The 57,671-nt window shown below is 35.2% G+C and carries 47 protein-coding genes (2 of these 47 only partly in view); 29 read left to right on the top strand and 18 right to left on the bottom strand.

The annotated features are described in order from the left end of the window. From PL77_RS04165 to PL77_RS04135, 7 genes are all read left to right on the top strand, one after another. Positions 1-1,146 carry the 3' portion of a PNGase F N-terminal domain-containing protein gene (locus tag PL77_RS04165; protein WP_044202083.1) on the top strand. It extends 99 nt beyond the left edge of the window, so 1,146 of the gene's 1,245 nt are visible here — the last part of the coding sequence; the start codon falls outside the window, past its left edge; it ends in the stop codon at positions 1,144-1,146. Positions 1,147-1,214: 68 nt separating this feature from the next. Continuing rightward, positions 1,215-3,800, top strand: a complete 2,586-nt coding sequence (locus tag PL77_RS04160; protein WP_052444153.1) for a glycoside hydrolase family 2 protein — start codon at positions 1,215-1,217, stop codon at positions 3,798-3,800. A 162-nt stretch (positions 3,801-3,962) separates the two neighbouring features. Next, positions 3,963-5,390, top strand: coding sequence for a glycoside hydrolase family 125 protein (locus tag PL77_RS04155; RefSeq protein ID WP_044202081.1), 1,428 nt, complete (start codon positions 3,963-3,965; stop codon positions 5,388-5,390). Between the two features lie 59 nt (positions 5,391-5,449). Further along, positions 5,450-6,547, top strand: coding sequence for a carbohydrate-binding family 9-like protein (locus tag PL77_RS04150; RefSeq protein WP_044202079.1), 1,098 nt, complete (start codon positions 5,450-5,452; stop codon positions 6,545-6,547). Between the two features lie 139 nt (positions 6,548-6,686). Then, entirely contained in the window at positions 6,687-7,763 is a 1,077-nt protein-coding gene (locus PL77_RS04145; RefSeq protein WP_052444152.1) for a putative glycoside hydrolase, read from the top strand. Positions 7,764-8,069: 306 nt separating this feature from the next. Continuing rightward, positions 8,070-8,828 carry an endonuclease/exonuclease/phosphatase family protein gene (locus tag PL77_RS04140; RefSeq protein ID WP_052444151.1) on the top strand — a complete coding sequence of 253 codons (759 nt, stop codon included), beginning with the start codon at positions 8,070-8,072 and terminating at the stop codon, positions 8,826-8,828. Positions 8,829-8,838: 10 nt separating this feature from the next. Continuing rightward, positions 8,839-10,872: a glycoside hydrolase family 97 protein gene (locus tag PL77_RS04135; RefSeq protein ID WP_063768991.1), complete on the top strand. Its 2,034-nt coding sequence runs from the start codon at positions 8,839-8,841 to the stop codon at positions 10,870-10,872. Between the two features lie 345 nt (positions 10,873-11,217). Here the strand turns inward: PL77_RS04135 and PL77_RS04130 are convergent, their stop codons facing one another. The 5 genes from PL77_RS04130 to PL77_RS04110 all read right to left on the bottom strand — a co-directional run bounded on the left by PL77_RS04130 (position 11,218) and on the right by PL77_RS04110 (position 14,546). Further along, a complete protein-coding gene (locus PL77_RS04130) occupies positions 11,218-11,490 on the bottom strand; it encodes a hypothetical protein (RefSeq protein WP_044202076.1) in 273 nt (90 codons plus the stop codon). 332 nt (positions 11,491-11,822) lie between these two features. Next, a complete protein-coding gene (locus PL77_RS04125; RefSeq protein WP_044202075.1) occupies positions 11,823-12,203 on the bottom strand; it encodes a DUF1987 domain-containing protein in 381 nt (126 codons plus the stop codon). A gap of 65 nt (positions 12,204-12,268) precedes the next feature. Continuing rightward, positions 12,269-12,928: a potassium channel family protein gene (locus PL77_RS04120; RefSeq protein ID WP_044202074.1), complete on the bottom strand. Its 660-nt coding sequence runs from the start codon at positions 12,926-12,928 to the stop codon at positions 12,269-12,271. Next, entirely contained in the window at positions 12,903-13,505 is a 603-nt protein-coding gene (locus PL77_RS04115) for an ACP phosphodiesterase (RefSeq protein WP_044202073.1), read from the bottom strand. The genes PL77_RS04120 and PL77_RS04115 overlap by 26 nt, the downstream gene beginning before the upstream one ends. Positions 13,506-13,538: 33 nt before the next feature. Beyond that, positions 13,539-14,546: a YafY family protein gene (locus tag PL77_RS04110; RefSeq protein WP_044202072.1), complete on the bottom strand. Its 1,008-nt coding sequence runs from the start codon at positions 14,544-14,546 to the stop codon at positions 13,539-13,541. Positions 14,547-14,711: 165 nt separating this feature from the next. Between PL77_RS04110 and PL77_RS04105 the strand changes: the two genes are divergently transcribed. Both PL77_RS04105 and PL77_RS04100 read left to right on the top strand, forming a co-directional pair. Beyond that, positions 14,712-15,743, top strand: a complete 1,032-nt coding sequence (locus PL77_RS04105) for a radical SAM/SPASM domain-containing protein (protein WP_044202071.1) — start codon at positions 14,712-14,714, stop codon at positions 15,741-15,743. Positions 15,744-15,794: 51 nt separating this feature from the next. After that, positions 15,795-16,547, top strand: coding sequence for a HAMP domain-containing histidine kinase (locus PL77_RS04100; RefSeq protein WP_044202069.1), 753 nt, complete (start codon positions 15,795-15,797; stop codon positions 16,545-16,547). 84 nt (positions 16,548-16,631) lie between these two features. On the opposite strand, the gene PL77_RS04095 is transcribed toward PL77_RS04100, so the two are convergent. The 3 genes from PL77_RS04095 to PL77_RS04085 form a co-directional block, all read right to left on the bottom strand. Further along, positions 16,632-17,627, bottom strand: coding sequence for a 3-oxoacyl-ACP synthase III family protein (locus tag PL77_RS04095; RefSeq protein ID WP_044202067.1), 996 nt, complete (start codon positions 17,625-17,627; stop codon positions 16,632-16,634). 92 nt (positions 17,628-17,719) lie between these two features. Next, the gene (gene pyrF / locus PL77_RS04090; RefSeq protein ID WP_044202065.1) at positions 17,720-18,535 is read right to left on the bottom strand and encodes an orotidine-5'-phosphate decarboxylase; all 816 of its coding nucleotides are present in this window, start codon (positions 18,533-18,535) and stop codon (positions 17,720-17,722) included. Positions 18,536-19,190: 655 nt separating this feature from the next. After that, complete coding sequence (locus PL77_RS04085; RefSeq protein WP_044202064.1) at positions 19,191-20,750, bottom strand: YdiU family protein; 1,560 nt, start codon at positions 20,748-20,750, stop codon at positions 19,191-19,193. Between the two features lie 310 nt (positions 20,751-21,060). On the opposite strand from PL77_RS04085, the gene PL77_RS04080 reads away from it, so the two are divergent. The 8 genes from PL77_RS04080 (at position 21,061) to PL77_RS04045 (ending at position 30,247) form a co-directional block, all read left to right on the top strand. Further along, the gene (locus tag PL77_RS04080) at positions 21,061-23,751 is read left to right on the top strand and encodes a trehalase family glycosidase (RefSeq protein WP_172665794.1); all 2,691 of its coding nucleotides are present in this window, start codon (positions 21,061-21,063) and stop codon (positions 23,749-23,751) included. Positions 23,752-23,957: 206 nt separating this feature from the next. Further along, a complete protein-coding gene (locus PL77_RS04075) occupies positions 23,958-25,451 on the top strand; it encodes an NAD(P)/FAD-dependent oxidoreductase (RefSeq protein WP_044202060.1) in 1,494 nt (497 codons plus the stop codon). A gap of 137 nt (positions 25,452-25,588) precedes the next feature. Next, entirely contained in the window at positions 25,589-26,425 is an 837-nt protein-coding gene (locus tag PL77_RS04070) for a phytoene/squalene synthase family protein (RefSeq protein WP_044202058.1), read from the top strand. Between the two features lie 3 nt (positions 26,426-26,428). Continuing rightward, positions 26,429-26,965: an isopentenyl-diphosphate Delta-isomerase gene (idi, locus tag PL77_RS04065; protein WP_044202055.1), complete on the top strand. Its 537-nt coding sequence runs from the start codon at positions 26,429-26,431 to the stop codon at positions 26,963-26,965. A gap of 10 nt (positions 26,966-26,975) precedes the next feature. Then, the gene (locus tag PL77_RS04060) at positions 26,976-28,430 is read left to right on the top strand and encodes an NAD(P)/FAD-dependent oxidoreductase (RefSeq protein WP_044202052.1); all 1,455 of its coding nucleotides are present in this window, start codon (positions 26,976-26,978) and stop codon (positions 28,428-28,430) included. Beyond that, on the top strand, positions 28,427-29,092 hold the full coding sequence (locus PL77_RS30200) for a carotenoid biosynthesis protein (RefSeq protein ID WP_052444149.1): 666 nt from the start codon (positions 28,427-28,429) through the stop codon (positions 29,090-29,092). The genes PL77_RS04060 and PL77_RS30200 overlap by 4 nt, the downstream gene beginning before the upstream one ends. A gap of 2 nt (positions 29,093-29,094) precedes the next feature. After that, on the top strand, positions 29,095-29,577 hold the full coding sequence (locus PL77_RS04050) for a sterol desaturase family protein (RefSeq protein ID WP_044202051.1): 483 nt from the start codon (positions 29,095-29,097) through the stop codon (positions 29,575-29,577). Continuing rightward, the gene (locus tag PL77_RS04045; protein WP_044202048.1) at positions 29,561-30,247 is read left to right on the top strand and encodes a lycopene cyclase domain-containing protein; all 687 of its coding nucleotides are present in this window, start codon (positions 29,561-29,563) and stop codon (positions 30,245-30,247) included. Before PL77_RS04050 ends, PL77_RS04045 begins: the two co-directional genes overlap by 17 nt. Before the next feature lie 63 nt (positions 30,248-30,310). Here the strand turns inward: PL77_RS04045 and PL77_RS04040 are convergent, their stop codons facing one another. Next, the gene (locus PL77_RS04040) at positions 30,311-31,618 is read right to left on the bottom strand and encodes a TRAP transporter large permease subunit (protein WP_044202044.1); all 1,308 of its coding nucleotides are present in this window, start codon (positions 31,616-31,618) and stop codon (positions 30,311-30,313) included. A gap of 4 nt (positions 31,619-31,622) precedes the next feature. Continuing rightward, positions 31,623-32,123 (bottom strand): TRAP transporter small permease subunit, encoded by a 501-nt coding sequence (locus PL77_RS04035; protein WP_044202041.1) that lies wholly within the window; start codon positions 32,121-32,123, stop codon positions 31,623-31,625. 246 nt (positions 32,124-32,369) lie between these two features. On the opposite strand from PL77_RS04035, the gene PL77_RS04030 reads away from it, so the two are divergent. The 3 genes from PL77_RS04030 to PL77_RS04020 all read left to right on the top strand — a co-directional run bounded on the left by PL77_RS04030 (position 32,370) and on the right by PL77_RS04020 (position 37,197). Further along, positions 32,370-33,098, top strand: a complete 729-nt coding sequence (locus PL77_RS04030; RefSeq protein ID WP_044202039.1) for an isoprenyl transferase — start codon at positions 32,370-32,372, stop codon at positions 33,096-33,098. A 39-nt stretch (positions 33,099-33,137) separates the two neighbouring features. Continuing rightward, complete coding sequence (bamA, locus tag PL77_RS04025; protein ID WP_082026390.1) at positions 33,138-35,675, top strand: outer membrane protein assembly factor BamA; 2,538 nt, start codon at positions 33,138-33,140, stop codon at positions 35,673-35,675. A 379-nt stretch (positions 35,676-36,054) separates the two neighbouring features. Beyond that, positions 36,055-37,197 carry an acyl-CoA dehydrogenase gene (locus PL77_RS04020; protein ID WP_044202036.1) on the top strand — a complete coding sequence of 381 codons (1,143 nt, stop codon included), beginning with the start codon at positions 36,055-36,057 and terminating at the stop codon, positions 37,195-37,197. A gap of 65 nt (positions 37,198-37,262) precedes the next feature. On the opposite strand, the gene PL77_RS04015 is transcribed toward PL77_RS04020, so the two are convergent. Beyond that, positions 37,263-39,083 carry a glycosyltransferase gene (locus tag PL77_RS04015; protein ID WP_044202033.1) on the bottom strand — a complete coding sequence of 607 codons (1,821 nt, stop codon included), beginning with the start codon at positions 39,081-39,083 and terminating at the stop codon, positions 37,263-37,265. A gap of 243 nt (positions 39,084-39,326) precedes the next feature. On the opposite strand from PL77_RS04015, the gene PL77_RS04010 reads away from it, so the two are divergent. The 4 genes from PL77_RS04010 to PL77_RS03995 all read left to right on the top strand — a co-directional run bounded on the left by PL77_RS04010 (position 39,327) and on the right by PL77_RS03995 (position 42,664). Further along, positions 39,327-39,719 carry a CesT family type III secretion system chaperone gene (locus tag PL77_RS04010; protein ID WP_044202030.1) on the top strand — a complete coding sequence of 131 codons (393 nt, stop codon included), beginning with the start codon at positions 39,327-39,329 and terminating at the stop codon, positions 39,717-39,719. A gap of 10 nt (positions 39,720-39,729) precedes the next feature. Then, positions 39,730-40,539: a PspA/IM30 family protein gene (locus PL77_RS04005; protein ID WP_044202028.1), complete on the top strand. Its 810-nt coding sequence runs from the start codon at positions 39,730-39,732 to the stop codon at positions 40,537-40,539. A gap of 300 nt (positions 40,540-40,839) precedes the next feature. Continuing rightward, positions 40,840-41,544 carry an SPOR domain-containing protein gene (locus PL77_RS04000; protein ID WP_044202025.1) on the top strand — a complete coding sequence of 235 codons (705 nt, stop codon included), beginning with the start codon at positions 40,840-40,842 and terminating at the stop codon, positions 41,542-41,544. Positions 41,545-41,737: 193 nt separating this feature from the next. Further along, entirely contained in the window at positions 41,738-42,664 is a 927-nt protein-coding gene (locus PL77_RS03995; RefSeq protein ID WP_044202022.1) for a hypothetical protein, read from the top strand. Positions 42,665-42,773: 109 nt separating this feature from the next. Here PL77_RS03995 and PL77_RS03990 read toward each other — a convergent pair whose 3' ends face one another. Both PL77_RS03990 and PL77_RS03985 read right to left on the bottom strand, forming a co-directional pair. Further along, positions 42,774-43,712, bottom strand: a complete 939-nt coding sequence (locus PL77_RS03990) for a DMT family transporter (RefSeq protein WP_044202019.1) — start codon at positions 43,710-43,712, stop codon at positions 42,774-42,776. 242 nt (positions 43,713-43,954) lie between these two features. Further along, positions 43,955-44,593 carry a DUF1684 domain-containing protein gene (locus PL77_RS03985; RefSeq protein WP_052444147.1) on the bottom strand — a complete coding sequence of 213 codons (639 nt, stop codon included), beginning with the start codon at positions 44,591-44,593 and terminating at the stop codon, positions 43,955-43,957. Between the two features lie 140 nt (positions 44,594-44,733). Between PL77_RS03985 and PL77_RS03980 the strand changes: the two genes are divergently transcribed. Next, positions 44,734-45,102, top strand: coding sequence for an HIRAN domain-containing protein (locus PL77_RS03980; protein WP_044202017.1), 369 nt, complete (start codon positions 44,734-44,736; stop codon positions 45,100-45,102). Positions 45,103-45,130: 28 nt separating this feature from the next. On the opposite strand, the gene PL77_RS03975 is transcribed toward PL77_RS03980, so the two are convergent. Next, positions 45,131-47,605, bottom strand: a complete 2,475-nt coding sequence (locus PL77_RS03975) for a type ISP restriction/modification enzyme (protein ID WP_044202014.1) — start codon at positions 47,603-47,605, stop codon at positions 45,131-45,133. A gap of 304 nt (positions 47,606-47,909) precedes the next feature. Between PL77_RS03975 and polA the strand changes: the two genes are divergently transcribed. Together polA and PL77_RS03965 are read left to right on the top strand one after the other, a co-directional pair. Then, complete coding sequence (gene polA / locus PL77_RS03970; protein ID WP_044202011.1) at positions 47,910-50,711, top strand: DNA polymerase I; 2,802 nt, start codon at positions 47,910-47,912, stop codon at positions 50,709-50,711. A 4-nt stretch (positions 50,712-50,715) separates the two neighbouring features. Continuing rightward, entirely contained in the window at positions 50,716-51,594 is an 879-nt protein-coding gene (locus tag PL77_RS03965) for a geranylgeranylglycerol-phosphate geranylgeranyltransferase (protein ID WP_044202009.1), read from the top strand. Between the two features lie 171 nt (positions 51,595-51,765). Here PL77_RS03965 and PL77_RS03960 read toward each other — a convergent pair whose 3' ends face one another. The 4 genes from PL77_RS03960 to PL77_RS03945 form a co-directional block, all read right to left on the bottom strand. Next, a complete protein-coding gene (locus tag PL77_RS03960; protein WP_044202006.1) occupies positions 51,766-52,569 on the bottom strand; it encodes a DUF1338 domain-containing protein in 804 nt (267 codons plus the stop codon). Positions 52,570-52,761: 192 nt separating this feature from the next. Then, positions 52,762-54,177, bottom strand: coding sequence for a hypothetical protein (locus tag PL77_RS03955; protein WP_044202003.1), 1,416 nt, complete (start codon positions 54,175-54,177; stop codon positions 52,762-52,764). Positions 54,178-54,287: 110 nt separating this feature from the next. Then, positions 54,288-54,680 carry a 30S ribosome-binding factor RbfA gene (gene rbfA / locus PL77_RS03950; RefSeq protein ID WP_044202000.1) on the bottom strand — a complete coding sequence of 131 codons (393 nt, stop codon included), beginning with the start codon at positions 54,678-54,680 and terminating at the stop codon, positions 54,288-54,290. A gap of 126 nt (positions 54,681-54,806) precedes the next feature. Next, a complete protein-coding gene (locus tag PL77_RS03945; RefSeq protein ID WP_044201997.1) occupies positions 54,807-56,066 on the bottom strand; it encodes a DUF3137 domain-containing protein in 1,260 nt (419 codons plus the stop codon). Positions 56,067-56,270: 204 nt separating this feature from the next. Here PL77_RS03945 and PL77_RS03940 point away from each other — a divergent pair, with 204 nt between their 5' ends. Both PL77_RS03940 and PL77_RS03935 read left to right on the top strand, forming a co-directional pair. Next, positions 56,271-57,278, top strand: a complete 1,008-nt coding sequence (locus PL77_RS03940) for a glycosyltransferase family 9 protein (protein WP_044201996.1) — start codon at positions 56,271-56,273, stop codon at positions 57,276-57,278. A gap of 41 nt (positions 57,279-57,319) precedes the next feature. Then, positions 57,320-57,671, top strand: the beginning of a protein-coding gene (locus PL77_RS03935; protein WP_044201994.1) for an aminotransferase class V-fold PLP-dependent enzyme. Its footprint extends 731 nt past the window's final position; 352 of the gene's 1,083 nt are visible here — the first part of the coding sequence; the start codon lies at positions 57,320-57,322; the stop codon falls past the right edge of the window.

The raw sequence follows: 57,671 nt of genomic DNA, 5'->3' as shown, positions 1-57,671 counted from the left end.
TTTGATCAAGAGCATCTTTACTTTGATCCTGAATTAACAAAAGATGGGATTAAGGTGAGTGATACAGCTCCGTTTTATATTGAAGCGGGACGTATTATGCTTCGCAAAATCAACATTCCAAAATTCGAACGTGAAACTAAAGTTTCTATCATTGTGGAGGAAACATCTGCAGGTGACCGTTGGGATAAGGCAGGGTCCGTGTTTGTGATGGATGCCAATGGAGTGAATATGTTGACGGTAGCTCAAGAGCAATACAAGTTGAAGCATAGCGATGATGCCGAACAAACGGATAATTATCCGGGTATGATTGCAGAAGGAGAATACAAACCTGCTGTGGAATTGATGCGTTTTATGACACCGTTTGGAGTGGGGCATTATTCAAAACAAGATACTTCAAAATACCCTAACAGAATGCCGGTTTATATTGATGGATGGGCAGAAAAGGCAATGTGGAAACAGGATATCACTCAGCTTTTACCTTTATTGGAAGGAGAGGTGTATATCGGTGTTCACATTGACACTTGGACCAAAGAAGGGTATAATGTAGATGTGAAATTACGATTTGATGAATCTGAAAATGCCTATGCACCTGCCAAGAAACGTTGGGTAGCTCCAGTGTTGAATTCTGTAAGATATATTCCGCCTCAAAGAGGTTGCGATAAATTCCAAAGAGCAGATGTTGGAACTTCAGTCGAAATTCCTGCAAATGCCAAAGATGTTCAGTTGGCGTATATCACTACGGGTCATGGTGGACATTCTGGAGGAGATGAGTTTGTCCCTACAGAAAACATCATTAAATTAGATGGAGAAGAATTCTTCAAGTTCACACCTTGGAGAACCGACTGTGCCTCTTTCCGTAGATTCAATCCTACATCAGGAGTTTGGTTGAAGAAGAGAAATGTAGATTACATTGATTGGGAAGCAAAAGGCTACAGAACGAAAGAAATCGAAGAGCCGGAAGCGTCATCGGATTTGTCAAGATCTAATTGGTGTCCGGGTTCAGATGTACCACCTATGATTATTCCGATGGATAAAATTTCGGGTCAACATGAGATTACGGTGAGTATGCCAACAGCACAAAAACTGAAGGAAGGAGAACAAAACTTCTGGTTTGTTTCTGCTTACTTGTTTGGTGAATTAAATTAATACCAAGAAATATAAGACTAGCTCAAGGCAATGATCGCCTTGGGCTATTTTAGCATAAATGAAATAAGATGAAGAACATTACTTACCTAACTTACGCATTTCTATCACTACTAATTTTGAGTTGTTCAACAGATTGGGAAAGCCAAGAGCAATTAAAAAAATCTTATCCTTTACATTCTGATTGGGAATTCAAACAAGCCAACAAGGAGCAATGGTACCCAGCGACTGTTCCGGGAGTAGTGCACACTGACTTATTTCAAAATAAACTAATTGAAGATCCATTTTACCGTCAAAATGAAAAAGACTTACAATGGATTGAAGAAGAAGATTGGGTTTACAAAACAACTTTTGACTTACCGACTTCTTTCAAAGAAAATCAACACTTTGCCTTAAATTTCGAAGGTCTAGATACCTATGCTGATGTAACATTGAATGGTAAAAAGGTGATCTCTTCTGACAATATGTTTGTGGGGTACAACAAAGAAGTAACTTCACTATTAAAGGAGAAAGGTAACGTACTGGAAGTCTATTTTCATTCACCTATCAAAATAACAAAACCACTCAGAGAGCAAGCAGGCTTTGAATATCCTGCCGACAATGATGCAAGAGAGGAAAAATACAGTATTTACTCTCGTAAAGCACCTTATTCATTTGGTTGGGACTGGGGCCCACGTTTTGTGACTTCAGGGATTTGGAGACCTGTAGAATTAGTGGTTTGGAACAGTGCCCAAATTAATGACGTTCACTTACAGCAAGTGAGCTTGACAGAAGAAAAAGCAAAGTTGAAAGCTAGAGTTGAAGTAAAATCAAGTGTAGTGGGAGACGCCAATATCCGCTTGACAAACAGTTCATCAACATTCTCATCGGAAGAGAAAAAAGTGATGTTGAATAAAGGTTTGAATGTGATCGAATTGCAAGCGGAAGTTGAGAACCCGGAACTATGGTGGCCAAACGGTTTGGGTGAGCAAACAAGATACGAAATCATCACACAATTGAATGTAGATGGTGACTTTGTGGATCAAGAATCACATAAAATTGGTTTTAGAACTGTGGAAGTGATCAACGAACCGGACAGCATTGGGGAGAGTTTCTTTGTGAAAGTCAACGGTCAGCCCGTATTTATGAAGGGTGCCAACTATATTCCTCAGGACAGCTTCTTACCATCAGTGACAAAAGATCGTTACGATTGGATGATCGAAAGTATGGTAAGAGCACACATGAACATGGTGCGTATGTGGGGTGGAGGAATTTACGAAAGTGATTACTTCTATGATCAATGTGATGAAAAAGGACTTTTAGTATGGCAAGATTTTATGTTTGCCTGTACAATGTATCCGGGTGATAAAGACTTTATCAGAAAAGTAAAAGAAGAAGCGGCTTACAACATTAAGCGTTTAAGAAATAGACCTTCATTGGCACTTTGGTGTGGTAATAACGAAGTGGGCGTAGCTTGGGACAACTGGGGCTGGCAAGATTCTTATGGCTGGTCTGAAGAGGTACAAACGAAACTGAAAGAAGATTACCATAGATTGTTTAAAGAAGTATTGCCAGAAATGGTGGAAACCTATGATGAAGGCCGTTTCTATTATCCTTCATCACCAATTTCAAACTGGGGTAATTTAGAAGACTTCACCATTGGAGATAACCACTTCTGGGGTGTTTGGCACGGAAAATATCCATTTGAAAGCTTCAAAGAATACGTGCCTCGTTTTATGAGTGAATATGGTTTCCAATCTTTCCCTTCATTCAAAGCCATCAAGAAATTCACTATCGAAGAAGATTGGGGCTTGGAAACGGATGTAATGAATACGCATCAGAAGAGTTATACAGGAAATGGTTTGATTAAAGTCTATATGGAAAGAGATTTTAATGTGCCGACTGACTTTGAAGATTTTGTTTACGTGGGCCAATTGCTTCAAGCGGATGGAATGCGTCAAGGTTTTGAGATCCACCGTAGAAGAATGCCTTACTGTATGGGTACCTTGTACTGGCAATTGGATGATTGCTGGCCTGCCGCTTCTTGGTCTTCTATTGATTATTATGGTGAATGGAAAGCATTACACTATGCGGCGGAAAGAGCCTTCCAACAACAATTGATTTCTACTGATATTGAAGATGAATTATTGGCGGTATGGTTGGTTAATGATGAGTGGAAAGATTTTGGAGCAACCTTGAATGTAAAGTGGAATACATTTGAAGGAAAAGAAATAGCAAAAAAGTCTTTACCGATCAAAGTAGATGGAAACACATCTAAGGTAGTTTTAGAAATTACTTTAGAAGAGCTTTTAGGTAGGAAATCTACATTACAAGAAAGAAGATCAATGTACTTAACCTTAGAAGCCGTTGATGCTAAAGGAAAAGTGATAACGAAAAACTATGCTTTCTTCGTAAAACCAAAAGATCAGATTTTGCCAAAAGTAAACATCACGACAACAGTCATTGAAAGTGGAAATGAATTAAAAATTAAGCTGCAGTCAAATGCTTTTGCAGAAAGTGTAGCATTGAGTTTAGCAGGTGAAGCAACCGCTCATTTCTCTGATAATTATTTCCACTTAGAAGCCAATCAAGAGAAAGTAATTACACTAGAAAGAACAACAATTACAGCAGAAGAATTGAAACAAGCATTAGAAGTTAAATGCTTGAATAACCTATAAGATTTACCCCTTGAACCAAATAAATATTAGCCCCATGGCAGTAGTCGTGGGCTAATAAGGTTCTTGTATTGGTGTTTTACACCACTAAAAAAAGCAGTTGAAATCGCTTTAAAATAACTATCAACAAAACTAATTTAACCAGAACAAACCAAGTAGATTGAAATGAAACGTAGAGATTTTATCAAAACAACAGGATTATTTACGACAGGCTTATCCATGGCAGGGGGTACCACTATGGCCTCTGCAATGTTTGAAGATAAATACCCATCTCATAGACCTGCAGTTGCTGAAAGAAAATTCACTTCAGAAGCAGTGGAGAAAATTATCAAAAAGGTAGCCAAGAAAATTGGTGACGATGAACTCCGATGGATGTTTACCAACTGCTACCCTAATACTATAGATACCACTGTTGAATTTACCATGAAGGGAGATCGACCGGATACTTTTGTGATCACTGGAGATATTCCTGCCATGTGGCTGAGAGATTCAACAGCACAAGTTTGGCCTTACTTACCTTTAGCCAATGAGGACGATAAGCTGAAAACTATGATCAAAGGTTTGGTGAACCGACAAGCAGAATGTGTCTTGTTGGACCCCTATGCCAATGCTTTTGAGAAAGATCCTACAGTAAAATCAAAATGGGCTGAAACGGACATTACGGATATGAAGCCTGGAACTCATGAAAGAAAATGGGAGATTGATTCCTTATGTTATGCGGTAAGATTAGCGAATGGTTATTGGAAGAAAACAGGTGATGCTTCTATTTTTGATGCCACTTGGCAGAAGTCTGCAAAATTGATTGTAAAGACTTTCAAAGAGCAACAGCGTAAAGATGGAGTGGGGCCTTATACTTTCTCTAGGGTAACTCAAAAATACGAAGACACGATGGCCAACTGGGGTGCAGGAGCCTCTATGAAACCATGTGGATTGATTGTCTCTTCATTCCGTCCTTCAGATGATTCTACTTTATTACCATTCCTTATTCCATCCAACTTATTTGCGGTAGCGTCATTAAAGCAGTTGGCTGATATTTATACCAATGTAGTTAAAGACAAAGCATTTGCAGATGAATGTTTGGCATTAGCGGAAGAAGTAGATAGTGCCATTAAAAAATATGGTACAAAAGACCACTTAGACTTTGGCAAAATTTTAGCCTTTGAAGTTGATGGTTTTGGTAATCAATATTTTATGGATGATGCCAATGTACCAAGTTTATTGTCTATGCCTTACTTAGATTGCATGGATGCTGATGATCCTTTATATCAAAGAACTAGAAACTTTGTATGGTCAGAGAATAACCCTTATTTCTTCAAAGGAAAATACGAAGGGATTGGCGGTCCTCACGTTGGTTTGGATTATGTATGGCCAATGTCTATTATTCAAAAAGGACTCACTTCAGAAGATCCAAAAGAATTAAAATGGTGCTTAGAACAATTGAAAGCAACGCACGCTGATACTGGTTTTATGCATGAATCTTTCCATAAAGACAATCCTGAGAAATTTACACGCTCATGGTTTGCATGGACCAATACTTTATTTGGTGAATTAGTATATAAAATTTATCAAACTCATCCTGAATTACTGAAATAAAACAAACAAGTCTCAAGGTTGATTTCAATTGACTTTGAGGCTATGATACCTCATTAAAAATGATTTTAAGACTAATCTCTATCCTCAGTATTATCACTCTTTTTGTTGCCACTTCAACTGTGGCTCAAAAGTACCCAACACCTGAAAGTTATTTGTGTTATCAATCTACAACCCCTATCAAAATTGATGGTGTTTTGGATGAAGAAGACTGGGCAAATGCTGAATGGACGCAGGACTTTGTGGATATTGAAGGAGACAAACAACCCAATCCGCCATTTCAAACAAGAGTGAAAATGTTGTGGGATAAAGATTACTTGTATATCGCCGCCGAGTTGGAAGAACCTCATCTTTGGAGTACGATTACCGAAAGAGACGCAGTGATTTATTTTGATAACGATTTCGAAGTTTTTCTTAATCCTGTTCCTACATCTTCTCAATATTATGAATTCGAAATGAACCTGCTCAATACCGTCTGGGATTTGATGATGACGAAACCATACAGAGACGGAGGAAAGTTTATGAATTCATGGCAGATTGAGGGTTTAAAATCAGCAGTAAAAATGTATGGCACTTTGAATGATCCATCAGACAAAGATGAAAAGTGGACATTGGAAATTGCTTTTCCATGGAATGTAATTGCTCAGGAACACCCTTTAGCCATTTTCCCGAAAGAAGATACACGATGGAGAATCAATTTCTCAAGAGTAAACTGGGACTTGGAAGCAAAGGAAGGAGAGTACACCAAAAAAATCAACCCTGATACAGGAAGACCTTATCCAGAGCATAATTGGGTGTGGTCGCCACAAGGAGAAATTGCTATGCACATGCCAGAACAGTGGGGGTATCTACATTTTACAGAAAGTAAAGTAGGAGAGAAAATCAGTAAAGAAATCAAAGAAACGGAAGGGGAAAGATTACACCGTCATTTATATGATATTTATTATAAACAAAAGAAATACTTTATAACAAATAGGGTCTATGCTAAAACCTACGAAGAATTGGGAGGAGTGGACAAAATGTATTTTGAAGGAGAAGAAGTGACCCCAAAAATGGAACTTACACTTACCGGCTTTCAATTGGTATTGGAAGTACCTCAGGAAAAGAAAATTTACGTGATCAGAGAAGACAGTTCTACTGATATAATTGAAATGAATTAGAGTATTTTGAGTTAAGAGTTAGACTTTTAATGGTCTTAAGAGAAATTGATTGTGGTTAGTTAAATTCGGATTATCTTCACTCTTAATTTATCACTTTTCACTCAAGAATAAATATTCGTAAAAAACTACTACACATAAAATGGAGAAAAGAGAATTTCTTAAAATCGCAGGACTAGCAACAGCAGGGGCCGTATTAGGGCTTCCCGTACTAGCAAAAGGTAAAAAACTTCCCACTCGATGGATGTGGCTTCATGCACACGATGATTGGACAGACGCACAATGGGAAGAGAAATTGGATGTACTCAAAGATTGTAAAATTGAAGGCGTTCTTTTAGGAGGTAATGAAGCTACTTACAAAAGAATGTACCCCTTGCTGAAAGCAAGAGACATTGAAATGCACGCTTGGATGTGGACACTCAACAGAAATGGAGATAAAGTCGCCAAGCAAAATCCAGATTGGTATGCTGTAAGCGGGGACGGACGCTCATGTTATGAATACCACCCTTATGTTGATTATTACCAATGGGTGTGTCCCTCAAAAGAAGAAGTGCAAGAACATATCATCAAGCAAGCCGTTTCTTTAGCAAAAATTGAGGGAGTGAAAGGAGTTCATTTGGATTACGTGCGTTATTCAGATGTTATTCTGGCGTCCTCATTACAGCCACTTTATGGTATTGTACAGGACAAAGAATATCCTGAATGGGATTTCTGTTATTGTGAAACGTGCCGTCAAAAGTTCAAGGAGGAGTCCGGAATTGATATCAGAGAACTAAAAGACCCCACTGCATCGGAAGAATGGCGTCAGTATAGATATGATTCTGTTACACGATTGGTAAATAAAATTTATGATGCTGTCCACAAAGAAGGAAGTATGCTTTCAGCCGCGGTATTTCCTTATCCTGACTTAGCTAGAAAAATCTGCCGTCAATCATGGGATGATTACAAGTTGGACATGGTGTTCCCTATGATCTATAATAATTTCTATGAGGAACCGATCGATTGGATCAAATTTGCGACAGAACAAGGTGTTTCTGATGTAAAAGGGAAATTCAAAGAACCATTGATTACAGGGCTTTACACACCTGCTTTACCAAAACAAGAGGATATGGAAGAAGCCATTAAACTAGCCAAAAAAGGCGGAGCAAAAGGCTTTGCCATCTTCGACCTTGCAGGAATGCAAGAACCTCATTGGAAGGCCCTGAAAAATGCGAAATAACTCCTTCTGATTTAGTATATATAGCTTTATCCCGATTTCCGACTTTGTGTTGGAGATTGGGGTTTTTGTTGTGTATATAACAAGGTAAACGCTCTTAAAATGTGGTATAGTGAAATATCATCTTTTAGACTGATAAAATAGCTTAATTTTGTTATCAATGCTAAATGAATCACTGTATTACGCTTTTTCTATACAAAATTGAAGAAAACTTCAGATGAACAGGAAATGAAAAAAATACTATTCTTATCACTCTTGCAAACGTGTTTTGTGATAGGGCTGTTTGCTCAAAATAAATCCATTAACGTCATGAGTTTCAACATTAGAATGAATACTCCTAATGACGGTGATAATGCATGGCCGCACCGTAAACAATGGGTGGGTGATGTCATAAAATTCAATAACGTAGCTATTTTGGGATGCCAAGAGGTTTTGGTAGATCAATTACATGATTTAGAAAATGAATTGCCCCATATGTCTTATGTCGGTGTGGGCAGAGATGATGGAAAAGAAGGAGGAGAGTTTTCTCCAATTTTTTATGATACAAAAGAATTTAAACTCATTGAATCAGGAACATTTTGGTTGTCTACAACACCAGATGAACCAAGCAAAGGTTGGGATGCCGCTCTTCCTAGAATTTGTACCTGGGCCAAATTAAAACATAAACATTCCAAGAGAACTATGATTGTGATGAATACGCATTATGATCATATGGGAGACGAAGCTAGAGTAGAGTCTTCAAAGTTAATCGCTCAAAAGGCACAAGAATTTTCGAATAAAGGGAAAATATCAGTCGTGTTAATGGGTGATTTGAACAGTACTCCTAATTCAACGGCAGTCATGGAACTACAAAATGTGTTTCAAGATACGAAAACATTAAGCCTTACAACTCCACTAGGTCCTACAGGTACTTTCCAAGCATTTGATTATAATGCAGCTTTAAAAGATCAGATTGACTTTATAATGACTTATGGTTATTTTAAAGTATTAAGATATGCTCATATTGCTGAGGCAAGAGATCATAAATTCCCTTCAGACCATTTACCAGTTTTTGTAGAAATCCAATAATTATCAATCAATGAATAAATTAAAAATAGTACTTTATATCTTCTTCGTAAGTTTGTTCATGAGTTCGTGTACACCAACTTACCTTACTTCTACCTCTCCAGATGAAACTTTGATTTTAGAATTTGATTTAGATGATGAGGGAAAGCCGTGGTACCAAGTGACATGGAATGGAACTCCCGTCGTCAAACAATCTTATCTAGGTTTTGATCTCAAAGACCAAGCACCTTTAAAAGGAAACTTTAAAGTGGTAGGGGAGTTACGAAATACTTTAAATCAAACATGGGAACAGCCTTGGGGAGAGAATAAAAAAGTATTAGATCATCACAATGAGTTGACTGTATTTTTAGAGGAGAAGGATGGCGCGAAAAGAAAAATGAATATTATTTTCAGACTTTTCAATGATGGTATTGGCTTCCGTTATGAAATCCCCGAGCAGCCGAACTTAAAGGATTTTGTGATTATGAACGAAAACACTCAGTTTGTGCTGAACGATAATCATGATGCATGGTGGATTTGGGCTGATTATAATACCTATGAAAAGTTATACAACCAAACAGATGTAGATTCTGCTACTTGGGTAGCGACACCTGTAACTTTCAAGACAAAAGACAATCTTTATATTTCTTTGCATGAGGCTGCATTAACGGATTATGCCGGCATGACATTGAAATTAGACGATAAAAAGAAATATACTTATAATGCTGCATTAGTACCTTGGTCAAATGGTGATAAAGTAAGAGCAACAGCTCCTATGAAAACACCTTGGAGAACGATACAAGTAGGGCATAAAGCCGCAGATTTAGTCAACTCTAACATTATAGTAAACCTTAACGAACCTTCTAAAATCAAAGATCCTTCTTGGATTCAGCCAATGCAATATTTAGGGATCTGGTGGGAATTCCACATCGGTACCAAAGAGTGGAAAGAAGGACCAAGACAAGGTGCCACTACAGCATCTGCAAAAAAATACATTGATTTTGCTTCTGAAAATAATATTGGGGGTGTAGTAGTAGAAGGCTGGAACTCTGGTTGGGATAAATGGGGACAAAAAGACGCCTTTGATCATATCACTCCCGCAAAAGGTTATGACTTAGAAGAAGTTGCCAACTATGCTCAAGATAAAGGAGTTTACTTGATCATGCACAATGAAACAGGTGGTGATATTCTTGCTTATGAAAAATACATGGATGAAGCGTTCAAACTATATGAAAAACTAGGGATTCATGCTTTGAAAACAGGATATGCAGGAGATATTTACCCAAGAGGAGAACATCATCATGGTCAGTTTATGGTGAACCATTATAGAAAAGTCGTTGAAAAGGCAGCTCAACATAAAATAATGTTAGATGCCCATGAGCCGATCAAACCAACGGGTATTCGAAGAACATGGCCAAACATGATGACTAGAGAAGGTGTAAGAGGTATGGAATGGAACGGTTGGAGTGATGGTAACCCTCCAAATCATACTGTGACAATTCCATTTACAAGGATGTTGGGTGGTCCAGTAGATTATACTCCAGGCATTTTTGATGTGAAGTATGAAAATAACCCTAATCGTGTGGCTTGGAATACTACTGCTGAGATCATGAATGAAGCCAGAGTACATACTACTTTAGTGAAGCAATTGGCATTGTCTATTATTTTGTATAGTCCTTTACAAATGGCTGCGGATTTAGTAGAGAATTATGAAAAAGAAATGAAAGCCTTTCAATTTTTATCGTCTTCTACTGCAGATTGGGATGAAAGTAAAATGTTAGCGGGTGAAATTGGTGAGTTTGCGATTACAGCAAGAAGAGCTGATAAAGAATGGTTTTTAGGAGCCGCAACAGATGCAACAGGTAGAGCTGTAAGCGTGAGTCTTGATTTCCTAGAACCTAATAAACTTTATAAAGCAACGATCTATGCAGATGCACCTGGCTCAACACATCTCAACGAGCCAACAAAATACGTGATCACTGAAAAGAATGTCACTTCAACTGAGGCAATGTTGATTCAGATGAACGCAGGTGGTGGTACAGCTATTCATTTCAAAATATTAGACTAAAGTAATTCAGAAATATAAACTGTTGAAAATGGTTGGGATTCGACTAGTAGAATCTCAACCATTTTTTATATACAGAGTTAATAATATGAGGCATATGAGTTATTGAACAGGAGACCTGTTACAGTAATTATCAAGATTTTTTACTCAATCACTAGGATCAATAATGAAGGAAATGATGAATGTGTTTTTACTACTTTAGTTATTTTGTGATCTAAAGATGAAAAGTCACCCCATCCAAAAACCGTAATATTGATTTGGAAATCAAACCCAATACAGACCTGAAATCACAAAAAAAGGTTGCTACTTTTTAAAGTAGCAACCTTTTCTATTTGGTGGCTTAAAATATTAATCTTCTTGAGATAATAAATTTAAGTCTAAATTTCTTGCTTTAATTTGTTGAAAAACTTCTTTGTTTTCTTCCGCTGTAACAAATTTGCTGCTTGTTACATCATAAACATAAAAATCAATAGCACCAAGGGTCATTACAATAAGAGCGATAGAAGCGTAACCTTTCAAAGGAGAGAAATATTGTAAAAAGGCCTTATACAATTTAAATAAGATAGCAATGTTTGAAATTACCAAATAAATTAACAAGATAGTATTAAATAAAAAAACCATAATATATTTAGTATAGTAACGTAAGTTGTTTCATATTAACTTTCATTTAAGACTACTTACGCAAGCTTAAAAATTATGTTATTATGTAGTTGAAATTCTTTGTAAGAAATACGTTTAATTTATAGAAATTATTGTTCCAAAATACAGAAACAATCCATAAACTTCTGTTTTAAATACAATTATACTAAATAAACGTAAGGATTAATAAATTTAGTATATAAAAAAAGATCTTTCTTTAAGAAAGATCTTACGTAAGCTTTTTTTTATAAAATGCATCTAAGGTTTTTTTATCCCTAAAAACATGTAATAGTGCTTTGGTATTAACTTATTACTTAGTAGGCAATAAGGTTGATATTTTTCCAACCAGAGTCACTAATAAAGTCTTCTCCAGTTTCTAGCATGTCTTCATCATCCTTTTTGTAATACCAGTTCACAACAGCTTCACCTTTTCCTTTTTCCTGATATTCTTGAAGCATTTCAATGATTTTGAAAAAACTTTTTGATGATGCTGTGTTGAAGTAGGTCATCTTGTAATTCAATGTGATATTCAGACCACTTTCTTCCAAGTACTTTGATACCCAAACGAATAAAGGTTCAAAAAACTCAGCAGTATATTCGTGGTATGATTGACCAGAAACCTCTAATAGGCCTTTTGAAGGATCGAAGTTTACCTCCGGGACAAATTCCTTTTTCTTAATAAATAATTTTTCCACGCGCTGTTTAGTTATTTTTTAACAATATATACTTTTATAACCGGTTTACATAAAAAACGGACTTTTTATTTTTGGTGTTCCTGCTGGTATTTTCCAACAAGCAACGCCATTAAAATAGCCATATAAAACTGACCTACCATTGCAAAGATTACGGTAAAGGCTTTAGTTTCATCAGTGGTGGGAGAAATATCTCCGTAGCCAACAGTTGTTAAAGTAACAAAACTAAAATAAATTATATCAGAAATGTCCACAATTCTATTGAATGCAGTTCCATTATATAATAAATCACATATTTTAAATAAGATAAATGCAATTACACCTATCTGAATATACCCCGCAATTGCTCCCAAAATTGTATTGACGTCAACTTTCTTTGAGTGCCATACTTCTTGTAATAAGACAAAAAGAAACATGGTAAAATAGACCAGCATAGCGCTCCAAGTTACAAAGTCGATATTGTCAATATGTAAACCCAAGGAGGCACTTTTACTGACACTAACGAAAACAAAGAATACTACAGTTATTCGTCTATATAATTTTCGTTCTCTTGTAAAGTTGATGATAGCAACCATCAGAACGATCAAAGTGATGTCCGAAATTTCGTCTGAATAGATAAAAGCTTGGAATATAATGGGTGCCCAGAGTACTGACACCAATGAAATCAATAAGATAACATATTTCTTATCGTTGAGTCCATCATTAAGTTTTTGGCTGATCAAAGGCATTTTGTCTGAATTCTTCTACTTTTTGTTCTAATTGAGGAAAAAAAGCCTCATGGCAATCTAAGAAAAAATTGTAATCATTTTGAAGCCATTCTACAGATTTTGAAATAGGAGCTAAGTTTTTTATTCTTCTTTCCATTCCGTGAAAAACCTGTTCTAACCCTTCGAAATGTTGGTAGGCATTGAGCCAATCATACATTTTCAGGTAAGGATGCATATTTGTAGCTTTTTCAGGTACCCAGCTTTCATCCCACAGTTTATGATGATAAAAGGAGTCTGCAAAAGCTCTCAAACTTTGTTGATGACAATTATTCCAATTCTTAGCAAGAAAATGATCATGATAGATATCGGTGACCACCATCGAAAACCTTCCCGCATGAGGTTTTAGTTTATTGGACATTTCTTTTGTGATAGGATGTTGGTCCGTGAAATCGTCAATAAACCGGTGGAGTTTTATACCTTGTTGGATTTTTTGTGGATACAAGGAAAGATTCCTTCCTTTTACAAAATCTCCAATAAAATTACCAAACATCTCTTCCGAGTCTGTATAGGATAAATAAAGGTGTGCGAGATAATTCAAATTCTTTTATTTAATAATCAGATACGAATCAATTTAATACCTCTGAGCTAATTTTTTAATTTCATTGGCAATCCCTTTTCGTAGAGCAAAAGGAGAAAGCACTTCTACTTGATTGCCCCAACTCAAAATAAGTGACCTTAACTCCATATTATCCACCAAACGTAGTTTTACCTCCAATCCATTATGATTTTCAGCAATGACTTCCTGCGTTTCATGTATAGGTGTATTTTTAATAAAGTTGGCCGCATACTCTCCATTAAATAGGAGACGGATTTCTTGCGGATTTCCTTTTAATGTAACTCCTAGACAGTTTTTAAAATACACATCTCTGTTGAAGTCTACCTGATGAGGTTCGAAAAAGACCAATTGAGATTGTTGTTCTATACCTTGTACCCTGTCAATTGCTAAGGTTCTAATTCCTTGTCTATTTTCAGCGTAACCCGTGATATACCAAAGTCCCTTAAACTCTTTCAAAAGATACGGATGAAAAGTGTAATTGTCTTCATACAGTGCACCAAATTTTTTGTAAGCGATGTTAATCACTTTATGATCTTTTGTAGCAGAGATTAACTCAGAGAAAATGGAAGTGCCTTTAGTATAGAGTGATTTTTCAATCTGAATATAATTTTCAAATTGCTCTTTCTTCTCATTTTTGAATTTTTTCGTGATTTCTAAACCATCCAATACTTTATCAACTGCAGTAGAAAAGCTGCCTAATACAGGGAGGTCTTTGAACTCTTCCAAAAAAGTTTCCACAAAATTTAATGCTTCCAAGTGTTCTCCGGTAAGACTCACACCCAAGAGTTTATAAGACGAGTCTGTGTAATAATATCCTCCTTCTCTTTTATTGTAAGCTAAAGGAGCGTCAAATTCATATCTGAGAGCTTGAATGTCTTTTTCAATAGTTGAAGGTGAATTGACCCCAAACTCTTCACTACATTTGTCAAGCAGCCTTTGTTTTGATGGAAAGGGATATTGCTTACTACGAATGAGTTTATCTATTAATAGGTATCTTAAAAAGGAAAGCTTACTACTTTTCATTGACTAAATTTGTGCTTTAAACAAGAATGCTGAACGACAAGTTAATTAAAATAACTTTTTTTTTACCGCTTAAACAAGCATTTTTGAGTAATTAAAATTGTGTATGTTTGGTATTGCTGCCAATCATTTCTTGTAAAGAAAACTAATTTGACATACAAAGTTAGAATGTTTAATCAAAAGATTGTTGAGACAAAGGTATTAATCCAAAAAATTTCTATTCTAAAATTGTGGAATGCTTTTTTGGTGTTGATCACATTCTATTTATCAAAGTGGTTAAAAAAGCCGCTTCATCGAGGTAATCCTATTAGCCTTTCTATCGAACCGACGACTTCCTGTAATTTAAGGTGTCCAGAGTGTCCGAGTGGATTACGTTCTTTTACAAGACCTACTGGGATGCTTTCAGTCAGTATGTTCGAAAAATTGATGGAAGAACTTAAAGATACATTAATCTATTTAACCTTTTACTTCCAAGGTGAACCTTTCCTTCATCCCAAATTTCTACAGATGGTGAGGGTGGCACATCAATCAGGTATCTATACTTCTACCTCTACCAATGCCCATTATTTTTCGGATAAAGTCGCTAAAGAAACGGTTGTAGCAGGTTTAGATCAACTAATTATTTCTTTGGACGGAACTTCTCAGGAAGTATATGAACAGTATAGGATAGGAGGTGACTTGAATAAAGTGTTAGAAGGAACAAAAAAAGTGATTGAGTGGAAAAAGAAGTTAAAAAGTAGCACACCAAGAATAGTTTTTCAGTTTTTGGTAGTGAAACCTAACGAGCATCAAATTGAAGAAGCTAAACAATTGGCAGATGAATTGGGTGTGGATAAAATAGTGTTTAAAACTGCTCAAATATATAACTATGAAAATGGTTCTCCATTGATTCCCAGTATCCCAAAATATTCGAGGTATAAAGACAACGGAGATGGTACTTTTTCTTTCAAGGGATCTTTAGAAAGAAGTTGTTGGAGAATGTGGCATTCGGCAGTGCTGACATGGGACGGAAAAGTAGCACCTTGTTGTTTTGATAAAGATGCAGAACATGTATTAGGGTCTTTAAAAAATGATTATATTAGATTTTTGGATATTTGGAATGCTCCTTCATATACTAATTTTAGACAGCAGTTGTTGAATGGAAGGGAGAATATAGATATTTGTAAAAATTGTACTGAAGGGATTAAGATCTTTGGATGATCTCTTCAAAAACTGATAATATTGGGGTTAAGCTAAAAAATAAACATTGAAATGAACGATCCTACGATAGAAAGAGTCTTATGGTTGGTAGTGATAGCATTATTGGTTATTGGTATAATAATTCTGGAATTAGTGCGAAGAAAGCAGCATAAAGTAAGTAAGCGTTCGTACCAGGCCCAGAAAGAAAAAATTGCTTATTTAGAAGAAAAATTAAAAGAGAAAGAAGCTCAGAAAATTAACCCTCCAAAGGTCAACAAACCAAAGGTTGCCGAGGTACAGGAAGAGGTTTCTGCATTTCAATCTTCTCGCTTGCAAGCCATGTCTAGTAATAAGATGCTTGAGGTGGAGGATAACGATGACTTAGAAGATTTAACCATCGCTTCAACCCATAATATTGGTAAAAAGAAGGAAATGCACCCCAAAGAGTTACTGGAAAGTACGATAGAGAGTGTAAAGAATTCATTACCAGATAATGTAAGTATTGTAACTCAAATAGGTGGTGCTCCAAAGGTGAAGGTAAATCAAAATTTATTTTCGAAATCTTTGGGAGCTTTAATACGTTGTTCGGCCAAAACCATTAAAGGAAATGGTAAGGTCACGTTGTCATTGTATGCTTCTATGGGTGAGGCACAAATTAGTATTTCTGACAATGGTCAAGGGTGGGGATATAAAGGTCAAAATCCTGATGAGTTGAAAGCTTTGGAAATGGCACAGAAAATTTTAGAGTCTCAGAATGCTACCTTTGAGATGAATACGCAAGAAGATAAAGGGACAGAGATGGTAATTACGATTAGGAATGAGTAATTATTCGATATAAAATTGAAGACACAAAAAAAGAGATGGTAAAATTAATTGCCATCTCTTTTTTATATTTTGAAAAGGGAACTTTTACCACTTGATAATTGCTGAGGCCCAAGTAAATCCTGAACCAAAAGCAGCCAAACAGATTAAATCTCCTTTTTTGATTTTTCCTTGTTTGAAAGCCGTTGCTAAACTGATTGGAATAGAAGCGGCCGTTGTATTACCGTATTTCTGAATTGTATTGATGACTTTCTCATCAGGTAATCCCATTTTGGCTTGAACAAAATTGGAGATTCTTAAATTCGCTTGATGCGGAACAAGTAAATCAATATCAGACGGCTTCAAATCATTTGCTGCTAAAGCTTCTGCAATGACTTCTTGAAAACGAACAACAGCATTTTTAAACACCAATTGACCATCCATATAAGGGAAAGCAGAACCACCTGGCTTCCAGTAATCAGGATTATTTCTTTCTGGCTTTGTGAAACCAGGGTCAATCACGGCAAGTTTTTCAGCAAACTCACCCTCTGAGTGCATATGAGTAGACAAAATACCACAATCTTCTTCTGTAGCTGAAAGAATTGCAGCACCGGCACCATCACCAAATAATACGGTTACAGCACGACCTTCATCTGAAAAATCCAATCCACGAGAGTGAATTTCAGAGCCAACCACAAGCACATTCTTGTACATGCCTGATTTGATGTATTGATCTGCAATTGAAATTCCGTAGACAAAACCAGAACACTGTTGACGAATGTCCAAGGCAGGGATTGTTCTAAAACCCAATTCTCTTTGTAAAAGAACACCTGAACCTGGGAAGATATAATCAGCACTTAAAGTACAGTAAATGATCATATCAATGTCCTTTGGCTCCATTTCAGCCATGGCGAGCGCCTCTTTTGTGGCTTCAGCAGCTAAATGATAGTTGGTTTCGTCAGGAGCGGCGTATCTACGTTCTTCGATACCCGATCTTTCTCGGATCCACTCGTCTGATGTTGTGATTTTTTGTGCAAGGTCGTCGTTGGTTACCACTTGCTCAGGAACATAAAACCCTAAGCCTGTAATTTTAGTATTACTCATACTGTTGTTGTTTATATGTTGTTCTATATCAATGAGCTGTACCTTCATTCAGCATCACACATAGCTGAATGAAGGTCAACTTTAGTCTGTGCTTATAAATATTGGTCTAGTAACTGAGACATTTCATCTCTCAGTTTCTTCGCCTCTTGTCTTGCTACTTCTGCAAAGTCTTCACCATTAGAAGCATAAATAATTCCTCTTGATGAGTTGACTAATAGACCACATTCTTTGGTCATACCATACTTTGCAACACCTTGAAGGTCGCCACCTTGAGCACCTACACCTGGTACTAAAAGGAAATTGTCAGGCGCTACTTTTCTAACATCCAAAAGGCTTTCTGCTCTTGTAGCTCCCACTACAAACATCAACTGATCACTTGATGCCCATTCTCTGTTTTTAAGAATAACATCTTGGAATAAGTAGTTGCCTGTTTCTTGGTTGACAATTCTTTGAAAGTCCAAACCACCTTTATTGGAAGTGTGTGCCAAAACAATCACCCATTTACCGTCCATTAAAAATGGTGTTACAGAATCCTCACCCATATATGGTGCCACTGTAATGGAATCGAATGACATATTTTCGAAAAATGCTTTGGCGTACATGTTGGAAGTATTTCCGATATCACCTCTTTTCGCATCTGCAATTGAGAAGTGAGATTTTGGCATGTACTCTAATGTTTTTTGGAGTGATTCCCAACCTTTTGGCCCTAAAGATTCATAGAAGGCAATGTTGGGCTTGTATGATACACAGTAATCAGCTGTAGCATCAATAATTTCTTTGTTAAAAGCAAAAATGGGATCTTCTTCTTTCTGTAAGTGAGCCGGAATTTTATTAGGGTCTGTATCCAATCCTACACATAAAAAACTCTCTTTTTTCTTGATCTCATCAAAAAGTTCTTGCTTTGTCATGACGCTATATACGGTTACTAGAATAAGAAGCAAAAGGCTTCTTCATTATAAAATAGATCTCTCTGAGTATCAAAACGCACTCAAATTATGCAAAGTTATAAATTACAATGAAAAAGCCCCTTTTATTCCAGTTAAAATTTCTTCGAGAATGAAGTACATTGTAAACTACACTTTCGCTAACTTTTAATGGATCTTTCTACAAAATTTTAGAAAATCTACTTTCAATCGTCCTTCTTCTTCATTTTTGTCTTAACACAAAAACGAAGCAAAAAAGTCAAGGCTTAGAAGTCAAAAGCTAAATTCCATTCCTTTCACCTAAATGATTTTAAACTCGCTAAAGCTCAAACAGCAAAATCATTTTTGACGGCTCAATGCATGAAATTCTTAACGCTTTTCCCTTCAAGGCCGAAGTTAGAACTGCTAAACTAAAAGGGTAGCAACTTTACTAGTGAGAATGTTTAACGAAAGCAGCATTTATATCCTTTAGATCGTCAGAAAATTCCTGATTTCTAAAACTAAAATATCATTCACCCCCCATTATAAAGTGTTCTACGTTATAAACCTTCAAGGCTTCAGTCTTGATTAGGTTGTGGTATCACCTGCTCATAGTTTTAACTATGGAATACGGAACACTCCGTTTCTTTTGTCTTAGTACTTATGAACTACAAGAAAGCATAGAACAACCTACTTTATGTCTTGCCCAGTCTGGCCTTTTAGCAAACCACTTCTCTTTTTCAGGTTGTTCATCATAAGGTTGTTTTAGTAATTGATAGAATTCTTCAATCAAATCATAATTTCCTTTGTCAGCCTCATCAATCGCCAATTGTGCCATATAGTTTCTCAGTACATATTTTGGATTGACCTTATCCATCTTTTCTTTTCTGTCTTGATCAGCATCAGTTTCTAAGCCAAGTCTATCAAAATACTTTTCAAACCAATTGTTCCATTGCTCTTTTACTTCGTCTGTTATACTATCAAAGGTATAAAAGGCTTCTTTTACCACAGTAAGAGGATCTTGACTTTTATCTTTTTTGAGATTGGAAAGTAAACGGAAGAAAATGGTCATATCTGTTTCCGTTTTATGCAATGCTTTTTCTAGTTCTTGTATAAAAGCACTTTCTTCCTCAAATGCTATAGAAAGACCAAGCTTCTCCAGCATCATTTTATTATACCTCTGAATATAATTGTCTTTGTAATCTTCCAAAGCATCTTGTAAACCTTCAGCTTCACCGATCAATGGGTAAATAGCATTGGCTAATTTGAATAAATTCCACCCTACAATCTCACCTTGTGTACCATAGCGGTACCTTTTAAATTGTGAGTCTGTTGTATTGGGCGTCCATCCAAAATCATAACCCTCTAACCAGCCATAAGGACCGTAATCAATGGTTAATCCTAAGATCGACATATTATCAGTGTTCATTACACCGTGCACAAAACCGACTCTTTGCCAACCCAAGACCATCTCCATACTTCTTTCAGCCACTTCTTTGAAAAAGGCTAAATAAGTTTCTTTTGAAGGTGCCCCAAGATGAGGATAGAATTGCTGGATCACGTAGTCAGTAAGTTCTTTTAATGTGTCGTGATCTTGATTTGCAGCTAAGATTTCAAAATTACCAAACCTCACAAATGACTCTGCCACTCTGCATACAATAGCACCTTTTTCATAAGCAGAATTACCATTGTACATGACATCTCTTAATACTTCATCCCCTGATAATCCTAAACTTAATGCTCTAGTGGTAGGTATTCCTAAGTGAAACATGGCTTCACTACATAAGTATTCTCTAATGGAAGATCGTAATACAGCAAGGCCATCAGCAGATCTAGAGTAAGGTGTCTCTCCAGCACCTTTTAATTGTACAGCCCAATGTTGTTGATTGTGCTCGACCTCAAAAAGATTTATGGCTCTACCATCACCTAATTGTCCAGCCCATTGCCCAAATTGATGTCCACCATAACACATTGCAAAGGGAGTACTGTCAGGGTAGGTATTATTGCCAGTAAACAAGTCTCTGAATTCATCTGATTGACTTTCTTCTTTTGAAATACCTAGCGATTCAAGCATTTCATCAGAAACATGAAGGATAGAAGGTTTTGCTGTTTTTTTAGGAGTGACATAAGAGTAACAAGCTTTGAGAACTTGTCTTCTATAATTGTCTTTTTCCGGGTCTGCCGGAAGGTTAGTGAAAGTATTTTTTAAGTTGAGGTGCATCTTCTTTTCTATTTTTTTAATCCAAAGTTAATCATTGGACCTTATAAGTCTTCAAAATGTTTTGAAAAAAGGTATTGCAACCTTGAAATTAAAGGATGGTAAAACAAAGGTATTATTGAAATACGAATAATGTAGCGAAGTGTATTAGGACTCTTTTGATAAGAAATGTAAATGAATTGATTTAGTAACCGATTGCAATAAAAATCATATTGTATGTATAAACATTCTATTTGTAAATTGTATGTGTAAAGAGCTAACTACTCATAGTTAAATAAGAAACCTTTATTTATCAAGTATCAAAAGAATGGAAATGAAAAAGTACATCATTAAGAGTATTTTATTTCTTGTTTTAGCATGTGGTTTTATTGCATGTTCAGAGAGGAAAAATGAATTATTATATTCTTCAGACACATATCAAGTGTATAAAGATCATGTCGTTCAAGGAGAGTACGAAGCCAAAGTTGTTTCTGATAAGGAAATGACTTCTAACTACAAAAGTCCGTTGCAAGATGCTTACAGCAGGGCAGTGGAATTTAAGTTTAGTATTAATGGAAAAGATGATGAGCTTCCTTATGGAATTAACCATAGAGTAGTCATACGACCTGAAAATGGTGCTTTTACAACTAAAACGATCAAGTTTGGTGAGCCATGGGCGATGGACGAACAGTTAGACCCTATGGATTGGTTAGAAGAAAACACCAAAGTGACGTTTAAATTGGATATGTCTCCTGTTTTAAATGCCTTTAAAGAAAAAGGTTATTACGAAGATCTTCATGGGGATAAAATCTATAAAGATGATTTCAAAGGTGTTTTTATAGCAGGAGGAAGTGCTCCATTAAGATGGGATTTTGAAAACTTAAGCGAAAGAGAGCAATTGCAAGACGAAAATGGTGATGGAATCTACGAAGCAACTTTCGTAATGAACGCACCAGATCCTGAAAAGCAAACCTCTCCTGTATGGACATCTTCAAAAAATATTGAGAAATACCCTACGTTTACCTCAGATATTCCCTTGATCAACGCTTTGTATAATTTAGCATTAAATGAATTGGTAGCAGATTCAGAGGCCGATGGAACTTTCAGAACAGGTAAAGAATGGGGAGGTGTTTGGACAAGGGATATCAGTTATTCAATTGTATTGAGTTTGTCAATTCTTGATCCAGATAGAGCAATTACTTCTTTAAGAAAAAAGGTAAAAAGAAACCGTGTGATACAAGATACGGGTTCAGGTGGAGCATGGCCTGTTTCTTCTGATAGAATGACTTGGGCTTTGGCTGCTTGGAATGTTTATACAGTAACAGGAGATAAGGCTTGGCTGAAAGAAGCTTACAAAGTGATTTCTAATTCCATTGAGGATGATATGTTGGTGGTTTACGATGATGAGACGGGTTTGATGAGAGGGGAATCCTCATTCTTAGATTGGAGAAAACAAACTTATCCACGTTGGATGGATAATAATGATATTTATCGTTCATTGAATTTAGGAACTAACGTTGTGCATTTCGAAGCGATGAATATTGCATCAAGAATGGCAAATATCTTAGGAAAAGGTAAAGATGCTGAACGTTATTCTACATTAGCTTCTGACCTTAAAAATGCTATTAATAAACACCTTTGGATGGATAAAGAAGGGTACTATGCACAATATATGTATGGTAGAAATGAAATGATTGTAGCACCAAAATATGAAGCATTAGGAGAGGCATTAGCGATTATTTTTGGAGTAAGCGATGCGGAAAGAAGCAAAGAAATTGTCGCTAAATCACCAATCGTTCCTTTTGGAGCAGCATGTGTGTATCCTCAAATTCCAGGTATTCCTCCTTATCATAACAACGGTATTTGGCCTTTTGTACAGGCCTATTGGAATATCGCGACAGCAAAAGCGGCAAATGGAACAGCTTTGGAACAAGGTTTAGCTTCCATTTATAGACCTGCTGCACTTTTCCTTACCAATAAAGAGAACTTTGTGGCTGAAGATGGGGATTACATGGGTACGGAAGTGAACTCTGATGAAATGTTATGGAGTTTATCAGGTAATATGGCCATGATTTACAAGGTTTTCTTCGGAATTAATATTGATCAAAATGGTGTACTTACTTTTTCACCAACTGTACCTAAGGTGTATGGAGGAAAGAAACAGTTGAACAATGTGAAATTATGGAACGACAACCTTTCTATTTCTTTGGTAGGCTATGGTAACGAAATCAAGAGTTTTAAAGTAGATGGAAAAGAGGTGTCCGCTAAAGCACTTTCGTTGGAAGGAGGAGGTTCTCATAAAATTGAGATACTTCTAGCAAATAATGATATCACTGAAGGGACAACAAGTAATAAAGTGCCAAATAGATTCCACTTAGAAACTCCTCAGGCAGATTTAAAAGGAAACACTTTAACGTGGAAAGCTATAGACGGTGCTGTAAAGTACGAAGTTTTGGTCAATGGAAAAGTAATAGCTTCTCCAAAATCTACTGAATACAAATTGTCACCTTCTAATAATCTGTTGGAAGAATTTGCAGTGAGAGCTGTAGATCAATATGGTTATTTGTCTTATATCTCTGAGCCAGTTATCAGTAAGAACTATCAGTCGAAAAACATATCAAAAGTGGCTAGGGTAGATCAAAAGATTACTATAAAAGGAGCTCCAAATAATGTTATCGAAGTTTCGAAATCAAAAAACAAAAAGGTCAAATTTGATCTTAATGTAAAAGAAGCGGGAGAGTATATTGTATGGTTCTCTTACGCAAATGGTAGTGGTCCATGGAATACTGATAACAAATGTGCAATTCGTGCATTAGCAGTGAATGGACAAGAAGTTGAAACGATTGTTATGGCTCAAAGAGGTACTGGTGAGTGGTCGAGTATTGGTAATACGAACAGGATGAAAGTGAATTTAAAACCCGGGAAAAATCAAATTCAAATACTCTTGAAAGAACATAATGAGAATATGAATGTCGATGTAAATACGGCATTAATTGAAAATATATATTACGGTAAGACGAAATAAACTTTTCCTATATGTTAAAAAAGGTTTCAAAACGTGCGTTTGGAGCCTTTTTTTGTATCAAAATACCTATGTCTAAGAATGTTTATTTATAATAGTTTGAAATAGAGTGACTAAACTCAATTTTTTGACTTAGCTTAAACAATTCCTCAACGTTTTTGTTTATATTCTTGTCTTAAATAGTTAAACAAAATACTTCAACTAAAAATATGGCATCAATAGGTATTGTAGGTTCAGGTTTTTCAGGTTTGTCAGCAGCAATAACCCTTGCTGATCAAGGACATGACGTTCATGTTTATGAAAAGAACGAACAAATTGGTGGTAGAGCTAGAACTAAGACGATTAACGATTTCACTTTCGATTTAGGACCATCATGGTATTGGATGCCAGATGTCTTCGAAAACTTCTTCGCGAAATTTGGTAAAAAAGTATCAGACTACTACGAACTAGAACGATTAGACCCTTCATATAGAATATATTGGTCAAGCACTGACTATACAGATATTCCAGCTGATGTAAATCAACTCGGGGACATATTTGAAGAATGGGAAACTGGAGCAAAAGATAAATTAATGCAGTTTATGGATGAAGCAGAAATCAAATATCAAATTGGTATGAATGATTTTGTGCACCGCCCTTCTTACTCCATCATGGAATTTGCGGAATGGCAGGTCATTAAAAACATTCCAAGACTTCATCTTATCTCTGATTTTGCGAGTTACATCAGAAAGTATTTTAAGAATGAGAAAATCCTTAAAATCTTAGAATTCCCAGTTTTGTTTTTGGGTGATGTTGCAAAAAGAACTCCCGCACTGTACAGTTTGATGAACTATGCCGATCTTAAATTGGGTACATGGTATCCAAAAGGTGGATTAGGAATGGTGATCAAAGGTTTTGAGAGCTTAGCGATTGAGAAAGGGGTAATATTTCATACTTCAACTCCCATTGACAAAGTAAATTGTGAGGGAAGAAGCATTACTTCTATGGAAAGCAATGGTAAAGTGATCAAACATGATGAATGGGTAGGAACTTGTGATTACAACTTCTTCGAACAGAAACTATTACCAAAACAATATAGAAACTACACTGAAGAATATTGGGATAATCGAAAAATGGCACCATCATGTCTGCTGTATTACATAGGAATGGATAAAAAGATTGGCAATATTCATCACCATAACTTGTATTTCGATACACCATTTGAGCCCCATGCAGAAGAGATTTATGATCATCCTGCTTGGCCAAAAAAACCATTGTTTTACATGTGTGCACCTTCAGTGAGTGATACTACAATTGCTCCAGAAGGAACGGAAAATTTAATGCTTTTGATTCCTGTTGCTCCTGGCTTGAAAGATACAGAAGAGATCAAAGAACATTATTTCAATGTGATTTGTGACCGATTGAAAGCATCAACAGGTACTGATATAAGAGATCACATTATAGTAAAAGAAACTTTTGCTCACAACGATTTTGTAGAAGCATATAATGCATTTAAAGGGAATGCTTATGGTCTTTCTAATGTTTTAAAACAAACAGCCTTTTTGAAACCATCTATCCGTTTTAAAAAGCTAGATAATATACTAATGGCAGGGCAATTAACAGTGCCTGGCCCAGGAGTTCCACCTTCTATTATTTCAGGTGAACTTGTTGCCAGAGAAATATTGAAGAAAAAAGGTTTAAAGGCTCCTGAAAGAGTTGTTTGATACAATATTCTATTTCCTTTACTTATGCCGTTTTTGATGTATAAGTAAAGGAATATTTAAATTTTACTCATCTCCAAGTATTTATAATAACTTATTGATACACACCAATTACACTATAACTTGAAACACTTAATGTAATGAAAAAGATTTATGACGACTTGTCTTATAACTTATCGAAATCGCTAACGTTAAAGTATACTACATCCTTTGCAATTGGAATTCGATTTTTAGCACCTTCACTTCGTCCAGCAATTTATGCTATTTATGGATTTGTAAGAGTTGCTGATGAAATTGTGGATTCTTTTCATGGGTATGACAAGGAACAGCTGTTAGATGATTTTGAGAGAGATTGCTATAAGGCAATTGATGATAAAATTAGTACCAACCCGATTTTACATTGCTTTCAAGAAGTAGTAAATCAATACGGTATTGAAAGGGAACTGATTTCTCTTTTTATCAGAAGTATGCGTATGGACCTCAATAAAACGGAATATTCTGAGGAGGAATATAAAAACTATATTTTAGGTTCAGCAGAAGTGGTAGGCTTAATGTGTCTTAGAGTTTTCTTGGAAGGCGACGAAAAAGAATACAGAAGATTAGAGCCTTTGGCGATGTCTCTAGGGTCAGCTTTTCAAAAAATCAATTTCCTAAGAGATTTAAAGGCAGATGTTCGTGATTTAGGCAGAGTTTATTTCCCTAACATTGATATTTCAGTCTTTAATGATGAAGTGAAAAAAGAAATAGAAGCTGATATTCAAAAAGACTTTGATCAAGGTTTTGAAGGTATTAAGCAGTTACCTAAAAAAGCACGATTTGGTGTGTATTTAGCGTATATATATTATACTAGGCTGTTTAGTAAAGTGAAAAATGCACCTGCTGAAACTATTTTAAAAGAAAGATTGAGAATTCCAGATCCGAAGAAATATATGATCTTATGTCAATCTTATATTCGTCATCAAGCAAATATACTGTAAGCTATGGAGAGAAATGATGTAATACTTGTTGACAAAAATGATCAACAAATAGGGGTGATGGAGAAACTTCAAGCCCATGTGGAAGGGAAGCTTCATAGAGCATTTTCCGTCTTTGTTTTTAATAATGAAGGAAAGCTTTTGTTGCAACAGCGTGCTTTGACAAAATACCATTCTGGGGGACTTTGGACCAATACATGTTGCAGTCATCCCAAGCCAGGGGAGGAGGTACATGATGGTGCACACCGTAGATTGGTTGAGGAAATGGGTTTCAATACTGAAATTGAATGGGTGGATCATGTGCTTTACAGGGCGGCCTTCGGTAATGGGCTTATTGAACATGAATACGATCATGTATTTGTAGGATATTATGATGGAATCATTAAGCCCAACCCTGAAGAGGTTGAAAGCATCAGATGGATTGATATTGCTGAATTAGAAACTTGGATGAAGAAAAAACCATCTGACTTTACGGCTTGGTTTGGTTTATGTTTAGAAAAAGTAAAGTATTATCTAGACGTGAAAAAACAAGCAATAGCATAACTAAAACTGAATGAAACAAGCTGTAATTATAGGAGGAGGAATAGCAGGAATAGCTTCCTCATTAAGACTTAATAAACTAGGCTATAAGGTGACTCTTTTAGAGGCCTCAGATACATTAGGGGGGAAATTGAGACAATTTGAAGCAGAAGGTTTTAGATTTGATCAAGGCCCTTCACTTTTTACATTACCTCACTTAGTAGAAGAACTTTTTGCTTTGTATGGGAAAAATGTAAATGAGTATTTTCAATATGAGGAATCCGAAATAGCCACTCAGTATTTTTTTTCTGATAAATCCATTTTTACAGCCTATTCAGAGCCAAAGAAATTTTCAGAAGAAGTTTTGAAGAAATGGGGAGTAAATGTTTCCCAAGTACTTCAAAATATCATTGATGATTATAATAAGACTTCACCTATTTTTATTGAAAACAGTTTGACAAAGGTATCCGATCTTCTTACTAAAGAAGTTTGGGTGGCGTTGCCTGTTTTGACAAGAATAGGTGTCTTTGAATCTTTACATCAATTCAATAAAAAGCATTTTAAACACCCCCAACTCGTACAGTTGTTTGATCGATATGCCACTTACAATGGCTCCAATCCTTACCAAACTCCTTCTATCATGAGAGTGATCAGTGCTTTGGAGCATCAGGATGGTGTGTTTTTTCCAAAACGGGGAATGCGATCTATTGTTACTTCTTTGGTTCAACTTGCGGAAGAAGAAGGAGTAACTTTCCTTACCAATAAAAAGGTGGAAAGTATCAGTGTCAGCAATCAAAAAAATATTAGAAGTGTGAAAACTTCAGATGGCGTTTTTGATGCTGACTTAGTGGTGTCAAATGTTGACGTGAACTTTTTTATTCCAAACATATTGGATAAAAAAATAAGAGTGCCTAGAGAGAAAGAATTGTCCTCTTCGGCAATGGTTTTTTATTGGGGAGTAAACAAGTCATTTGATCAATTGCACTTGCACAATATTTTCTTTTCTGAAGATTATAAAAAAGAATTTCAAGAAATCTTTGATGACTTTAAAATTCCTACTGATCCTACTATTTATGTACATATCAGTAGTAAGATTAATGAAGATGATGCACCAAAGGGATCTGAAAACTGGTTTGTAATGATCAATGTTCCGCCAAAACCAGAGTTATTTACAAAGGAAGTGATCGCCAAGGTTGAGAAAAGAGTGATGGCGATTTTATCGAAGCAATTAGAAACGAATCTGGAGGAAGTGATATCTTATTCATCTTATTGGTCTCCTAAGTTGATAGAACAGGATACTCAAAGTTGGAAAGGGGCACTTTATGGATTAAATAGCAATAAACTAAACAGTGCATTTTACAGACAAAGGAATAAATCGAAGGATATTAATAATTTGTATTTTGTAGGGGGGAGTGTTCACCCCGGTGGAGGTATTCCTCTTTGTTTAAATAGTGCCAAGATTGTCGAAGAACTAATAACAAACCAATGAAAGCAACATTATTGATATCGACTGCAAAATCCTTTTCAACCGAAAAGTGGGTCAAGATATTCTTATTTATATTTTATGCAGTGGGTTGTGTCGCTGCCTTTTTTCCATTAAATCAACTTATCCTTCCTTTTACACCCTTTTTACTTTTCTCCACTTTTTTAGTGTTACTTTATTTTGAAGATCAAAAGACCAACCGACTCAAGGTGTGGTATACTTTTGTTTTTATAGGTAGCTTTTTAGTAGAGTGGGTTGGTGTTCATAAAGGATTTCTATTCGGTGAATATGTCTACTTAGATAATTTAGGGTATAAATTAGATGGCGTTCCTTTATTAATTGCTATAAATTGGTTGATTTTAGCAGTTGCAGGAGTTACATTTAGTCGAAAAATAAAATTAAACATTTATCTTAAGGCAATCATTTCAGCAGCACTTGTCGTTCTGTTGGATGTATTGATTGAGAGAGTTTGTGAACCCCTAGGTTTTTGGAAGTGGGACGGAGGAATGCCACCATTAAAAAATTATATTAGTTGGTGGATATTTATGACAATATTTATTTTTTTACGATTGAAATTTTTAAGGTCTAATAATTCTATTTCAGTCTATATTTATATATTATTTTTCACTTATTTTTTCTTTCAAAACCTAGCGCTTATCCAACTTTAATTATGATTTTGAATATTTTTATAGTAGCGATGACTTTCCTGTTTATGGAATTTACAGCATGGGCAGCTCATAAATATGTGATGCACGGATTCTTATGGTCCTTACATCAAGATCATCATGAGCCTCACAAGTCATTCTTTGAAAAAAATGATTTATTCTTTTTAATTTTCGCTATCCCTTCATGGTTGGGTATTATGTTGGGTATGATGTACAATCATTATGTTTTTGTATGGATTGGAGCTGGTATAGCAATGTATGGATTGTGTTATTTCCTAACGCATGATGTTTTGATTCATAGAAGATTCAAATGGTTTGATAATACAAATAATCGATACTTCAGAGCCATAAGGAAAGCACATAAAGTGCACCATAAAAGATTGACAAAAGAAGATGGAGAATGCTTTGGAATGTTGATTGTGCCTTTTAAATATTGGAAAGAAGCCAAAAGTATAAAACAAAAAAAGAAGAATGCCAGCACTGTCTGATATCTATTTAATCATAAATATACTGGCTCTGATGGGGCCTTTATTATTAAGCTTCGATAAAAAAGTTGCTTTTTATAAAAGTTGGATAAGGTTTATTCCTGCTTTTTTTACAATGGGGGTAATTTACCTTCCTTGGGATATTATCTTCACCTATATGATGTATTGGGGATTCAACCCTGATTACCTTGTAGGTGTAAGTCTTTTTTATCTTCCTTTGGAGGAATGGATGTTTTTCTTCATTATTCCTTACTGCTTCCTGTTCATTTATGAATGTGTGATCGCGTATTTTCCAAGTACATTAAAAAAGACTTATTTGCCCGCTTACTTTTTTATTGGTGTGGCAATATCTCAAGCTTATCACGGTGGTACCTATTCAACCACTAACTTTTATGTGGTTTGCATTGCATTGGTATTAGTATATAAATTCTTGAATCAAGCTTTTTGGTGGTCTTATTTAATTACGCTTTTTCCATTTTTAATTTTTAATGGAATACTAACAGGTTCATTTACACCTGAACCAATTGTTTGGTATAACAGTGAAGTATTTTCCAACATTAGAGTATTTACAATTCCAGCAGAAGATTTTATCTATCTTTTAGGAATGATGTTACTTTGTTTTAGAGGTTGGAATATGCGTTTGTATTCATCTGACTATGAGCAAAGAGCTTAGTAATAGCTTAATATAAACAGGGAGGTGGTTTGCAGTCTTTTATAGATGTAAACCACCTCTTTTTTATTCTATTATACTTGGGAGGTAAGTCACAAGTTTTGGAAAACTGATCACCAATACGATTAATAAAAGTTGGATGCATATATAAGGAATGATTCCTTTATAAATTTGGCTTGTCTTGATGCTTTTGGGAGCTACACCTTTAAGATAAAAGAGAGAGAATCCAAAAGGTGGCGTTAAGAAAGAAGTCTGTAAATTAAGAGAGACTAATATTGCAACCCATAAAAGGTCAAGCTCATATAATGCAAAAATAGGAGTGACTACCGGCATAAAAATAAATATGATTTCTATGAAGTCAATAAAGAAACCGGCTAAGAAAATTCCAAAGAGAACCAAAGCAAGGAACATATATGGAGATAAATCTGCATTTTGAATAAATTCCACTAATATTTCATCTCCTCCTAAACCTCTAAAGACGAGTCCAAATGCTGTTGCTCCTACTAAAATCATAAAGACCATGCTCGTTAATGAACCACTTTCAAGAGCAGATTCTTTGACAGCACTCCATGTTAATTTTTTTTCTAATGCAGTGAGTAAAGTAGCAGCCAATGCACCGACTCCGGCAGCTTCTGTGGGAGATGCAATTCCCATAAAAATTGACCCTAAAACAGCTAAGATTAATACAAACGGTAAAACGAAAGTTTTTAATAAAGAGGTAAAACTTAAAGCTTTCTTAAATTCATCAATTTCAACTTTAGAAATAGAAGGCACTTTGTCAGGATTAAAACGAGCGTAAACATAAACGTATACTATATATAAAGTCACCAATAAAACTCCTGGAATTACTGCAGCAATAAACAAATCTCCTATTGAAATATTCATCACACTTCCCATTAAAATAAGAACAATACTAGGAGGGATAATCTGACCTAAGGTACCACTCGCAGCAATGATTCCTGTAGAGTACTCTGCTGAGTATCCTCTTTTTAGCATGCTCGGTAAACTCATTAAACCCATCGTTACAACTGTTGCTCCGACAATGCCGGTTGAAGCAGCAAGCATAGCTCCAACAATTGCCACCGAAATAGCAAGGCCGCCTTTTACTTTACCAAGCAGAATAGCCATTGTGTTTAATAATCGACTAGCAATGCCAGATTTTTCAAGCATAACACCCATATAGACAAAAAGCGGTACGGAAATCAGAATTTGATTACTCATTGTACCAAAAATTCTTAGAGGAAGTAGGTAAAATAAGTCAACACCAAAAGTGTAATAACCAAAAATGAGAGAAACACCTGCTAGAGTAAAAGCAACAGGATATCCTAGTAGTAAAGCCCCAAAAAGGCAGATAAATAAAAGAGCGAGAAGCATGTCGTTATTTTGTAGTTTTTAAAGAATAAAGTCCCTCGATTGTATTACCCATGCCTTGCAATAGTAATAAGATCATACTTGTAGGAATTGTAGCCTTAATGATAAATCGGTAAGGAAGACCACTAGGGTCAGTGGAATGTTCCATAATCTTGTAGGAATTGATGATGTAGGGGAGACTAGCATCAATAATTAACAAGCAGAAGGGAGTGAGAAAGAACAGAAAACCAAAAGTATTGATGTAGATCTTAGTGCGTTGAGAAAACTTTGAGTAGAAAGCGTCAACCCTCACATGTTTATCTTGCCTTAATGTATTTCCTGCATTTAACAGAAAGATACAAGCAAATAAATGCCATTCTAATTCCGCTATGGAAGCTGATGTACTATTGAAAAAATATCGCATCAATACATCAAAACAAACGATGATAATGAGCAACAAAGAGAAATAAGAGACAAAACTTCCAATTTTCTTATTCAGTAAGCTTAATTTGTTAGAAAATCTATTCATAGAGCAATAGCTGTGTTAAAAAATAGTATCTCATTGATACTGTGTACACAGCATGGATTAGTTTATTGAATGTAGAATGTTAACTTGTGTAAAAATACATTATTCTGATAAATATGTACTATTAGTTTTCATTTCAAAACTGTTTTTTGTTGTTATCTGCTCTATTTATCTTTAATTTCGCCCTTCAGCAAAGTAATGTAAATGGATTGGATTACTGAGCTCAGTTTTGTTTAGACAATTTTTAGAATGGATTACACGTTAGATAAGGCAAATGTACCTAATCATATTGCGATCATCATGGATGGTAATGGACGTTGGGCTAAAGGGAAAGGTGCAAAGCGAATCTTTGGACACAATAATGCTATAAAAGCAGTACGTGAAGCAACAGAGGGGTGTGCTGAATTGGGGGTAGATTATTTAACTCTTTATGCTTTTTCTACTGAAAATTGGAATAGACCAAAAGCCGAAGTCTTAGGTTTAATGAAATTGTTAGTATCAACGATTCGATCTGAAACAAAAACGTTGATGAAAAACAATGTCCGACTAAAAGCAATTGGAGATTTAGATCAGTTGCCTGGAGATTGCCAAAAAGAATTAGAGGAGTCAATACAACTAACCAAAGAGAATACGGGTCTAACATTAGTGTTGGCACTTAGCTATAGTGGTAGATGGGATTTGATTCAAGCTACAGAAAGAATGTGTCAAGCATTTAAGTCGGGAGAAATTGATGCAGTAAATGAAGATACGATCAAGAATTATTTATCTACTGCAGATATGCCAGATCCCGAACTTCTTATTCGTACTAGTGGCGAACATAGAGTGAGTAACTTCTTATTATGGGAAATTGCTTACACTGAATTATTTTTTACTAATGTACTTTGGCCTGACTTTAGGAAGAATACCTTACACGAAGCCATTTTTTCTTACCAAGGACGTGAAAGACGTTATGGTAAAACAAGTGAACAACTTTCATAAAGATCAAGGACAATATTAAAAAGAGATCAAGCAAAACGCATGATATCAACTAAAAGAACAGTTTTTAAACTGTTAACGTTCATCTCAATTTGGACATTCGCAATAACTACAACTTATGCTCAGTTTGGTACAAACTATGGTTCACAGAGTGGTAAGTACAAAGTTGACTATAGTACCCCGGTTGAATATACAATCGCTGGTATTGACGTTGTTGGTGCAGATTTTAACGATAAAAATGCATTAATCAACATCGCCGGTTTTAAAGTAGGGGAAAAAATTAAAATCCCAGGTGACGCTATAAGTAAGGCGGTAAAGAAACTTTGGAGATTAGGTATCGTTGGTGATGTTCAAATTAATGTCACTGAGATTCAAGGTAATGATGTATATCTTCAGATTGCCTTGAAAGAAAGACCAAAACTTTCAAAATTCTACTTTGAAGGTGTTAAAAAAGGGCAAGCAAAAACTTTAACAGACAAGGTACAATTGGTGAGAGGCCGTATTGTAACGGAATCAATGATTCGTAATACTCAAAACGTAATTAAAGCACATTATGCTGAAAAAGGTTTTAAGAATACGGAGGTGAAAATTGTACGTGAGAAAGATCCTGTTTTAGCCAACTCGGTCATTTTGAGAATTGATGTTAACAAAAACAGTAAGGTTAAAATCGATGACTTAAAGTTGACAGGTGTTGAAGAGTTGACTCAGAAAAAGGTGAAAAGAAAACTGAAGAAGACGAAAGAAAAACGCTTTGGTAGAATTTTTACTCCTTCTAAGTTTATTGCTGAAGAATACGAAAATGATAAGAAGTCATTAATTGAATACTATAACGAGGAAGGTTACCGTGATGCTGAAATCGTAAGAGATTCTGTTTATGATGTAAGTAAGAAATTAGTCAACGTAGAGCTAGACCTTTACGAAGGTAAACGTTACTACTATAGAAGTATTAACTGGACTGGTAACTATAAATATACAGACGAGCAATTAGCTAGAGTATTGGGTATTTCTCCAGGAGATGTTTACAATACCACAGAATTGAACAAGCGTTTGTCTTTTAACCCAAGTGGTGCAGATATCTCCGCTTTGTACATGGATGATGGTTATTTATTCTTCAATGTGACTCCTGTAGAAGTATTGGTGACTGGTGACTCTGTTGATATTGAAATGAGAGTCTTTGAAGGTGAACAAGCATATATTTCTAAGATTATAGTAAATGGTAACACTAAAACTTCCGATCACGTTGTGTATCGTGAAATTAGAACATTACCTGGTCAGAAATTTAGCCGTGCCGACTTGATCAGAACGCAACGTGAACTTTCAACTTTAGGTTACTTTGACCCTGAAACAATTGATATCCAACCTAAACCAAATATGTCAAATGGTACTGTAGATATTCAGTATGGACTAACGGAAAAGGCCAATGATCAGATCGAACTCTCTGGTGGTTGGGGTGGTTTCTACGGTTTTGTAGGTACAGTAGGTCTAGTTTTCAACAACTTCTCGTTAAGGAATGTAGGTGACTTCTCTAAATGGAGACCTCTTCCTGCAGGTGATGGACAAAGATTACAATTAAGAGTACAAGCTTCTGGTATTCAATATCAGACTTACTCTGTTTCATTCACAGAACCTTGGTTAGGTGGTAGAAAGCCAAACTCATTGACTGTAAGTTATAACTATTCAAACCAAAATTCTTATAGTGGTAACACAAAGATTGGTAGCTTAGGAATTAACGCAGCGACAGTAGCATTAGGTCGTCGTTTGAAATGGCCGGATGACTGGTTTACAATGTCCAATTCATTATCATTCATGGTCTATGACTTGAACAACTGGTTTGCTACAGGTTTTGGTGATTATAATAATGGTAAATCATATAACTTCACATTTAATACTACAATCTCAAGAAACAGTATTGACCAACCTACTTACCCACGTAGAGGTTCTCAGATTTCATTGAGTATTAGTTTAACTCCTCCATATTCATTATTCCAAGACAAAGATTTCTCTTCAACAGAAATTACGGATGAAGAAAGATACAAATGGGTGGAGTACAACAAGTGGATGTTTGATAATGCTTGGTACCAAGCCATTATTGGTGACTTAGTATTAGCAACAAGAGCACACATGGGTTTCTTGAATGCATATAATCAAGATAAAGGTTTAGGGCCATTTGAACGTTTCATCATGGGTGGTGATGGTCTTACTCAGCAGTTTGCCTTATTAGGAACAGAGACAATTGGTTTGAGAGGTTATCAAAACAACTCAATCGTACCTTATGAAACCAATGGTTTAGGTGGTGTTGTTTATAACAAATATGTTATGGAATTAAGATACCCTGTTTCATTGAATCCATCAGCTACAATTTATGTACTAGGATTTATGGAAGGCGGTAATAACTGGGCCTCATTTGATGAATTCAACCCGTTTGATTTATACAAATCGGCAGGTTTTGGTGCTCGTATTTTCATGCCAGCATTTGGTATGTTAGGTATTGACTGGGCATATGGTTTCGATGCACCTCCAGGTCAGAGAGATATCAGTGGTAGCCAATTCCACTTTACAATTGGACAGCAACTTAGATAATAAGATTTTATTTATAGATGGAAGCCTCTCGAATTCGGGAGGCTTTTTTTATGCATTCAAAATTAGAGGAAATATAAACGGTTCATTTTGAACTTAAATGATAAACGGAATGCTTAATTATAGGTTAAATCAAGAACTAATTATTCATTTATTATAAATTTAAAATGACTCTTTACTTGGCTTTCAAATTAAAAATGGAATTGTAATCTCTAAATTTCACCCATTTAAATTGTATTATTCTAATTTGATATAGCTATTCTTATTAATTATTTAACTAAAAATGTTTATTCCACACTTAAAAACTTTTTCTTTAAACGAAGCTTTGTATATTTGAGTAAACATTCACAATAAACACAACACAGAATTTACCAATTTACACATGAATTTTAAACTAACAGAAGAGCAGCAAGCAGTTAAGGACGCTGCTCGTGATTTTGCTCAATCTGAATTATTAGAAGGAGTCATCGAAAGAGATACTGAACAACGATTCCCTGCTCAACAAGTACGTCAGATGGGAGAATTAGGCTTTATGTCTATGATGGTTGACCCAATGTATGGAGGAGGTGGTATGGATACCATCTCATATGTATTGGCGATGGAAGAAATTTCTAAAATCGACGCATCGGCTTCTGTATCAATGTCAGTAAATAACTCTTTAGTTTGTTGGGGGTTAGAAAAGTACGGTACTGAAGAACAAAAGAAAAAGTATTTGCCAAGATTATGTTCAGGAGAGGCTATTGGAGCCTTTTGTTTGTCTGAACCTGAGGCAGGGAGTGATGCAACTTCTCAAGTAACAGAGGCCATTGATCAAGGTGATCATTACCTTTTGAATGGTACCAAAAACTGGATTACGAATGGGAATTCAGCTTCAGTTTACCTTGTAATCGCTCAGACAGATCGCGAAAAAGGGCATAAAGGAATCAATTGCCTTATCGTAGAAAAAGGAATGGAAGGATTCGTTGTAGGGAAGAAAGAAGATAAGTTGGGGATCAGAGGTTCGGATACACACATGTTGAGTTTTACCGATGTAAAAGTACCGAAAGAAAATCGTGTTGGAGAAGATGGGTTCGGCTTTAAATTCGCAATGGGAACATTAAATGGAGGACGAATTGGTATCGCTGCACAAGCTTTAGGTATTGCGGCAGGAGCTTATGAGTTGGCTTTGAAATATTCCAAAGAAAGAAAAACATTTGGTAAGCCTATTAGTGAACATCAAGCGATTGCTTTTAAGTTAGCTGACATGGCTACAAAAATAGAAGCGGCAAGGCATTTAGTGTATAAAGCTGCATGGCTAAAAGATCAAGGAGAAGATTATAGTGAAGCGTCGGCTATGGCAAAATTATATGCATCAGAAGTAGCAATGGACGTAACAGTAGAAGCAGTTCAGGTACATGGTGGTTACGGTTACGTAAAAGAGTATCATGTAGAACGATTAATGCGGGACGCTAAAATTACTCAGATTTATGAAGGAACATCTGAGATTCAAAAAATTGTAATATCAAGGAGTATCTTGAAAGATTAAAAAGAAAGCCGGTCAATAGTAGTATTGACCGGCTTTTATATTTCAATTACCCTAATGGGTAAGTATTAACGCTCTAGTGAGATTTGGTACGCTTTAATATAATAATCATATAAAGCATCCCAGTCAAAGTGAATAGAACCTTGCTCTACCGCACTTCTTTGAGAGATTCGATCTCTTCTTTCAGTCGTCACGAAATCATACATAAAGTTGGCTAATTCTTCTGCAGAGTGAGAGTAGTCACTATGCTTTCTATGAATTACTTCAATACCTTCAACTCGTGTTCTCTTAAGATCATTGATGACGAAATCACCAAAACCTGCCAAATCAGAAGTAACAGCAGGAATACCTCTAGCTACACATTCCATTGGAGTATAACCCCAAGGCTCATAGTAAGAAGGGAAAACCCCAAGGTGACATCCTCTTACGAAATCATCATAATCAATACCAAAAAGAGGGTTCATTGAAGAAACAAAATCTGGATGGTACACTAACTTCACTCTATCCCCCTCAAAGTTTAATAATCCAGAAGAACGAGCAAAGTTTAAGATGTCGTCTTTACTGTCATCCTGTAGGTTATGAGTAGTAAGGAAAGGTAAACGATCCGTTTTCCAAGATTGTACAGTTCTTCTTAATTGAAGTCTTAAACTTTCTGGAATTAGGTCCTCAATAGAAGGAGTAGAATAAGTATCTCCTTTAGAAGCCATATAGAATAATCTTTCCCCTACAGATCGCTCCATAGCATCACAGATTTTTCTGATTTCACCTAATACCGCTCTTGACTCTAGCTCTTGAGGGTTTATGGAGTTGTATTCTTTCTTAGTGATAAAGAAAGTAACAACCGTTTTATTGATATTGTTAACACGAAGTTTATGGTTTAGACGAGCCAAAGCTTCAAGCGTTAAATCAAAACCTTTATTTTTAAATTCGTATCTACCCGAAGTAAAGAAGTATAAAGTATTATCAAGATCAAAAGAGTAAGATTGGAAGAAGTGTCCCATCACAAACTCATGTATCTTTTCTTTATAAATCTGATGAAGGTTTTGCGACTCATGTAATGCCTCAAAACGGTTGACATTGATGCCATTAGGAACAATAGCGTCAGTGTCTCTACCTAATAGGTATTTACATTCAACGGCTGTCAATCTACTTACCGTTGTGAAAGTGTGTGCACCATGTGCAGCAGCCCTTTCAATGGCAACTTGAGGAAGAATATTGAAGTGAGTAGCTTCTTTCTCCCAGTCGTAGATCCCTTTTTCTAAGTTGTCATAGAATCCAGGGTCGTTCATTGCTAAGTATCTACCAAGTAAAGTAGCGTGAGTGGTAAATACACATTTGATGTCTAAGTTTCTTCTTCTGATTTCTGGAATCGGAATACCTGCCATCCATTCGTGCATGTGTGCAATCACCTTTTGTTGATGCTGGTTTTGATCATGTAGTTCTTGGAAGAAGTCAGTAATTTGGCTTGCCAACATGATTGTTTGATCGAAGAGATCATCTCCGTCAAAAGAAGGGATATTATGGCTTTCCCAATTTGATTTTTTTATGTCAGTAAGTTTCCAAGCTTCATTGTAGGGATTAAAAAGTACCACTCTTGGGCGTCCCGAAACTAACCATCTTCCATAATTTACTTCATATCCACGAGCTCTTAGTGAACGTACGGTTCTAGAAACTAAGTCATTGCCCTCATCAGAAATTGGTTCAAAAATCGCAGATACATTGCTATTGACATAAGGACCTATCAAACAATAGTTATCATCTCCAAAAGAAGAGAGAACGTTTAATATTTTTGACTTGATTACTGTATAGATCCCACCTACTTGGTTACACACTTCCCAAGCTCCTTCAATTAAAAGGGGGGAGTCTTTAAGATGATTATTTTTTGGCATATAGAATTTGGTAGTTTATTTTATCATTGAAATTTGCTTCAACCGATTGCATCAAATATACTATACCTTTTCCTAAAAGTTTTTCATTCTTCGATAAAAAATATCCAAAAAAATATTTTTTTAGTGATAACGTGCTTTTTGTACCTCAAATTTTATTAAATATTAATTATTTTAGCTCCTTTTGGTATCCAATTTCTAGTTATATTCGTATTATCAGATATTAATAAATTAAATTACTATACAATGAGTTACTTTGAAAAAGTAAAGGGCTATTTGCTAAACCTCGGATATGATATTAAAAGTGAGGACCTTGAGGAAGAACTTTTTATCATTTCAGATGAGGAAGAAGGATTAATCAATGTAATTGTTGATTGTGAAGATCCTATTTTGATAGTCGAAATGCACATTTTTGATATTACTAATGATAATCCAGAATTCTACAGAACCTTATTAGAGAAAAACAGAAGTTCTGTTCATGGAGCTTTTGTAATTGATGCCGAAGGTAACAGAGTTCTATTTAGAGATACCCTTGAGCTTGAAAACTTAGATGAAAATGAAATTGAAGGAACACTGAATGCATTCAAATTGATGATCAGTGAAAACTTTGACTTATTATTAAATTACGCACAAAACTAAACAAAAATATATGTCATTCTTTAAGAGAATATTTGGTTGGATGTCAGCAGAAACAAATGCTGCCTTAGATAGTTTGGAGGATCCTATAAAAATGACGGATCAGGGGATACGTGAATTAAAAGGAGATTTAGATAAAAGTTTGCAGGGATTAGCTCAAGTAAAAGCAATCTCTATTAGAACAAGAAAAGAATACGAACAACATAAACAAGCGGCTGCTGATTGGGAAAGAAAAGCAGTTCTTTTATTACAAAAAGCGAGTGCTGGACAATTAGATACAGCTGAAGCGGATCGTTTAGCTACTGAGGCTTTAAATAAAAAAGAACAAGCGGTTGCCGCTGCTCAGACGCATGAGAAAATGGTCACTCAAAATGAGGCTCAAGTGACGAAAATGGAACAAAATGTTCAACGCTTGAAATCTCAAATTTCTCAGTGGGAAAATGAAGCGAAGACATTAAAAGCGAGAGCTAAAGTGAGTGAAGCGTCTTCTAAAATCAACAAACAGTTAGCGAGTATTGACTCAACTAGTACTGTGGCGATGTTGGAAAGAATGAAGAACAAGGTAGAAGAGCAAGAAGCATTAGCGGAATCTTATGGAGATATTGCAGATGCAAGTGTTTCTGTTGATGAGGAAATAAATAAGGCAATTGGCCCTGGAAGTGGCACTTCTTCATTAGCCTTAGAACAGTTAAAGGAAAAGATGAGGTTAGGTGCTGGAGAAGCATCTTCTAATACTACAGAAAATACATCAGCAGATCCTGCTGCTCCACAAGAAGAGTCTGAATTAGATAAGCTCAAAAATCAATTGAAGAACAATCAATAAAATTGATTTCTTCATCTTTGTAGTACAAATATTCTAACTCATTTTATAATACAGGTTTTACTTGAAATAGTTATACTTTGTGTTGTAGGATGAGTTTTTTTTATGTCTCACTAATTATTTTTTAGACTAAAAATGGAATTCTAAGCACTATTGATTAGCTTTATATTAAGAATTAGAATTGTATCACAACTATTAGACTCTGATTAGTCCTTTTCGACTGATTTTTTTATTGATACTGTAATACAATTGAAAGATAATTTTAATTACAATTTTATTCTCCTGAAACGATCCTTGGATACAATGAAAAATCAAATTTTACCTATTGCAGTTATTATTTTTTCATTCATGTTAGCACCAGATTCTTTTGCTCAAAGTAAGAAAAAGTTGAAGCAAATGAATGCTCAGTTAACCACTGAAAATACTGAATTAAGAAAAAGCAAAACAGAATTAGAGAAGAAATCGAATTCATTGAAAACAATGAATGAGCAAATGAAGTATGAGGTAGAAGGTTTAAAAGCTGATATTAATTCACTTCAACAAAAGAATGAGGCATTGCAAAGTGAGGTAAATGCTCTATCTGAATCTAATGAGGCGTATGAAGAAAAAATGGCTATGTATGCAAAATCTGGAAGTGGTGGAAATGTAGCTACTGCAGGAAACAACATGCCGGCAAATTCTTCACAATGTTCAAGTCGTCAAGGTAAATTACAAAACAACCGTACTTACTTTGTAGATTTAAGCAGTCAAATCATCTCTCATGGTTGGGGTGTTCAGGTTTACTCAACTGCAGATTTATGTGATGCTCAAGGATACGCAGAAAAGTTTGAAGCACACTACAAAATGTGGAAAACTTATGTGAAAGTTACTGAGCAAAATGGTCAACAAGTATACAGTGTTGTATATGGTTCATTGAAGTATCAAGATCAAGCGAAAGTGTATTTAGAGAACTTCAAGAAAATTGGTAGAAACCAAGATGAGCAAAATGCAACTTTAGTACAACACTAAGAAAATATTCTCTTATAATATGGAAAGGAGGCGTTCGTCTCCTTTTTTTTTAAATCTATGGTATTAAAACTCTTCTATTTTTTTATAATTACATTTTGAGAAAAGACTATGACCAAGATTATCTGTAATAATAAATGAATGGAATATTTATTGCATCTAATCCTAATACTAAAATTAAATTTTTGAAGAAGAAGTGAAAAATCCTACTGTTGCATATACATGGAGAAAAGTGATTCGTTGGTTTTACGTCTACTTTGTGGCCTGTTTCTTAATTGCAGTGGGTAACTTTAGTTCCTTTAGGCAAATTGAAGATCATGATGCTGTATTAGAAAAAGTACTTGATATTCGTCAGAAATCAATGCGAATGACACTAGCAGCACAAGAGTTCTTGTCTTATGAAGCACACTATGAAGACTTCCATAAGTCAAGAGAAGCGACTCCAATTATGAAGGAATACCATAAGATTGATAAAAATTTAGAACTATATATCTCCTCAATTCTTACTTCAAACTCCTCTTGGAAGGTGGAATATGAAACTGATCTTGATTCATTTTTTAAACTACTTAAAACTCACCGTAAGACTTTTTCTAAGATCATAACACAGCTCAAGTATAGAGGTTCTCAAAATTCAGGAATGATTGGAGACCTTCAAAAGAGAACAAGAGCTTTAGCTACTGACCCTTATATTAATATCGTTTCTTTAGAAAGAATGAAGCTTCTGGAGAAAAGTTACTTGCTTTCTGCCGATACGTCTGACTTTTACAAAATCAGAGAGCTGAACCATCAAATGCAAAAGGATATCAAAAATATTCCTATGGCAGAAAACCACAGGTATACATTGTTGAATAATTTAAAACGATACAATTCAACACTTTTGAAAATCGTAAATGTAGATTTAACAATTGGTTTTAGAGGGGATAAAGGACTTACCCTAAACCTTCAGAAAAATACGGAAGATATCATTAACCTTTCCCAAAAAATGTACAATGAAGCCAAGAAAGAAAAAGATGATTGGCTGTCGTATAGTAGGTGGTTGTCCGTGATATTTGGAACGCTTTCTATTAGTGTTCTTTTAGTACTCAGTCTTACTTCCCACGAGCTACTAGGTAAGATGAAGTAGTTCACTTCAATGTATTATATCCCTTTATAGATAAGTTGGTCTTACCGCTCTAATCGCTCAAAGAGTAGAGATGCTTTAATAGAAGTATTTCTTTGAACAGCACAAGAACTTAAGAACGACTAGGTTCTACCTTGTTTAGTTTAAATATGAATTTGGCCAATGGCATAGCCAAAATAGCAAATGCTATAATAAATGCCCCTCCATAAAAATAAAGGTCCATAATTTCACTTTCCCCAAAAAAGAAATAGGCAATAACACCACCATATATTGGTGCCAAATTGTTGGCTAATGATATACTAAATGGGGTGATTTTTTTCATCACTTTTACAATAGAAGAATAGGCTACAATAGAAAATACAATAGCCAGTACGATGATTAATATAATATCGGTAGGAGTAGGTATTGAAAAACTACCTTGTTTAATGAATTTGAGGTAGTATGGAAGTACTGCTGCTGTAGCTAAAAATGCTCCAAGCATCTGATAGAAAGTAATGACTAAATAATGATACTTGCGAGAGGATTTAGAGGTAAGTATAGTGACTAATGCCGCAAAGAATGCCGCTAATATTGCCGTAAACATACCTTCACTATAAGCAAAACTAGAACTGAAAATCATATAAACTCCAAATAAAGCTGACAATCCAGTCATTAGCTCATTAAATGTAGGTCTTTTCTTAGAAAATATGGGATAGACAAAGCTTACCCATACTGGTGTAGTAGCCATTCCTACTAATGTAACCGAAGTATTTGATGTTTTGGCAGCAATAACAAATAGCACCCAATAAATGGAGGTGAGCATTCCGGTAAATACTAATAAGAGCACATGCGAAGTCTTAACCTTTAATGATATTTTCTTTATTGAAAGAAAGATAAAGATCATGACAAAAGCAGTCATTGTTCTTAAGAAAACAATTTCTACTGAAGAAAGCGATATATAGATATTAATAATTGGAATTGTACTTGAACACAAAATCCAAAAGTGCAACTCAATATAAGCACGCTTATTATCAGTGGTTGCGAGTTTATTAATAATTTTATCAAATGACATCGAGCAATAAAAAAATGTAATGTGTTAAGAACCGAATAAAAACAATCAAGGAAAAATGAGAAGGAGTTGAAGCGTTGGTAAAATACTTAATTACAAACTTCTAGTTCTTTCATCTCCATTTACTTTTGCCGTAATACTCAACTTCCAAATTACCATTAATTTTTAACTATCCCTAATCAGGTAAGTAGGATTGAAATGAATACCTTTTAAAAGTACTATTAATGATGTATATCGTGAATTTGTTATAGATGATATTTTTTCTCTCCTGCATTAATTTCAACTGACATTTGATTCTCTAAAGGAGGTAGAGGACAGTCGTAATTATCATTGTATGCACAATAGGGGTTGTATGCTTTATTGAAGTCTATAACAGTCTGCATAGCTCCTTTTTTTAAACCACGTAGCTCAATATAACGCCCGGCTCCATAGGTAGTATTTCCGGAGGTTTGATCTCTGAAAAGCACCATTGTTAAACCTTTTGTCAACGGATTAGGTAAGGCATTTTGAAGTAGCACCAGTTTTTGTTCTTGATTATCAATTTTGAAACTAGCCCATGCTACTTTTTTATAAGTTCGAGGGTCTCCGTTTGTAGAGGCTATTTTTATTGATTCTGGTTTATCTGCCCATTCTAGCTTGGCGTTAACGATATATTGTTTGTCTGGAGTGAAATAATTTAGTGAATTAAAGGTCTTTATTTCTTCTTTTTTTAATGGAGAAGTTTTTTCATCCTTAAATTCCTCATTTTTTTCTGCTCTTTCAATATTCACTTTTTCAAGATATTTTCCTTGGTCCAAATTAGAGTTGGAAGATAAGTAAGTATAGGTAATGACCACTGCTATTAGGGCAAATAGTGCAATTTTAATGATTTGAGACAGTTTCATAATGATATATTGAGACCTAAATTAATGATTTTAAATATATGATTTTTTTAAGATAAAATAAAACCTAGCTTAGTTTTATAGGAATATTATTATAAAATATTGTATATTGCTAATAATTACCAAAATATAATAATGATTCTATGGTTAAACCTTTTACTCACAGCAAAGAAAAAGATTTACTATCTAATCTAAGTAAGACACTTCTGTTTGAAGGCTATGTTGCAGGATTCCAATACTATTCAAATAAAGATACAGAATGGGGAATAATGCGACAACCAATCAAATTGGTGAGAAATTCTGCTAACGAGTATGATGAATTTGCAACTGCCGTTTTTGCAGGTGACACCATGATTGGTTACGTTCCTAGAGAAGTAAGTAAATCAATTGCTGAAAAATTGGAAAGTGACGAAGTGATAGAGGCTGAACTTGTAGAAGTTGATCCTTCCGCTACTGACCAAAAAAAAGTGCTCTTTCGAATTTGGAATTACAATTACGAAGAGACTGCCTAGATACTATTGAAAATAATTCATGTTACCGTTAATTTCTACGTTTTAATCTAAACTTTTGCCCCGTATTCTCAAATAAATGATCCGGGAGAGTATTTTTCACTTTCAGATAAAACTGAGCTTGAAATTGAATACTTTTAAGTAATTCTAATCTATTGATTACCGCTATTTCAGATCTATAGTATTTTTGCAAATCTTTATTCAAAGGTTTTCTTTCTCTATACTCTTGAAGTATAAGTTGGAAAACCTTTTGTTTATCCCACTCACCTGTTTTCTGATCTTCTTCAAGCCCACTAATTTTCTGACTGCCGTTAATTAAAATATCCGTTTCGTCATTTTCTTCTAATACTTCTGCAAAAGTAAAGTGAATGTCCTCAATGTTAGAAGTACCTGATTGGAATACTTCTTTCCCCATTTTCGTCCATGCCCAGAAATCATTTAATAATGGTATTCTAGGTGGCAATGCTTTCAATTCTTTTTCAAAGTCATTTTGATAAAGAGGATGATTGAGAATGGCAAAACAATAATAGAAGATGTTCTCTTTCGTTAAAGCTTTCACTTTTTGTTCATTTTCAATTTTACCTTTTTCTAACTCACCGATCGTACCAATGATTTTTTGAGAAGATTTATTGATTTCTTGGATCATCACTTTTTTCTCTGTTGACCCTCTAAAGAGCTGATGCATCTTTTGTGTCAATTGATGTAAAAGCTTTGTAACGTCGTCTAAGCTACTTTCTTTCTCTTGCGTCAAGTTAGAAAGTTGTTTGGTGAATTTATGAAGTACAGGAAGCCTATTGGTGTATCGTTCAATACTTTTGATTTCACGCTCCAATAGGTCTTGAATAGAACCGACAGAATTATTAAGCTCTACTTTAGGAAGCCTTGAAACATAATATTGTTTAAAGCGATCCAATGCCCAATCACTGATATTACTGCTGTAAGAATGGTCTTCTTTATAGATGTTCAACGGTAATATTGTTGCAAACTGATTTCTACTATAGTAGGTAGAAAGTAATGCCTGATTACTTGGTGTCACTTCTAAGCCTAAATCTTTATGCATAGAAAGGGCAAAAGTAGGGTTCTCGATTTGAAAACCATGATGTTGTAATGTATTCCAGTTCTCGGTGTCTCTTTTAGAAACATAAGCCCATTTCTTCAAAAACGGCTTGACATAAATTCGACTTAACTGAGCATCAGTAACAACAGTATCTTCATCCAAACCAAGTGTCTCTTTTTTCTTTTGGTTTTTATAATAAAGATTGACTTTATCAATCAATTGTTTTTTGTTGAAATCAGTATGCCAAGATTTATTTTTAAGGTTTAATGTAGGAAGAGTTTGATTGAAAATACTCTTTTCTTTATCGGAAATTAGGCATAGGAAGTTCTTATATTCATCAGAAGAAAGTGTAATCCAATCATCTGAATCTTCATGAACTTGAGCAAAATCTTCTAAATAACTTGGGGCGTAAAAAACACCTTCTTTTTCTTCTTCTTTACTGAAAATAAAACAGTATACTACTTGTGATGAATACTGTTGAGCTTGAATATAGATTCTTTGGCAAATCTTCGAAACCGTATTTCTCCAATTTTTATATTCAGGTGCCGCAGCAAGAGAATGATCTCCTCTAATTACTAATATACCGTTGTTACCTAGCCTTTCCTTAGCCCATAAAAACCAATAGGATACGGGGTTTCTGAAAGAATCATTTTTGAAAGTCTTCTTTACCTTATTGACCCAATCTTTATGTGCCGTTCTATTGCCCAATGACATCTGTTGAATCGTACCAAAGACAATTTGAACTGGATCTCTGTTCAAGTTGATGAGTTTATTGAGATTACTATCATCTTCAACGAAGTCTAAATGCTTTTGTCCTTGAGGTTTTATGTTGACAAAACATAAACTGTTACCAAAAGAACGAGTACTTGCTGGGATTATAATAGCACTCCAATAATAAGCCAGTAAATCATAACAGACTATAGTATTGGATTTTGCTTCAATATCTAAGAACGGAGGCAATGTAAAAGAAGGGTAGAGGTACTGAGCATTTGTTCCTGAATTATTCAAATGCTTTTTCATCAGTGATCGAAACATTCCCAAAAAGTAATTAGGTAAAGGTTCGCCTTCCTCTCTTCCCATCAATGTGGTAAAGAGGGCTTCTTTGTTATCTTGTTCTAATGAAAGCTGATCAATATTTTCAGCAACGGTTTGATAGCTTTTTTGAAGTAACTCTTCATCAATAGTTTGTGAAGTTAAACCTTCAAAAGCTTGATATATTGAATCCTCAAAAAGGCCTTTTTGACTTTCTTTATCGATTAAAATAGAGACGATATGTTTGCTTACAATATGCTCACTTATAAATCTCAAAAGGTCTTCTACCTCAAAAGTGGGATAGAAAGATTTCTTAAAGACCTTGATTAATTCAGTACTATTTTCTTGAATTAATGATTTATAATTTCCAGCATATAATAGTTGCTGTTGTAAGTGCTGTATCGCTTCTCCTACCAAACCTCTTTACTTTTTTAAGTTCAAACTAGAACAGATGAATCAAAATTTCCCAAGGGATACTGAATCACCCTTTTCTAAAATCAAAAAATAGATTTTGATTCGCCATCTGCTTCAAATTGTCAATTGAATTGCAAATATTATTGCAAACGTACAACAAGAATATAAATCTTCGAAATCCGATTAGTATATTCGTACAAAAATTAAGATATAACTGCAAAATCACGAATAGTTTGTAAGATCGGAGATTGATTTCGTGATTTTAAAATTAGAAACTGTATAGAGCGTCTTTTAGACCAACTAAATTATGAAGAAATTATTTCTGCTTGACGGCATGGCCCTTATTTTTCGTGCCCATTTTGCCCTAATACGTAATCCGCGTATCAATTCTAAAGGAGTAAATACGAGTGCCCCAATGGGTTTTGTTAACTCATTATTGGAGATACTTAAGAAGCAGAATCCTACACATATTGGTGTTTCTTTTGATTTATCTGGCCCTACTTTTAGACATGAAATGTACAAAGAGTACAAAGCCAATAGACAAGAAACACCTGAAGATATTTCTATTGCAATTCCAATCGTCAAGAAAATCGTTGATGCTTTCAATATTCCAAGATTAGAAGTGGAAGGTTATGAGGCTGATGATGTGATTGGTACTTTGGCAAAAGAAGCTTCAAAACAAGGTTTTCAGACGTTTATGATGACGCCTGATAAAGATTATGCTCAATTAGTGGATGAGAATACTTTCTTATACCGACCTTCTACGAAGGGTGGAATTGAGATTTTAGGTGAAAAGGAAGTTTTAGAAAAGTTTGATCTGGATAGAATCGACCAAGTAATTGATCTTTTAGGTTTGCAAGGTGATGCTGTCGATAATATTCCAGGTATTCCGGGTGTTGGCCCTAAAACTGCTGTAAAATTATTGAAACAATACAGTACTGTAGAAGGCATTCTTGAGCATTCTTCGGAGTTAAAAGGAAAACTGAAGGAAAGAGTAGAAGGTAATAAAGAGCAAGCCATTCTTTCTAAAGAATTGGCGACCATTAAAATAGATGTACCGATTGCATTTGAAGAAGATAAACTTTTAGTGCAGGAACCTAATAAAGAGGAAATCATTAAGATTTTTAATGATCTTGAATTTAAGACCTTATTAGGAAGGTTATTCCCTGATGCAAAACCTGCTCCTGCTAAAAAAGTAGTGAAAGCAGGGGAGCAAGCTTCATTGTTCGGTGCTCCAACTTCATCTGCCTCAAAAGTTGAGACGGTAGAAGAGGTTGTTGAAGAAGAGGAGTTGAAAGGGCCTGATACCATTGGCTCATTGGACAAGAATTATAGAATGATTGATTCAGAGGAGCGTTATGCTGAATTGATCAATTACCTTTCAAAACAAAAGGAATTTGCCTTTGATACTGAAACATCTTCTTTAGATGCTTTGGAAGCTCAGCTTGTAGGAATGTCTTTTTCTGCTCAAAAAGATGAGGCTTACTATGTTCCTGTTCCATTGGAAAAAGAAGAAGCAGATAAAGTTTTAGCTCACTTTCAACCATTGTTTGAGAATAAAGGAATCTTGAAAATTGGTCAAAACTTGAAGTATGACCTTCAGGTGATGGATACGGCTGGTGTAAAAGTACAAGGCCCATTCTTTGATACAATGTTGGCGCATTACTTAATAGAGCCAGACAAACGTCATGGTATGGATAGCCTTTCTGAAACCTACTTGAATTATGTTCCGGTTTCGATCGAGACTGTATTAGGTAAAAAAGGGAAGAAGCAGAAAAATATGAAAGATTTGCCTGCTTCGGAAATTTATGAATATGCGTGTGAGGATGCTGATGTTACACTTCAGTTGAAAGAGAAATTCTTACCAATATTGGAAGAAAAAGGCTTGAAAGAGTTATTCGAAAACCTTGAAATGCCATTGTTGGAAACATTGAGAGAGATGGAAAAAGAAGGGGTGAATTTAGATGTGCCTTCTTTAGAACACTATTCTATTCAAATTGGTAAAGAAGTCGAGCAGTTAGAAAAAGATATTTATGCCTTGGCAGGTGAAGAGTTTACCATTTCATCTCCTAAACAATTAGGTGTGATTCTTTTTGAAAAAATGAAACTGGTTGATAAACCAAAAAAGACAAAAACGGGTCAATATGCTACAGGGGAAGAAATTCTTCAAGGTTTGAAGCAACATGAAATCGTTGAAAAGATTTTAGATTTCAGACAGTTAGCGAAGTTGAAGAGTACGTATGTAGATGCCCTTCCGAAGTTGATCAAGGCAGATGGAAGAGTGCATACTACTTACAATCAGGCAGTGGCGGCAACAGGCCGTTTAAGTTCTACAGACCCTAACTTGCAGAACATTCCGATTAAGACTTCAAGAGGTAGAGAGATCAGAAAGGCTTTTGTAGCGAGAGATGAAAACTACACATTTGTTGCAGCGGATTATTCTCAGGTAGAATTGAGAATTATGGCAGCGTTCAGTAAAGATGAAGAAATGCTCAATGCTTTCAAGGAAGGTAGAGACATTCACACTGCTACAGCTGCTAAAGTCTTCAAGGTAGATGAAAAAGACGTTGAACCGGAAATGAGAAGAAGAGCTAAAACGGCCAACTTCGGTATTATTTATGGCGTTTCAGCATTTGGTCTTTCTCAGCAATTGAATATCGCTAGAAGTGAGGCGAAGGAATTGATCGATAATTATTTTGTAGAGTTTCCTGCCATCAAGAAATACATGGACGATGTGATTGCGAAAGCAAGAGACAACGAATATGTAGAGACGTTGATGGGAAGAAGAAGATATTTAAGAGATATCAATTCACGTAATTTCACGGTGAGAGGAATGGCAGAACGAAATGCCATCAATGCACCAATTCAGGGTACTGCAGCGGATATCATCAAGAAAGCGATGATTGAAATTCAGGAATGGATGAATGCACAAGATTTGAAATCAAAAATGATCCTTCAGGTACATGATGAATTGATTTTTGATGTTCATAATGATGAATTAGAATTAATAACTTCCAAAATAAAGGATATGATGGAAAATGCATATGACATTGGAGTTCCTTTAGAAGTAGAAGTCGGTAAAGGTATAAATTGGTTAGAAGCCCATTAATATAATGAGTAAACCACAAACAGAACAAACTTTTTTTATCAACTTAAAAGACTTTTTGAGTCTTATAAGGGCCAATAACCTTCTCATCATATTGTTTACACAATGGATGGGAAGGATTTTCTTGGTAGGGCCAAGTGCCGACTGGAGATATCTTCTGCAAGATGTTTCCTTCTGGTTATTGACGCTTTCTACATTATTAATCGCCGCTTCGGGCTACATTATCAATGATTATTATGATATAAAAATTGATGCTGTCAATCGTCCAAACAAGCAAGTGATAGGTAAGTTAATGCGAAGGAGGGTTGCCATTTTTACACACACTGTATTTAATTTTCTAGGAATTGTAATTGGTTTTTCTTTATCGCTAGAAGTAGGAATAGTGTGTTTTATTGCCTCTTTTTGGCTTTGGCTTTATTCTAATGAATTAAAAAGAAGAGCTTTTATTGGTAATGTAAGTGTAGCGGCGATTACGGCTTTGTCTATCTTTTTGATCAACATTTATTTTGCCGAGCACAACCGAGCTGTATATGAATTTGGGATTTTCTCATTTTTCGTTTCCCTGATTCGTGAAATCATCAAAGACTTGGAGGATAAAGAAGGAGATGTAAAATTTGGTTGTCGAACATTGCCTATTATATGGGGAGATCAAAAAACCAAAAAGTTGATTTACCTTTTATTTGCGTTATTTATAGCCATATCATTTGTTATTGTGATGGAGATGGAAGAGCCTTATATTCAATACTATTTCTGTATTTTATCGCTTCCAGCATTTATGATGATTTACAAACTGATCAAGGCTGTTTCAAGTAAAGATTACGGAAAAATCAGTTCTTTTATAAAATACTATATGGTAGCCGGAATTTTAGGGATGTTCTTTATCTAAAATGATCATCATAAAATTCTCGCATTATACAAAAAGAAACCCTACAAACTGTAGGGTTTCTTTTTTACATTAAGTTCTAGATAATCCTGAATTGGTTAGAAAAAGGTGTTCGATCGTCGATGTATTCTATAACGTATAACTTTAGAAATGTTCATTTTTTTGATTGAGGTTTTATTTCGAAAGAGCAGTGTCTGTACTTTCAAATATTTTATCAGCTGATGATGCGATAAAACCTTCGAAAAGTTCCCCAGTGCTGTCTTCATATCTTTTCGCGAATTCATAATAACATGAAGGAACCTCGTATTCTCCTTCCTGGAATTGAATTTTAACTTTATCCGCAAGGATACTTGATTGTTCTAAAAGCTGTTCCTTGCTTCCTTTGATTTCACCACCCGAAGTATTCATTTGGAATCCATTGTCTTTCAAAAACTGATTCACATCTTCAAGGGTGTTGAAATGATCCAACTTGTTACAGTGAATAGTAAAATGATTGGCTCTAAAACCAAAGACATACATCCATGCTGCGTATTCAGATTCTTCAACAAGTCTCTCATATATTTTATAAGAAGGCTTTTCCCAAAGGCAACCACTCAAAAGTAATTGATCAATATCCATATGTTCCGTACCAGAAGTTGCAATGATAGAATCAGCTACATCTTGTAGAAATTCACTGCAAAGCTCTAATCTTAATTCCGAAATGAAGATTTTTGGAGCATCTTTATCAGTGCGATGCTGGAAATGGGCTGCTTTTAACTTTTTTGCTTCAAAAACATATTCCCCTTTTTTTTCATAACCAATACGAATAAATGGCTCTGAAAGTCGATCAACATTTACCTGTGGATGATTAAAAGTACGGATAGCAATATGATCATTTTCGATTGTTTCGCCTTTGTCCTCAAAAATGGACTGGATCTTAGCTGCAGAAGGGGTAATTTCCACATACTGATCCCAAAGCTTCTCAAGGATATTTTTCATGTGTTTAAATTGGTTGTGTTTGGTTTATTATAAATGTAAAAAATACGTTTATTGGTAGTGCAAATATACAAATGAAATTTTTTAGGCAAAGAAAAAAGTGAAAAATTTTATTTTCGTACTAATAAAAGGGTAGGAATGATGTCAAAATGAAAAGTATATAAAACTAAAAAACACCTAATATTTTAGATCTCTTTATTGCTTTACCTTCGAGAAAATGACTAATCCATTATCTAATACCACTTTTTCATATTTTTTCTGGATGATAGTGATATAATCTAAAAGTTTTTGCCCGTCACCATTTGTATCTACAATCACATCTGGCATATCTTTTTCAAAAGCGTTATAGATTGTTCTTATTTCGTCATAGTTGTCAATCTTTTTGAAAAACTGACGACTCACATTGTAGTTGAGGTAGGGAGTCGCTAAGTTGTGATCTTTGTAGTACTTATAATCTAGTCCGAAAACCAGCATTTTATCACCATATTTATTCAAGTCTGGAACTTCAATAGCCCACGCATTTTGATAAGGAGATTCTATTTTCTTTGGTAAAACATCAAATGCTGTACCGATCATAAGTGCTAGGAAAAGGAGGGAATAAGACCATAACGTGATTTCTGCCATCAGCCTTTTTCGAATGATCAATAACTGGTGAGCACTGAAAAAACTTAAAGCGGGTACATATAAGATCAATTGATAAGAAATAGTAAAAGAGGAGAAAACAATGCTTAAGGTAGCAGTGATTACCCAAATTAGCATTAATTGCTGTATGTTTTGTTGGGAGTTAATAAAGGCATTATAGCTGAATGTTTTGAACATTCCCATCAATAAAATAAAGGCAGGGATAACAGCAAGCATCAGCATTTGTTCCCAAGTCAATTGGAAATTGTGTTCAAGATCTGGTATTGCCAGTATGCATAAGTTGGCAAATTCTTCTAATCCATCTATATAATAGAGGTATACCAAATACCCTCCCCAAACGATTGTAAACCCTACAAAAGCTAAAAAAAGTCTATTGAATGAAGAGACTCTAAATGTAGCTAATGCGAAAATACCCATTAAAAGGAAAGAGAATGAAGGCATATAGGCCAAAGAAGCCAAACCAAAGAATATACCTGTATTCAAGATGCTTTGTTCCACATCTGTTCGCTCCATTCTCAGCAAATTTCGAAGACCAAACAATAAAAAGGTCAATGAAATGAGCGTTGGAGAAAGAGTCATAAAATCATAACTGATGTTGGAAAATAGAAGGTACATCAAGCCTGGTATAAACGTTTTTTGTTTGTAGGCTTCACTTCTATTCATCATTAGATTGAATAAATAGGATTGTATTAAGGTAAGGAATGCAGCAAAACCAAAAAATACAGCTTGAGAGGTGCCAAACCATGAGGCAATGACCCAATACACACCCGCTGAGAGTGGAGCTATATTATCCCAAACATCTACATACATACTATTTCCTTCTGCCAGCTTATCACCAAGTGTAAACCAATGTATCTCATCAGAAAGTAATGGAATATCACCCATCCAAATTGGAAGGCGAATGATGATCATAAGGAATAAAAGAATGATTAATCGTAAGGGATCGTTGATTTTAAAAAATGCCAGCATGTCCTGCTAAGTATATCCTATAAATTCAAAAAAGTGGAGGAGTTGTAATCGAATATTACAACAAAAAAAGCATGTCTGAACAGTGAAGCCGCTCAAACATGCTCTTCAAATTAACGTGTGTAGATATTGTCATCATCGTCATCTTCTTTTTCGTCAGGGATGTCGATGTTTTCAAATAACTTGTCAATTTTTTCTGCTTCTTCTGCAGTATTGTCATAGTAAAAACGTAATTCAGGAATTACTCTTGCTTGATGACGGATACGTTGTGCTAGAAGGTTACGGATTGATTTATTTTGCTCTTCAATCTCAACAATTTTTCCTTCAGGATCTTTTGTTAATAAAAAGCTTAAATACACTTTCGCTAAACCTAAGTCAGGAGAAATTTCAACATGCGTTACAGAGATAAAAGCACCTCCAAACATTGAAACAGAATTCTGTTGAAAAATTTCGCCTAGATCTTTTTGGATTAAACGAGAAAATTTATGTTGTCTTTTACTGTCCATTTTCCTTATGATCTAATATATTTTTGCAGCCTCATTTTCTAAGAAAGTAGGGTGAGAGGCTTAATTATACTTTCGTATGTTACAAATTTCGGAAAAAAATAAGAGATGCCATACTTTAAATGATGTTTAGTCATCTTCCTCTTCATAATAATCCTCATTTTCAAAGTCGTCTAAATCAAAATGAGGATTTTTACCATTACCATCAGCACCAAAAAGCTGTTCTTGTGATGCAGCAAAAGATTCATCCAGCTCATCTTCTTCAGAATTTTCTCCAAATTGTTCTTCCTCTTCTAAGAACGATTCGCTGTCATGCACAATAGCTTCTTCTTGTACAGGGGCATTTTCGTATACATGATCATCTTTGGTAGAATCCCCAAAGTTGTTATTAATCTGTGTTGGGGGAGCCTCTTCAGGAACAGGGTCATTGAGAGTTTGTGCAACGGTCAAGATCATTTCCATATCTCTGTAAAGTTCTTTCAGAATAAAAGACCTTTTTAATGAATGGGTGGTGTCTACTTTGAAAAGCTCTTTACGTACATCAAGAAAAACATAAAGTTTTCCCTCTTTCATTACACAATTGACTTTGGCTTTGAAGTGTTTCCTGATTTTATAAAGCCTCTTTATGAAGTCATCTTTTAAAGATTTTTCGGCATCGGCTCTATTCGTGGCATACACCTTAAAGAATTTTCTGAATTCAGGGTCCTTGATTGGTACATAAGTGCCATAGCGGTCATCTTTTTGTTCAATTAATCGTCCGGTATATCCCCAATTTTTCTGAATATGGTCTTCAAAAATATATATTTCGGTAGATGGCGGTTCGTCTAAATCAACAATCATAAAGAAACCATGAAACTCTTTTTTATACTTTTCTTTTTGTTGTTTTTTCTTATTGACATACCATTTATTATTAGGAGGGCGTAGGTGACTTACCATTACTTCTGACATCTGAAGAGAAGTGCCCTCTATTGATCCTTCAATGAGATCGTCTCCAACATAATCATCGGGAATAGTAGGGTTTACTCCACTTTCAATCCATTTTTTTAGAGGAATGAAATCTTGTGGAGAATACCTTAAGCTATTGTCCATAAAACGGATCATTTCTCTCACTACCACCTCTTTGTATTCTTCTTCAATGGTATCATCCTGAAAATTATTGTTGAAATAATTCATGGAGGTAAGAGGGGCAAAAATACACATGAAGTATACCCCATATTCATTGATTTGGTCCAGGTACAGAAGCATTAAAGAAAAGGAAATCATCAACATCGTTAAGCCGCCAAATTGAAGACGCTTATTGTGCATATAGTATCTTTTGTCTTCAATCTGATCTAACTGACCAGCAATATTTTCTTTAAAATGATCTTTAAATTCTTCGAATGACTTCATGAATGGGTACCTACGTTTTACCTAAATCCAATATGAAGATAGGGAGTAAAAAAGGATAAAAAAAGAAGTTTTGTACTCGTGCGAATTAATCTATTCTTGTTGAGAGTGATAATTGATTTAAGAACGAGCCTATAGGAGCTATAAATTTTGTAGATATAGACTCCATTTATTGCAATATTCATTATGAAATGAGATTTTTACGGCATGAAAAAATTCTTAGTGATCCAGACGGCATTTATCGGAGATGTCATTATGGCAACTGCCGTTGTGGAGAAGTTGATCAAGTTTTACCCCGAAGCATCGATTGATTTTGTGGTAAGAAACGGAAATGAGGGGTTATTGAGAAACAATCCTCATATCAACGAGGTTATTATTTGGAATAAAAAAGTAGAGAAAAATAAAAACCTATTAAAGGTTTCTGCAGAAATCAGACGTCGTAGATATGATAGAGTTATCAATCTTCAACGCTTTTTTTCTACAGGTTTAATGACCTTTTTATCTTCTGCAAAATCTACTGCAGGTTTTGATAAAAATCCTTTGAGTTCATTCTTTTCAATTAAGAAAAAACATGAAGTGGGTTTAGGAAGAGAAAAAGAGCATCACGAGGTGAGCCGTTACCTTTCTCTAATTGAAGATATTACTGACGCTGAGTTTGTAGGACCGAAATTATACCCTAGAGAAATTGACTATGAAAGAGCCAAGTTTGAAGGGAAATATGTAACAATGGGGCCTAGTTCAGTATGGTATACAAAGCAACATCACAAAGATAAATGGGTGGAATTTATCAATAAGATTCCAGAAGATACTGCTGTTATTTTAATTGGAGGACCTGGAGATAGAGACCTTTGTGATGAAATTGTTGAGAAGGTAGATAGAGGTAATATGTGCAATTGGGCTGGGAAGCTTTCTTTCTTACAGTCAGCAGCACTAATGAAAGGAGCCGTGATGAATTATGTTAATGATTCAGCGCCCCAACATATGGCTTCCTCTATGAATGCCCCTGTTACAGCAATTTTCTGTTCAACAATTCCTGAATTTGGTTTTGGGCCATTGTCCTCCAATTCTAGAATTGTGGAAGTAAAAGAAAATCTTGATTGCAGACCTTGTGGTATACACGGTCATAAAAAATGTCCAAGAGGTCACTTTAAGTGTTCTATGGATATTGATACAAATGAATTACTCATTTCCGATTGGAAAATAAAAGAGGCATAAGTACATGTCCTTGTACTTAACACCTAACTAAACAAACAAATATGAAGAAGTTTCATCTAACAGCAGGACCAAGTGAGCTGTATTTTACTGTAGAGCAGCATATCCAACAAGCATTAAAAGATAATGTTGCTGTCATCTCCCACCGTAGTGGTGCATTTCAAGAGATCTTTGCTTTTACAGTAAAGCAGGTGAAAGAAATGTTGGGCGTACCGGAAAATTACCATGTAGTTTTCACTGGTTCGGCGACAGAAGTATGGGAAAGACTAGCGCAGGACTGCATTGCTCAAAAAAGTGCTCATTTTGTAAATGGCTCCTTTTCAGAACGTTTTCATGCTTTTGCGGAAGCTTGGGGACATCAAACACAAAAAATCGAAAAACCTTTGGGCGAAGGTT

Origin of the sequence: Flammeovirga sp. OC4 (assembly GCF_000812565.1) — a bacterium.
Classification (GTDB): domain Bacteria; phylum Bacteroidota; class Bacteroidia; order Cytophagales; family Flammeovirgaceae; genus Flammeovirga.
The sequence above is the reverse complement of the archived record's forward strand: the minus strand, read 5'-3'. Positions and strand labels throughout refer to the sequence as shown.

Coding starts and splice junctions, on each gene's coding strand:
- PL77_RS04160 (WP_052444153.1), top strand. CDS start 1,215: ATGAAGAACATTACTTACCTAACTTACGCATTTCTATCACTACTAATT.
- PL77_RS04155 (WP_044202081.1), top strand. CDS start 3,963: ATGAAACGTAGAGATTTTATCAAAACAACAGGATTATTTACGACAGGC.
- PL77_RS04150 (WP_044202079.1), top strand. CDS start 5,450: ATGATTTTAAGACTAATCTCTATCCTCAGTATTATCACTCTTTTTGTT.
- PL77_RS04145 (WP_052444152.1), top strand. CDS start 6,687: ATGGAGAAAAGAGAATTTCTTAAAATCGCAGGACTAGCAACAGCAGGG.
- PL77_RS04140 (WP_052444151.1), top strand. CDS start 8,070: ATGAGTTTCAACATTAGAATGAATACTCCTAATGACGGTGATAATGCA.
- PL77_RS04135 (WP_063768991.1), top strand. CDS start 8,839: ATGAATAAATTAAAAATAGTACTTTATATCTTCTTCGTAAGTTTGTTC.
- PL77_RS04130 (WP_044202076.1), bottom strand. CDS start 11,490: ATGGTTTTTTTATTTAATACTATCTTGTTAATTTATTTGGTAATTTCA.
- PL77_RS04120 (WP_044202074.1), bottom strand. CDS start 12,928: ATGCCTTTGATCAGCCAAAAACTTAATGATGGACTCAACGATAAGAAA.
- PL77_RS04110 (WP_044202072.1), bottom strand. CDS start 14,546: ATGAAAAGTAGTAAGCTTTCCTTTTTAAGATACCTATTAATAGATAAA.
- PL77_RS04105 (WP_044202071.1), top strand. CDS start 14,712: ATGTTTAATCAAAAGATTGTTGAGACAAAGGTATTAATCCAAAAAATT.
- PL77_RS04100 (WP_044202069.1), top strand. CDS start 15,795: ATGAACGATCCTACGATAGAAAGAGTCTTATGGTTGGTAGTGATAGCA.
- PL77_RS04095 (WP_044202067.1), bottom strand. CDS start 17,627: ATGAGTAATACTAAAATTACAGGCTTAGGGTTTTATGTTCCTGAGCAA.
- pyrF (WP_044202065.1), bottom strand. CDS start 18,535: ATGACAAAGCAAGAACTTTTTGATGAGATCAAGAAAAAAGAGAGTTTT.
- PL77_RS04085 (WP_044202064.1), bottom strand. CDS start 20,750: ATGCACCTCAACTTAAAAAATACTTTCACTAACCTTCCGGCAGACCCG.
- PL77_RS04080 (WP_172665794.1), top strand. CDS start 21,061: ATGAAAAAGTACATCATTAAGAGTATTTTATTTCTTGTTTTAGCATGT.
- PL77_RS04075 (WP_044202060.1), top strand. CDS start 23,958: ATGGCATCAATAGGTATTGTAGGTTCAGGTTTTTCAGGTTTGTCAGCA.
- PL77_RS04070 (WP_044202058.1), top strand. CDS start 25,589: ATGAAAAAGATTTATGACGACTTGTCTTATAACTTATCGAAATCGCTA.
- idi (WP_044202055.1), top strand. CDS start 26,429: ATGGAGAGAAATGATGTAATACTTGTTGACAAAAATGATCAACAAATA.
- PL77_RS04060 (WP_044202052.1), top strand. CDS start 26,976: ATGAAACAAGCTGTAATTATAGGAGGAGGAATAGCAGGAATAGCTTCC.
- PL77_RS30200 (WP_052444149.1), top strand. CDS start 28,427: ATGAAAGCAACATTATTGATATCGACTGCAAAATCCTTTTCAACCGAA.
- PL77_RS04050 (WP_044202051.1), top strand. CDS start 29,095: ATGATTTTGAATATTTTTATAGTAGCGATGACTTTCCTGTTTATGGAA.
- PL77_RS04045 (WP_044202048.1), top strand. CDS start 29,561: ATGCCAGCACTGTCTGATATCTATTTAATCATAAATATACTGGCTCTG.
- PL77_RS04040 (WP_044202044.1), bottom strand. CDS start 31,618: ATGCTTCTCGCTCTTTTATTTATCTGCCTTTTTGGGGCTTTACTACTA.
- PL77_RS04035 (WP_044202041.1), bottom strand. CDS start 32,123: ATGAATAGATTTTCTAACAAATTAAGCTTACTGAATAAGAAAATTGGA.
- PL77_RS04030 (WP_044202039.1), top strand. CDS start 32,370: ATGGATTACACGTTAGATAAGGCAAATGTACCTAATCATATTGCGATC.
- bamA (WP_082026390.1), top strand. CDS start 33,138: ATGATATCAACTAAAAGAACAGTTTTTAAACTGTTAACGTTCATCTCA.
- PL77_RS04020 (WP_044202036.1), top strand. CDS start 36,055: ATGAATTTTAAACTAACAGAAGAGCAGCAAGCAGTTAAGGACGCTGCT.
- PL77_RS04015 (WP_044202033.1), bottom strand. CDS start 39,083: ATGCCAAAAAATAATCATCTTAAAGACTCCCCCCTTTTAATTGAAGGA.
- PL77_RS04010 (WP_044202030.1), top strand. CDS start 39,327: ATGAGTTACTTTGAAAAAGTAAAGGGCTATTTGCTAAACCTCGGATAT.
- PL77_RS04005 (WP_044202028.1), top strand. CDS start 39,730: ATGTCATTCTTTAAGAGAATATTTGGTTGGATGTCAGCAGAAACAAAT.
- PL77_RS04000 (WP_044202025.1), top strand. CDS start 40,840: ATGAAAAATCAAATTTTACCTATTGCAGTTATTATTTTTTCATTCATG.
- PL77_RS03990 (WP_044202019.1), bottom strand. CDS start 43,712: ATGTCATTTGATAAAATTATTAATAAACTCGCAACCACTGATAATAAG.
- PL77_RS03985 (WP_052444147.1), bottom strand. CDS start 44,593: ATGAAACTGTCTCAAATCATTAAAATTGCACTATTTGCCCTAATAGCA.
- PL77_RS03980 (WP_044202017.1), top strand. CDS start 44,734: ATGGTTAAACCTTTTACTCACAGCAAAGAAAAAGATTTACTATCTAAT.
- polA (WP_044202011.1), top strand. CDS start 47,910: ATGAAGAAATTATTTCTGCTTGACGGCATGGCCCTTATTTTTCGTGCC.
- PL77_RS03965 (WP_044202009.1), top strand. CDS start 50,716: ATGAGTAAACCACAAACAGAACAAACTTTTTTTATCAACTTAAAAGAC.
- PL77_RS03960 (WP_044202006.1), bottom strand. CDS start 52,569: ATGAAAAATATCCTTGAGAAGCTTTGGGATCAGTATGTGGAAATTACC.
- PL77_RS03955 (WP_044202003.1), bottom strand. CDS start 54,177: ATGCTGGCATTTTTTAAAATCAACGATCCCTTACGATTAATCATTCTT.
- rbfA (WP_044202000.1), bottom strand. CDS start 54,680: ATGGACAGTAAAAGACAACATAAATTTTCTCGTTTAATCCAAAAAGAT.
- PL77_RS03945 (WP_044201997.1), bottom strand. CDS start 56,066: ATGAAGTCATTCGAAGAATTTAAAGATCATTTTAAAGAAAATATTGCT.
- PL77_RS03940 (WP_044201996.1), top strand. CDS start 56,271: ATGAAAAAATTCTTAGTGATCCAGACGGCATTTATCGGAGATGTCATT.